This is a genomic window from Streptomyces sp. NPDC056600 (assembly GCF_042792855.1).
Taxonomy (GTDB): domain Bacteria; phylum Actinomycetota; class Actinomycetes; order Streptomycetales; family Streptomycetaceae; genus Streptomyces.
Genome location: NZ_JBHTVQ010000010.1, coordinates 79,457 through 136,524 on the forward strand (window position 1 = coordinate 79,457; position 57,068 = coordinate 136,524).

Below are 57,068 nucleotides of genomic sequence, written 5' to 3' on the forward strand. Positions count from 1 at the left end.
GTCGGCCACGCCCACACCCACACCCCCCCCCCCCCCTGCCCCCGCGGCCGGCCGTCCCCCCCCGGGCCGCGGCGCGCCCCGCCGCCGTAGCGCCCCGGGGGGGGGCGGACGGCGGCGGGCCGGTGGGCGATCCGGGCGCCGGGGTGTCAGCCGCGGAGGATCTCCCCGAGGATCCGGGCCGCGCGCTCGGCGTCGGAGAAGGTGACGTAGAGCGGGGTGAAGCCGAAGCGGAGGATGTCGGGCCGGCGGTGGTCGCCGACCACGCCGCGCGCGATCAGCTCGCGCATGACCTCGCCGGCCCCCTCGCACCGCAGCGAGACCTGACTCCCCCGCTCCCCGTGGAGCAGGGGCGTCACGCACTCCACGGACCCCTCGGGCACGTACGCGGCGACGCACTCGAGGAAGAAGTCCGTGAGCTCCAGCGACTTGCGCCGCACCGCGGCGACGTCCACGCCCTCCCAGACGTCCAGCGCCGCGTCGAGCGCGAGCAGCGACAGGATCTCCGGCGTGCCGACCCGGCCCCGCGCCGCGCCCTCGCCCGGGGCGTAGTCGGGGCGCATGCCGAACGGGTCGGCGTGCGAGTTCCATCCCGGCAGAGGCGTGTCGAACCGCTCCTGGAGGCCGCGGCGGACGTACAGGAAGGCCGGCGCGCCGGGCCCGCCGTTGAGGTACTTGTACGTGCACCCGACCGCCAGGTCGACGCCGTGCTCGTCCAGGTCCACCGGCAGCGCGCCCGCGCTGTGGCAGAGGTCCCAGACGGCGACCGCGCCCGCCGCGTGGACGGCCGCGGTCAGGGCGGGCAGGTCGTGCAGCCGCCCGGCCCGGTAGTCGACGTGGTTGAGCAGCACCGCGGCGGTCCGCGGGCCGAGCGCCGCCGGGACGTCCTCGGGGCGCACCGGGCGCAGCGCGCAGCCCGTCATCCGCGCCGCGGACCCGGCCACGTACCCGTCGGTGGGGAAGGTGGTGGCGTCGACCAGGATCTCGTCCCGTTCGACCGGCCCGTCGCCCTCACGGGCGATGCGGACCGCCGCGACCAGCGCCTTGAAGACGTTGACCGAGGTGGAGTCGCCCACCGTGACCTGCCCGGGCGCCGCGCCGACCAGGGGCGCGATCCGGTCGCCGATCCGCTCGGGCGCGTCCCACCAGCCGCTCTCGTCCCAGGAGCGGATGCGCAGCTCGCCCCACTGCCGCCGCACGACGTCCTGCATCCGCTCGGCGACGCCCACCGGGAGCGCGCCGAGCGAGTTGCCGTCCAGGTAGGTCACGTCGTCCAGCACGAAGCGCGACCGCAGCGCGGCCAGCGGGTCGGCGGCGTCCAGTTCCGTTGCTCGCGACAGGAGTTCAGACATGGCTGCGCGCCGTCCAGAGCTCGGGGAACACGGTGTTGCGGGCCCGCTTCTCCAGCCAGGCCACCCCGGCGGAGCCGCCGGTGCCGGTCTTGGCGCCCATCGCGCGGCGGGTGGCGACCAGGTGGTCGTTGCGCCAGCGCCAGACCAGCTCGGCCACGTCGGTCAGCGCCTCGCCGAGGCGGACCAGCGGGTCGTTCTGGTCGCGGGCGTAGAGGTCCGCCCACATCTGTTCGACCTCGGGCGAGGGTTTGTACTTCTCGCTGACGTCGCGCCGCAGCACCGCCTCGGGCACCGCGTGGCCGCCGCGCGCCAGGAAACGCAGCACCTCGTCGTAGAGCGAGGGCTCGTGGAGCGCCTTCTCCAGCTCGGCGTGGGCGCGCGGCGTGCCGCGGTGCGGGACCAGCATCGAGCGGGACTTGTCGCCGAGGAGGAACTCCAGGCGGCGGTACATGGCCGACTGGAAGCCGGAGCCCTCGCCGAGGGCCCCGCGGTAGGAGTTGAACTGCGCCGGGGTGAGCTGGCCGAGCGGGATCCAGGAGGCGTTGAGCGCCTCCAGCTCCCGCACGGACCGCTTGAGCGCGTCGGTCGCGGCCGGGACGTCGTCGCGGCGCAGGGCCTGGGAGGCCGTCTCCCACTCGTGGACGATCACCGTGAACCACAGCTCCATGACCTGGGTGGTCACCAGGAACACCATCTCGCCCGGGTCGTCCGAGCGCAGTTGCTGGAGGTGGGTCAGCACATCCGCCCGGACGTAGTCCTCGTAGGGCGTCGAGCCGTCGAACTCGAGATGCGGGGTCTCCGGCTCGTGGGTCTGCTGAGCCTGTCGGGACATCGCTGTCTCCTGCTGTACTCCGGGTAGCGGTCCGCCCCTGCCGATACCGGCACGGGGGCCCCGGTCCCCGTGGGCATCCTCCGCAATGTTCCCGCACTCGGGCAATACCCGCCCGACGAGACGCGTCCGACATCATCGTCCTCGACGCCCTGCGGACGGTCGCGGGGCGAGGGGCCGCGGGGCCCGCGGAGAGGTGGGAGCGAGCGCATGACCGACGAGGAGAGAACGGCCGCGGACGGGGCGGCCGGGAGTGGGACGACAGGAAGCGGGGCCAAGGGAAGCGGGGCCACGGGAAGCGGGGTCACGGGAAGCGCCGGGAGCCCGGCGGCCGACGGCGCGGCGGAGCGGGCGGCCGCCGAGGAGAGGTCGGCCCTCTCGCACGAGCCCGCCGCACCGGACGCGACCCGGGCCTACGGCGACCACCCGGACCAGATGGTCGACTTCTACGCCCCGCCCGCCGGGAGCGCCGGCCGGCGGCCCGCGCCGCTGGTCGTGGTGGTGCACGGCGGGGCCTGGCGGGCCCCCTACGACCGCCGGCACATCACCCCGTTCGCCGCCTTCATGGCCGGACGCGGCTTCGCGGTGGCCGTGCCCGAGTACCGCAGGGGCGGGTCGGCGGAGGGCGAGGCGGGGCGCTGGCCCGAGACCCTGGACGACGTGGCCGCGGCCTTCGACGCGCTGCCCCGCCTGGCGGCGGACGCGCTCGGCGAGCGGGCCGACCTCGGCCGCACGGTATGGACCGGGCACTCCGCCGGCGGGCACCTGGTGCTGTGGGCGGCCGCCCGGCACGTGCTCCCCGAGGGGAGTCCCTGGCGCACGGTGCGGCCGGCCCCGGTCCGCGGGGTGGTGGCGCTGGCGCCCATCGCCGACTTCTCGGTCGCGGGCGAGCTGGAGGTCTGCGGCGACGCCGCGCTGCAGTTCCTCGGCGGCCCCGGCCTCTTCGAGGAGCGCCGCCCGCACGCCGACCCGGTGCTGCTGCTGCCCAGCGGCATCGCCACCACCGTGGTGCAGGGACGCGAGGACGTCGACGTCCCGCCGGCCGTCGCCGAGTCGTACGCCGACGCGGCCGCCCGGGCGGGCGAGGCGGTGGGCCTGACCCTGCTGGACGGCGTCGGCCACTTCCCGCTGATCGACCCGGCCGCCGACGCCGCCGCCGTGGTGGCCGAGGAGATCGCCCAGCTGGCATGGTGATCCGATGACCGCACCCGCAGCCCTGCCCTTCTCCCCCGCCGACCCCGCCTTCGTCGCCGACCCGTACCCCGGGTACGCCGCACTGCGCGGGCGCGGCCGGGTGCTGTGGTGCGAGGAGACCGGCCAGTGGCTGGTCCCGCACCACGCCGACGTGTCGGCGCTGCTGCGCGACCGGCGGCTCGGCCGCACCTACCGGCACCGGTTCTCCCACGAGGAGTTCGGCCGCACCCCGCCGCCGCCGGAGCACGAGCCGTTCCACACCCTCAACGACCACGGGATGCTCGACCTGGAGCCGCCGGACCACACCCGGATCCGGCGGCTGGTCTCCCAGGCGTTCACCCCGCGCACCGTGGAGCGGCTGCGCCCCTACGTGACGGCGCTCGCCGGGGAGCTGGCCGGGCGGCTGGTGGACGCGGGCGGCGGCGACCTGCTGGCGGAGGTCGCCGAGCCGCTGCCGGTGGCGGTGATCGCCGAGATGCTGGGCGTCCCGGTGGCCGACCGGGCGCCGCTGCGGCCCTGGTCGGCGGCGATCTGCGGGATGTACGAGCTGAACCCGTCCGAGGAGACCGCGGCGGAGGCGGTCCGTGCCTCGGTGGAGTTCACGGACTACCTGCGGGAGCTGATCGCCGAGCGGCGCCGGCGGCCCGGCGGGGACGACCTGATCTCCGCGCTGATCGCCGCGCACGACGAGGGCGACCGGCTCACCGAGCAGGAGATGATCTCGACCTGCGTGCTGCTGCTCAACGCGGGCCACGAGGCCACCGTCAACGGCACCGGCAACGCCTGGGCGGCGCTCTTCGAGCACCCCGAGCAGCTTGCGGCGCTGCGCGCGGACCACGCGCTGGTGCCGTCCGCCGTGGAGGAGCTGCTGCGGTTCGACACGCCGCTTCAGCTGTTCGAGCGGTGGGTGCTGGAGGACGTCGAGATCGACGGGACGGTGATCCCGCGGGGCGCGGAGCTGGCCCTGCTGTTCGGGTCGGCCAACCGCGACCCGGCGGTCTTCGACCGCCCCGACCGGCTTCGGCTCGACCGGCGGGTCAACCCGCACATCTCGTTCAGCGCGGGCGTCCACTACTGCATCGGGGCCCCGCTGGCCCGGATGGAGCTGGCCGCGTCGATGACAGCGCTGCTGGAGCGGGCCCCGGGGCTCCGGCTCGCGGCGGAGCCGGCGCGGCGACCGAACCTGGTGATGCGGGGGCTCACGGAACTACGCGTCGAGACCCACTGAGCCGTACGGGTGCTCCGGGCGGGCCCGAGGTCCGCGGTCCGCCGAGGGCGGAGCCCATGACCCGCTGGGGCCTGCGTCCGACGACCGCGGAGTCCGGTGCACGCGACGGCCGCGGCGGCCGGGGCACGAGGCTGCGGAGTCCGGAGCACGCGGAGGCCGGGTCCGGCCGGGCGGAGGCGTCAGCCGACGATCTGTTCTCCGCCCGGGCGGGGGCCGACCGCGGCGATCGCGGCGGCGGCGGTCGGGTAGATGGCCAGGACCGTGTCCAGGCCGGTCAGCTTGAGCATCCGGTCCAGCCGGGCCGGGACGGAGGCGAGCGCCATGGCGCCCCCGGCGCCCTGGGCGGCGTGCCAGATGTTGATCAGCGCGTTGAGACCGGCCGAGTCGCAGAATCCGACCCCGGACAGGTCCAGGACGAGACGGCTACGGCCCTGCTCGATCAGGTCCAGCGCCCGGGAGCGGAGTATCGGCGCGGTGTGGAAGTCGATCTCACCGCCGACCGTGGCCACGGCCAGCGGACCGTGGGTCTCCTCCACGGTCAGGAGCAGCTCTTGCTCGGACACGTCGTTCAGTGCTCCTCGTCCGTAGCGTCCGTGGGCAAAGTCGTGGTGTGCGCGGTGGACGTCACGCCCGGCGTCTGCCGCTCGGCCTCCTCGGCGGTGGGCACCGAGAGCGCCAGGAGCGCGACGTCATCCTCCGCCCCTTCGGGCAGGGAGTCCAGCAGGTCCACGATGTCCTCCACGAGACCGGCGGCGCCACCGAGGCCCCGGCGGCGGGCCAGGAAGGCCGCCAGTCCCTCGTCACCGATCATCTGTCTGTCCTCGCCGGCCCGGGCCTCGATCAGCCCGTCGGTGTACAGGAGCAGCACCTCCCCCGGTGCCAGCACGACCGTACGGGATCGGAAGCGGGCCTCGGGGAGCGCCCCTATCAGCATGCCCCCTTCGAGCCCCACCGCGCTCACCCGGGGAACGCCGTCGGGGGAGGGACCCACGTGGTAGGCCGGCGGATGGCCGCCGGTGGCGATCTCCACCTCGAAGCCGCCCTCCTCACGCGGGGTGAGGACGCCGAAGATCGCGGTGCAGAACTTGCTGGTCAGGGCGTCGCCGAGAAGTGCCTGGTTGAGCGTGTCCAGCACGGCCACCGGGTCGGGCGCGTGGTGGGCGGCGGCGCGCAGCGTGTGCCGGGCCAGCGCGGTGACGGTGGCCGCGTCGGGGCCCTTGCCGCACACGTCGCCGAGCAGGAACGCCCAGCGGTCGCCGTCCAGCGGGAAGACGTCGTAGAAGTCGCCGCCCAGGTCGTGGACGGAGGCCGCGTGGTAGTGGCAGGCGAGCTCCAGGCCGGGCACGGCGGGCAGCGCGGGCGGGAGCAGGGTGCGCTGCAGGGTGCTCGTCAGGGACTCCAGCACCCGGCGGTCCCGCTCGGCGCGCAGCCGGGCGGCCCGCTCGTCCTCCACCTGGCGGACGACCGCCTGGCGGCGTTCCTGCTCGCGCCGCAGGGCGCGCAGCGCGGTCAGGCGCAGCTCCATCTCGTCCAGCACGATCGCCGCCAGGTCCTCCAGGGCCGCGACGTCCTCGGCGGAGAGGGTGCGGGGGCGGGTGTCGAGGATGTTGACGGTGCCCAGCTTGTGGCCGTCGGCGGTGACGATCGGCGCGGCGGCGTAGAAGCGGATCCCGAGCCCGCCGGTCACCATGGGGTTGCCCACGGCCAGCGGGTCCTGCCGGGTGTCGGGGATGACCAGCGGGCCGTCCCGCAGAAGGGCCAGGCCGCACAGGCCGTCCGCGCGGCTGATCTCGGTCACGTCGCCCAGTCCGTGCCGGGCCTTGAACCAGACCCGGTCGCTGTCGACGAAGGTCACCGCCGCGATGGGCACCTGGAACAGCCGGGCGGCGAGGCGGGCGACGCGGTCGAAGAATCCGTCGGGGGGCGTGTCGAGGATCTCGTAGCGGCGGACCGCCGCGAGTCGCGCGTACTCCGTGTCCGTATCCGGTCCCACGGCATTCTCTCGCAGCATGGGCCTGCTCGGTTCCTCGTTCTGGTCGTCGTTCGCCCGGTGGTCGCCGCCGGGCCGCCGACACGACGGCGGCACCGGAACCCCCAGGCTAGACGAGCCTGGGGGTTCCGGTGCCGTGAAGATCGTCCCGGCATCGTCGCCAGGCCCGCTCCGGACCTCTACTTGGTCTCCAGATCCCTGCGGCGGAAACCCGCGATCCCGGTCACACACAGCGCGGCGGCCACCAGGGTGAGCACCAGCACCGGCGTCCACTCCATCGGGGCGGCGGGAAGCTGCGGCACGTGTCCGAGCGGCGAGAGGTCGCCGGCCCATTCGGGGAACTGCAGGATCTCCCCGAGGTAGCCGACCGCGAAGGCGTACAGCGGGACCACCCAGGCCAGCGCCGTCGCCCGGGGCAGCCAGCCCAGCAGCACCAGGGCGACGCCCGCCGCGGTCCACAGCGCCGGCACGTGGACCAGGGCCGCGGCGATCAGGTCGCCGGTCATCGCGTGGTCACCGGTGGCCGCCGCGGCGGCGAGCCCGAAGCCGAGCCCCGCCAGCAGCTGGGTCAGCACGGCCCCCAGCAGGGCGACGGCCAGGTGGCCGCCCAGCCAGGCGGTACGGGAGAGCCCGGTGGTCAGCAGGGCCTCGGCCCGGCCGCCGGTCTCCTCGCCGCGGGCGCGCAGGGTGGCCATCACCACGAAGACCATGGAGACCACCGAGATCACCACCATCACCATCGACGCGAAGGACTCCGCGAGGGTGGCCCCGCCGATCTCGGCCAGCGCCTGCTGGATCTGCTCGACGCTGCCGAGCATGTCCTCGATGTCGCCGATGATCGACCCGTACATCGCCCCCATCACGAAGAGCCCGGCGCAGAAGCCCGCCAGCAGTCCGCGCTGAAGGCGCAGCGCCAGGCCGAAGGGGCTGGTCAGCGCGCGGGAGGCGGTGGCGCGACCCAGCCGGGTGGGCCGCAGTCCGGCGCCGACGTCGCGCCGGGAGGAGAGCGCGAACCCGGTCGCCGCGCAGGCGGCGGCGACGGCCAGGCAGAGCAGCAGCGGCCACCAGCGGTCGTCGACGAACGGGTACGAACGCTGGGCCCAGCCGATCGGGGAGGCCCAGGAGAGCGCGTCGGTGCTCCCGCTGTCACCGGCCGCTCGCAGGATGTACGCCGCGCCGATCACCGCCAGCGCGAGACCCGAGGCCCCTCGGGTGGAGGAGCTGACCTGGGCGGTGATCGCGGCGACGCCGGCGAAGACCAGGCCGATCGCGGCGTGGGCGGCCCCGTAGACCAGCGCGCCGCCCATGCCGACGGACTCGAGGCCCAGCCCGGTCAGGCTCACGGCGAGCAGCAGGGCGAGCGCCAGGTTGGTGAGGAGCGCGAGGGTGAGCGCGGCGGCGAGCTGGGCGTGACGGCCGATGACGGTGGAGCGGACCAGTTCGGCGCGGCCGGTCTCCTCCTCGTCGCGGGTGTGCCGGGTGACGATCAGGACGCTCATCAGGCCGACCAGCACGCCCATGAAGCCGATCATCTCGTGGCTGAGCATCGCGCCGTGGGTGTAGTGGTCCAGGAAGTGCCGCGGGCCGGTCATGGCGAGCGCGGCGGGCGTGGCCATGGTCTTCGCGGTGCTCGCCCGGGCCTCGGGCGAGTCGTAGAGCGTGGCGTAGCTGTTGGCGGTGGAGACGGTGGTGACCACCAGGGCCGCCAGCCAGACCGGCAGCCGCAGGCGGTCCCGGCGCAGCGCGAAGCCGAGCAGGGCGCCGGTGCCGGTGAACGGGGCGCGCGGGGCGGCGGCGGGGGCCGCGGTCGCCCCGGCGGACGGGGCGGCGGTGGCCGTCATCGCGCCTCGCCGCCCTTCGCGTCCGCGGCGGGGGCGGGGGTCGCGTGGCCGGCGGCGGCGGTGTCGCCGCTGTCGGTGTCCACGGCGTCGGTGTCGGCGTCGGCGTCGGTCCCGTTCCGGTGCCCGTTGGCGGCGAGCTCGTCACCGTAGTGGCGGAGCATCAGCTCCTCCAGGGTGGGCGGGTGGCTGACCAGGGCGCGGATGCCGGACTCCCCGAGGACACGCACCGCGGCGTCGATGCGACCGCCGTCCACCGCGAACCGCACCCGCGTGCCGTCGGTGTGCAGGTGGTGCACACCCTCCAGCGCGTCGAGCCCGGTGACCGGCCGCTCCGTCTCGGCCTCGACGGTGGTGCGGGTGAGGTGGCGCATCTCGGCGAGGGTGCCGGACTGCACCGTGCGGCCGCGCCGGATGATCGACACCCGGTCGGCCAGCTTCTCCACCTGGGCCAGGATGTGGCTGGACAGCAGCACCGTACGCCCGGCCTCCTTCGCCTCCCGGACCACGTCCTGGAAGACGACCTCCATCAGCGGGTCCAGGCCGGAGGTGGGCTCGTCGAGCAGCAGCAGCTCGGCGTCGGAGGCCAGCGCGGCGACGATGGCGACCTTCTGCCGGTTGCCCTTGGAGTAGGCCCGGCCCTTCTTGCGCGGGTCCAGGTCGAACCGCTCGATCAGCTCGTCCCGGCGGCGCCGGTCGATGCCGCCGCGCAGCCGCGAGAGCAGGTCGATGGCTTCGCCGCCGCTCAGGTTGGGCCACAGCTCCACGTCGCCCGGCACGTAGGCCAGCCGCCGGTGCGCCTCGACGGCCCGGTCCCAGGGGTCGAGCCCGAGCACGCGCACGGCGCCGGCGTCGGCCCGCAGCAGCCCGAGCAGGACCCGCAGGGTGGTGGACTTGCCGGCGCCGTTGGGGCCGAGGAAGCCGTGGACCTCTCCGGTGCGGACGGACAGGTCGAGTCCGTCGAGGGCACGGGTGGCGCCGAACGACTTCTGGAGTCCGGAGACCTCGATGGCGAGGGAATCCTGTGTCATGCTCCCGAAATTACGCTTCCTTCAGAAACTTGTGAAGTTAAGGAAACGTATAAACTAGGGACCATGGCACGAGAGCGAGGTCGCGCATGACGGAGGCCGGGGCGTCCCCGAAGGACCGTGACCCGGAGGCGGTGTCCCGGTTCGTGGAGCTCTTCGCGGGCCAGCTCACCGACGCCGGGATGGCCCGGATGCCCGCGCGGGTCTTCGCCGCGCTGCTCGCCTCCGACGACGGCGTCCTCACCTCGGCCGAGCTGGGCGAGCAGCTGGTGATCAGCCCCGCCGCGGTCTCCGGCGCGGTGCGCTACCTCTCCCAGACCCGCCTGGTCTCCCGCGAGCGGGAGCCCGGCTCCCGGCGCGAGCGCTACCGGGTCCACAACAACCAGTGGTACGAGGCCATCGCCAACCGCGAGGGGATGCTGCGCCTGTGGCAGTCCGCCCTGCGCGAGGGCATCACCGCCGTCAGCCCCGGCTCCCCCGCCGAGGAGCGGCTGCGGGAGACCCTGGAGTTCTTCGAGTTCATCGAGGTCGAGCTGACCGCCATGATGGAGCGCTGGCGGGAGAAGCGGGAAGCCGCCGACGGCGTGCGCTGACGCCGCCGGCCCCGCTCATGGCGTCGGCCCCGCTCACGGCGTCGCGGTGACCGCGAGCAGCCCCCGGCGGTCCAGGCCGTCCCGGCCCACCTCCTCGAAGACGCCGACGGGCCAGAGCACGAGGTCGCCGATCACCGGCACGACCGGCGCCGCCTCCCCGGCCGGACCGTGCAGCTCCACGGTCCCGGTCGGCGCGGGCAGCCCCGCCCAGGGGTGACGCTTCGTCCCGGGCGCCTGCACCTCCAGCAGCCCTTCCGCGCGGGCCTCGTCCCCTCCGTCCTCGGGGAAGACGACGAGCAGCAGGCGCTGTGCCTCCGCCCTCGGCCGCGGCGCCATGGGCAGCAGGACGTACCGGCGACGCCGGGGGCGGGGCGCGGCCGCGACGGCCCGAAGGGCTCGCACGGCAGGGAGACGGCGGTACAGGGTCCAGCCGCTCCAGGCCGCGGAGAGCGCGAGAAGGCCGAGGAGGACCGGGGACCGGGACCACGCGGGCGCCGTGGGCAGGAGGACCAGCAGGCAGAGCAACAGCAACAGCGCGCCCAGTTGCACGGACAGCCAGCCGAACAGCTCGCCCTCGCCCGCGCTCAGCCGCAGCCCGCGCACCCGCCACCAGGGCGAGGTCCGCCAGTCCCGCTCCGGTATCGCCGGCTCCGCATGCGGCATGAGACGTTCGGCCCGTGCCACGACGCCCGCATGGTCGAGGGAGAGCCGCTGTGCGGGGGAGAGCGAGTGCCCCGCCGACGCCCGGCCGTCGGCCTTTCCCGCGGCGGCCTTCTCGGCAGGCGCCGTCCCTGGCGCGGACGCCCTCACCATGTCCGGCTTCACCAGGTCCGGCTCGGGAGCGGACGGCCGATGCCCGGTGACCTCGACGGCCCGCCGCCAGCGACGCAGATGGAACACCCGTCCGGCCACCGCGCCGACGAGCGCCAGCGGCATCAGACCGAGGCTCGCATGGCCGAGACCGTCGGCGACGTCGCTCAGCGGGGGCGGCCCCGGGCGTTCCTGGTAGTGATCGTTGTAGAGGACCGCGGGGCCCGGCCACCGGTGGACGACCTGGCCGGTCTCGAAGTTGCGCAGGGCGGCATCACCGCCCTCGTCGCAGTGGTACGACTCCTCGCGCTCCTCACCCGTGAACGGGTCGTCGAAGCGGACGACGCAGTGTCCGCCCGGCCCTCGGTCGAGAACCGTCAGCCCCACTTCGGCGTCGTCGGTCCTGCTTCCGATAACCGCGAGGAGGAAGCACCCCACTCCCAGCAGCAACACCCACCGGAACACCCGTCGGCGCCGCACCGCCGGCCGCACGTCCGTCAGCAGCCGACCGGGCAGCACCCGCACCTCGGGCACCGCGGCCACCCGCCGCAGACGCCTCCCCCGCGCGGGGAGCGCCAGGCGGAACTGGTTGCCCCCTGGCGGCGACACCACCACACCGAAGCGGGGATCGCCGGCCGCCCACAGCACCTGTTGACCGCGCACATCGACCTGCTGCCCCCACGGCAGGCCCACGACGAGCGGCCACAGCTCACCGCGTTCCTCGACGTCGAGCACCACGGTCGGCCGGAGCCGCGCTCCCTCGACCCGCACCACGCGCCGCTCGTGCCAGGGGTGGTGCGCCAGCAACACCCCCATGCGGGCGGCCCGGTGGAAGTACGTGCCACCCACCAGGAGCAGGCCGAGCCCCATCGCGACGGGCGTCCAGGTGACGTCCAGCAGACCCAGGACCACGCCCACCAGACAGGCGCCCACTCCGCCCACCATCTGCTGCAGTGCCCGCCTGCGGTACTCCCCGCACGCGGCTCTGGTCGCAGCCGACTCCCACGCCGCAGCCCCGTGTTCCATCCCCCACCGCACTCTCGTCCCACCCTGTAAGCGACGCGCGGACGTTACCGTCCGCCTCACCCGCTCGGGAAGACTCGGGCCACGCCCCCGCCGGCCGCTCAGGACGCGGCCACACCGTCCAGCAGCCCCCCGCGGTCCCGGCCGTCCGGGCCGGCCTCCTGGTAGCGGCCCGCCGGCCACAGCACCGTGCCGCCGATGCTCGGGACCACCACCGCGCCCTCGTCCGAGGCGTCCAGCCACCCCCGCAGCTCCACCGTTCCGGTGGGCGCGGGCAGTCCGGTCAGGGGGCGGCTCCCCGACCCTGGCGCGTACACCTCCAGCACCCCCTCGGGCAGATCGTCCTGCCCGCCGGACGCCGGGTACACCACGAGCGTCACCGTCCACGCCCGTCCCTCCCGCCCCGGGCAGTCCGCCAGCAGGACGTACCGGCGCTCCACGGCGGCCGCCGCCGCGGCGGCGGCGGCGAGGACCCGCCTGAGGTGCGGGACCCTGCCCCGCACGTGCCGGACGGCGAAGGCGACGGCCAGGATCCACAGCAGCAGGGTGAAGCACCCCCTGACCACCTCGGTCCCGTCGAGCAGGCCCACCACCCCGAGCAGCGTGGGCGCCAGGCTGCCGAGCCCCAGGCACACGTCACTCACCCCGGACAACCGCCGCAGCCCTCGCACGCGCCACCAGGGCGCCTGCCGCACGTCCGCTTCCGGCACGACCGCCCCGGCCGGATCCCCGGCACGGCGTTCGGCGACGGCCGCGAGGCGCGCGTAAGTGAGCGCCGCCGCATCCCGGCAGGCCGCCCCGCCGGGCGCGACGGCGGGTGGCCGGGGCCCGGCCGGCGACCGGTCCGTCACCAGCCGCCCCGGCAGCGCCCGTACCTCGGCCGCCGCGGCCGTTCGTCGCAGACGACGCCCGCGTGCGAGCACGGCCCGGTGGTGCACCTCGCCGCCGCGTGGGGAGAGGACCACCCCTCCGACACGGGGATCCCCCGCCGCCCACACCACCGCGGCACCGGACAGCGCACCCGCGGACGAACAGGTCAGCGGCCACAGTTCGCCGTACTCCGGGGCCTCGAGCAGCAGGGCCGACGCTGCCGCACCCCTCACCCGGACGATGCGACGCGGACGCCACGGGTACCGCTCCAGCACCGTCCGGACCCGGCCTGCGTCCCGGAGGAAGACGGCGGCCACCACCAGGAGGCAGACCCCCCAGGTCACCGCGTAGGTCTCCACCTCCGCGGCGGCGGCCCCGGCCCACGCCCGCAGCGCGGCCGCGGCCAGGCAGGTCACCCCGCCGACGGTCAGGAACCACCGGCCCATGGTCCGGTTCCGCGCCAGCCTCTTCCTGGTCGCCGGCAGCAGCAGTGCCGCCCTCTCCTGCGCCGTGCCCGGCGGTTCTCCCGCCCCCACGGCCTCGCACCCGTTCTCCATGCCGTCCCGCCCCCGCATTCCGGCCCCACCCCGTGTTCGACGCGCGGGACGATACAGACCCGGGCGTCACCCGGGAAGCGGGTCACCGGGGAAGGATCAGCCCCCAGGCCCCCGCCCTGACCGTCCAGGTGCGGGTGCGCACGGGACCCGCGACGGTGGCGTCTGCGCGGTAGCGGAAGTCGGCGCCGGAGACGGTGACCGTGCGGGCGGCGGCCTGCAGCGGCGCGGCCTCCGCGCCCACCGAGACGGGGCGGACCTCGACGTCCGCGCGACCGGTGCGGCCCGGGGTGACGGTGACCGCGCGGACCGGCTGGTCCAGGTCGACCAGGGTCGCGCCGTCGGTCTCCACCCGCAGACGGGACGGCCCCGCCCCGGCCGCCCCGGCCGCCTCCGCCGCGGCCCGCGACTGCCGGGCCAGCGCACTCACCAGGGACCGGTACCGGCGCCGGGCCGGCCGCTCGCCCCGGTGCGGGGCCGCGTCCGCCGCCGGGATCCGCAGCTCCCCGAGCACCAGCCCGCCCGCGTCGTCCGCCAGCAGGTCGAGGCGCCGCACCGATCCGTCCAGCACCGCCCGGGCCGCCGCCACCGTGCCGAGCGGCACGCCGAGCGACCGGGCGACCGCGAGGGCACCCGGACGGCCCCCCACCGGCACCACCGCCAGCGCGCACCCGTCCAGCTCGCCGTGGCGCTCCAGCACGGTCACCGCCCGCAGCAGCGCGTGGTCGTCGCCGACCACCACCGGCCGCCGCGAACCCCGGCGTTCCAAGGCCCGCGCGAACTCCTCCCGCCCCTCCGGCAGGCACCACTTCACCCGCGCGCCGGCACACAGGACGTCCTTGGCGATCCGCACGGACTCGCCGTCCGTACGGCGGGCGGACGGGTCGACGACCACCAGAAGCTGCTCCGAAGCCACCTCGGTCATGCCTCGCTTCCTCGGGTCCTCGGGTAGCATCTTTGTGCAAGAGCCCCTTGCGCCGCGTTCCTCGTGCCAGGGGCTTCGTCTATTCCGGGGCAACCGGTCCGACGGGAACCGCGGCCGACGAGGGCCGCCGGGCGCACGAGGCACATGGTCGTGCCGCGCGCCCCGACCCAGGACATGCCCCACCCGGAAGGGGTGTACGCCTGTGCCCGCACTTGTGCTGCTCGGTGCTCAGTGGGGTGACGAGGGCAAGGGAAAGGCCACCGACCTGCTCGGCGGCTCCGTGGACTACGTGGTGCGTTACCAGGGCGGCAACAACGCCGGCCACACGGTCGTCGTGGGCGACCAGAAGTACGCGCTGCACCTGCTGCCGTCCGGCATTCTCTCCCCCAACTGCGTTCCGGTCATCGGCAACGGCGTCGTCGTCGACCCCTCGGTGCTGCTCTCCGAGCTGAGCGGTCTCAACGAGCGGGGCGTCGACACGTCCAAGCTGCTGATCAGCGGTAACGCACACATCATCACCTCGTACAACGTCACGTCGGACAAGGTGAGCGAGCGGTTCCTGGGCAAGCGCAAGATCGGCACCACCGGTCGCGGCATCGGCCCCACCTACGCCGACAAGATCAACCGCACCGGCATCCGCGTCCAGGACCTGTACGACGAGTCGATCCTCCAGCAGAAGGTGGAGGCCGCGCTCGAGGTCAAGAACCAGATGCTGACCAAGCTCTACAACCGCCGCGCCATCGCCACCGACCAGGTGGTCGAGGAGCTGCTGGGCTACGCGGAGCAGCTGCGTCCGTACGTCGCCGACACGGTCCTCGTCCTCAACAAGGCGCTGGACGAGGACAAGGTCGTCCTCTTCGAGGGCGGTCAGGGCACGCTGCTGGACATCGACCACGGCACCTACCCGTTCGTCACCTCCAGCAACCCGACGGCCGGCGGCGCCTGCACCGGCGCCGGCGTGGGCCCGACGCGGATAAACCGTGTCATCGGCATCCTGAAGGCCTACACCACGCGTGTCGGCTCGGGGCCGTTCCCGACGGAGCTGTTCGACGAGGACGGCGAGGCGCTGCGGCGCATCGGCGGCGAGCGCGGCGTCACCACCGGCCGTGACCGGCGCTGCGGCTGGTTCGACGCGGTCATCGCCCGGTACGCAACGCGGGTGAACGGCCTGACGGACTTCTTCCTCACCAAGCTGGACGTGCTCACCGGCTGGGAGCAGATCCCGGTCTGCGTCGCCTACGAGATCGACGGCCGGCGGGTCGAGGAACTGCCGTACTCCCAGAGCGACTTCCACCACGCGAAGCCGATCTACGAGTACCTGCCCGGCTGGAGCGAGGACATCAGCAAGGCGAAGTCCTTCTCCGACCTGCCGAAGAACGCGCAGGCGTACGTGAAGGCGCTGGAGGAGATGTCCGGCGCCCCGATCTCCGCGATCGGCGTCGGCCCCGGCCGCGACGAGACGATCGAGATCAACTCCTTCCTCCAGTAGGCGGCGCGCCCACGCCCCGGTCGGCCCTCGTGGTCACCGGGGCGTTCGCGTACCCGCGCCGCCGTGCCCCGTCCCCTCCCCGGCGGGTCCGGCCAGCGGCAGGCGGACCGTGAGGAGCGCCCCACCGCCCCCGGCCCCGCCGAGCGAGACGGTCCCGCCGTGCAGGGTCACGATCTCCCGGACGATCGCCAGCCCCAGACCGGCGCCCCCGTCGTCCCGGGCCCGGGCGTCGTCCAGCCGCACGAAACGCTCGAAGACCCTCTCCCGCTCGTCCTCGGGGACGCCCGGCCCGTCGTCCTCGACCGACAGCACCGCCCAGCCCCGGGCCCGGGCCCGGGCCCCGTCCGCGGCCCGTCCGGCGTCCGCGACCCGTGCGGCGTCCGCGGCCTGTCCGGTCTCCGCGGCCCGTCCGGCGTCCGTCGCACCCGTCGACTCGGTGCGCACCCGCACGACGACCCGATGCCGGGCGTGGCGCTCGGCGTTGTCCAACAGGTTGGCCAGCACCCGCCCCAACTGCCCGGGGCTCCCCTCCACGACCGCCTCCTCCAGCTCCGCGGCGCGCACCCGCTCCGGGCGACGTGCCGTCTCCTCACGCACCAGCCCGGCGAGGTCCACCCGCACGGCGCGCGCCCCCTCCCCCGCGTCGAGGCGGGCGAGCAGCAGCAGGTCGACGGCCAGGTGCTGGAGCCGCACCACGTCCTCCAGCAGTTCGCCGGCCTCGAGCAGCTCCGGATGTACCTGGGCGACCTCCACCTGGGTGCGCAGCGAGGCGATCGGGCTGCGCAGCTCGTGCGAGGCGTCCGCGACGAAGCGGCGCTGCCGCTCGACCGACTCCTGGAGGGCCTCCAGGGTGCCGTTGGTGGTGATCGCGAGCCGGGCCACCTCGTCGCGCGAGGACGGCACCGGCACTCTGCGGGACAGGTCACGGCTGCCGGTGATCTCCGCCAGCTCGGCCCGGATGCCCTCCACGGGGCGCAGCGCGTGGCGGGTGACCAGCCAGGTCACCGCCCCGACGACGAGCAGCAGCGCGGGCAGGCCGACCAGCATGGCCCGTACCGTGCCGGTCACCGCCAGCTCCTGGACCGCCAGCGACGACCCCGCGTAGACGGTCACCGGCGTCCCGTCGGCCGTCTCGGCGCGCAGGGCGGCGACGGTGAAGTGGGCTCGGCCGTCGGCGTCCTCCGGGTCGGCGGTCGCCTCCCCCTCGTCGTCGACCGGCAAGGAGACCCGGGTGACGACGGGATCGTCGTCACGGTCGTCGTCACCGGCGTCGTCGCCGTCGCCATGGCCGGGGTCGGGGCGGGCGGCGGCGCTCATCGGCGGGGCGCCGTCGAGGGCGTCGCTGGAGGCGAGGACCTTGCCGTCGTCGGCGACGACCTGCACCGGGTCGTCGGTGTCCAGCCCGGCCGCGTCCTTGGGCGAGCGGTCCACCGCGACCTGGACGGCGACCTCGCGGGCCCGGGACTCCGCGACCAGCCGCGTGTTGTCGGTCAGACCGCCGCGGAGGGCGTCGACCACCGCCAGGCCCGCGAGGACCAGGGCGAGCGCGACGACGCCGGTGGCACCCAGGGCGGTACGGGCACGCACCGACGAGAACCACCTCCGTCTCCGTGCTGTCACCGCTGTCACGGCGTCCCTCCGTCGCGCTCCAGCCGGTATCCGGCGCCGCGCACCGTGATGATCGAACGGACCCCGAAGGGGGCGTCGATCTTGCGGCGCAGCGTGCTGACGTAGACCTCCACGATGTTGGGGTCGCCGTCGTAGGCGAAGTCCCACACGTGCTCGAGGATCTCGCTCTTGGAGACCACCTCACCGGCCCGCAGCGCCAGCTGCTCCAGGACGGCGAACTCCCGTGCGGTGAGGGCGATCTCCTGCTCCCCGCGCCGCACCCGCTGCGCTCCCGGGTCGACCTCGAGGTCGCCGATCCGCAGGACGGGGACGCCGCCGCGGGTGCGGCGGCGCAGCAGGGCGCGGATCCGTGCGAGGAGGACCACGTAGGAGAACGGCTTGGTGAGGTAGTCGTCGGCCCCGGTGTCCAGCCCCTCGGCCTCGTCGTACTCGCCGTCCTTGGCCGTGAGCATCAGGATCGGCCGCTCGTCGCCGGACGCCCGCAGGGCCGAGCAGACCCGGTAGCCGTTCATGCCGGGCAGCATGATGTCCAGGACGATCAGGTCGTAGGGGTGCTCCTGGGCCAGGTGCAGGCCCTCGACGCCGTCGTGCGCGACGTCCACGGCGAACCCCTCGGCCGCCAGTCCCCTCCGCAGGGCGGCGGCCAGGCGTCGTTCGTCCTCCACGATCAGCAGGCGCATGCCGACAAGGGTCGCAGAGCCTCCCTGAAGGGCTCTTCAGCTTCCTTCAGCACCCGTTCAGCATCGCCGGTCCACCGTGGTGTCCGTCGAGAACACCGGACCGACTCCTCAGGAGGAACCCCATGAGCTCCGCCGACCGTGCCCCGTCCCGCCGCCGCGCCGCCCTCGCCGCCCTGGTGGCCGCCGCCCTCGTCGGCGCCGGCACCGTTGTCGCCGTCGCCGCCTCCGGTGACGACCGCGACCCGGCCGCCACCTCTTCCTCCGCCCGCCCGGACGGAGGGGACCGTGACGACGACCGCGACGAGGGCCGCGACGGGGGCCGCGCCGACGAGGGGACGGCCGGCGCGGCGGCCGCGAAGACCGACGTGCGCGCCGCCGTCACCGCGGCCCTGGCGAAGACGAAGGGCGTCGTGGCCTCGGCCGAGTTCGACGACGACGGTGACCGGTCCGTCTGGGAGGTCGAGGTCGTCGGCAAGAACGGCGCCGCCACGGAGGTGCTGGTCGACCCCGACGACGGCACCGTGCTCGACAGCACCCGCGACAAGGACGACGACACCGACGACCGCGACGAGGACCGCAAGGAGGCCGCCGCCCTCCGCAAGGCCGGCACCGACGCGGGGGCGGCCGCCGCGGCCGCCGCGAAGAAGGTCCCCGGCACCGTTGTCTCGGTGGACTTCGAGCACGACGGCGACGACGACCGCAGCGGCGCACCGGTCTGGGAGGTCGAGGTGACCGGCAAGGACGGCAAGGAGCACGAGGTCCTCGTCGACGCGGGCACCGGAAAGACGACCGTCGGCGCGGACGACGACCGCGAGGACTGACGCGAGCCTCGGCACAGTGCCCGCCGCCGGGTGCCCGCCCCACGGGGCCGACACGCGGCGGCCGCTGCGCGGTGGCAGAGGGCCGGCGGTCGGCACGCGGAGCCGGGGCGCGGCAGCCTCTGCGCGATCGGTGGCCTGCGCGCGACGGCCGGCACGCGGGCCCGAGAGGCGGCGATCAATACTCGGGGCCGCTGCGCGGCATGGGGCGCGGGACCGACACGGCAGTCGCAGCGCGGCAGTCGGCACGCGGACTGGGACGCGGGGACGCCGCACAGGGCCGCCGCACGGGACCTGCACGCCGCAGCCGGAGCGCGGGGCCGGCCCGGGACGTCCCCGGCCGACCCACGGGGCCACACCGCGCCCCGGGGCGTCCCCGTACCCGCAGACCTTCCGGCCCGGGTGCCGCCGGGGGGACACTGGCGGCATGGGTTTCGCGGTGTTCATGACGCTGCCGGGGCTGGTCATCGCGCTGACCGTGGTCGCCTTCCTCGACCAGGCGCTGCTCCGCGCCGGGCGCGCGGGGCTGCTGCCCTGGCGCAACCCGGCCCGCACCGGGCAGATATCGGCGACCGGGTTCGAACAGCTGCACGCCACCCTCTCGCCGGGCAAGTCGCACGAGCTGAAGGAGCGGCAGACCTCCCTGCTCCTGCGGGACGACGAGGACGACTCCGCACCCCCGCACCGCACCACCGTCGACCTGACCTCCGGCACCGCCGTCGTCCGCCTTCCGGCAGACTGAGGGCATGACGGAACACAAGAACCTGCTCGGCGGCCCCGAGCCGACGTACCTCCCGGAGAACGAGGACGCGTACCGGATGCTCGCCGATTCCGCGAGCCCCGCCGAGGTCGCCGCCGCGCACCCCACGTTCTCGCTCGCCTGGGCGATGCTCGCGGACGACGCCTTCGAGGCGGGCCGCGCCGTGGAGTCCTACGCCTACGCCCGCACCGGTTACCACCGCGGCCTGGACCACCTGCGCCGCGCCGGCTGGAAGGGCCACGGCCCGGTGCCGTGGAGCCACCGCGCCAACCGCGGGTTCCTGCGCTGCCTGGCCGCCCTGGCCCGCGCCGCGGAGGCCATCAAGGAGACCGACGAGGCCGAGCGCTGCCGCAAGTTCCTCCAGGACAGCGACCCGCAGGCGTACGACGAGCTGAAGTCGGCCTAACGCCTCCGGCTCAGCCGGGTGAAATGAGGGGACTCCGCGCGCCGAACGGCTCGCGGACTCCCCTCACTTCGTTCACCACTCCATGCCCTCGTGCCCTTCCAGCTCCGCCGCCGCGGCACCAAGAGCCCGGCCGTGGGCCGCCGGCCCGCGCACCACAACGCCCCGCCGCGGACGCGACGGGGCGAAGGGCACGGCGGGGCGGGCGCCGGGCGCCCTGCCGGATCAGCCGCGCAGCGGGCGGCCCTGCTTGTCGGTGCGGTCGTTGCTGGTGAAGAAGAGGATGGCGTCGACGAGCGCCCAGATGCCGAGGCCGCCGCAGGTCAGCAGCTGGGCCACGCCCACGCCGACCGAGCCGACGTAGAAGCGGCCGATGCCCAGACCGCCGAGGAACAGCTGGAGGACGCCGGCGACGATCTTCGACTTGTCGGAGTACGGGCGGCCGAGGTGGTCGACGCCGTAAGGGGCCTCGGGCGTGGGGTTGGTCATGGGTCACTCCTGAGCGGTGGCGAACGAGTGCCGGCGCACAGGGCGCCGGTGGATGAACAGGAGGAACCCCCAGCGGCACGGACGGACGTCCGGGCATGCGCGATGATCTTCCCCCCCGGGACCACGAAGCCTAGATCCCGGTGCGCCCCCTGGGTACACGCTGTGGTGAACGTGTCAAAGTCGTGACCTCGACGAGACCCTGACGGAGTTTCAGATTCCACTCCGCGGGCATCAGAACAGATTGCGGACGACCGTCCAGGCGAGCGCGGTCAGCAGGATCGCCGCCTGGGTCCGTGTGCTCAGGTTCGGCCGCCAGCGCCGCCCGCGCAGTCCTTCGACGGCCCAGCGGCCCAGCATCACCAGCGCGAGGGGGGCGGCCAGCAGCAGCACCCGGTTGTCCAGCCAGGCCTGCGCGAAGTGACCGTGCATCAGGTCGTAGACCATGCGGCTCGCCCCGCAGGCCGGGCAGAGCAGCCCGGTGGCCCAGTTGACGGGGCAGCGCGGCAGGAACTGCCCCGCCTGGTGCGGGTCGGTGACGTACAGGTACGCCGCCCCGACGACGCCGGCGGCGAACACCGCGAGGGGTGCCGCCGCCGGACGCCGGAACAGGCGGGCGACGCGGTCCGCGGGAGACGACAGCCTGCTCACGACTCCCCGGACCTTCGCACGCCGCCCCGATCCCTTACTTGATCTTCGTGCCCGCCGAACGCAGGGCCTGGCAGGCCTCGACGATGCGGCCGGCCATGCCCGCCTCGGCCAGCTTGCCCCAGGTGCGCGGGTCGTAGGTCTTCTTGTTGCCGACCTCGCCGTCCACCTTCAGCACGCCGTCGTAGTTGCGGAACATGTGGTCCGCCACCGGACGGGTGAACGCGTACTGGGTGTCGGTGTCGAGGTTCATCTTGACGACGCCGTTGTCCAGCGCGGTGGCGATCTCCTCGGCGGTGGAGCCGGAGCCGCCGTGGAAGACGAAGTCGAACGGGTCGGCCTTGCCGAAGCGGGCGGCGACGCCCTCCGCGAGGTCCTTCAGCAGGTCGGGGCGGAGCACCACGTTGCCCGGCTTGTAGACGCCGTGCACGTTGCCGAAGGAGGCGGCCAGCAGGTAGCGGCCCCGCTCGCCCAGACCCAGCGCCTCCGCGGTGCGGATCGCGTCGTCGACCGTGGTGTAGAGGGAGTCGTTGATCTCGTGCGTGACGCCGTCCTCCTCGCCACCGGTCGGGGTGATCTCGACCTCGAGGATGATCTTCGCGGCGCGGGCGCGCTCCAGCAGCTCCTCGGCGATGGCCAGGTTGTCGGCGAGGGTCTCCGCCGAGCCGTCCCACATGTGCGACTGGAAGAGCGGGTTGCGGCCGCCCTTCACGCGCTCCTCGGAGACCGCCAGCAGCGGACGCACGTAGCCGTCCAGCTTGTCCTTGGGGCAGTGGTCCGTGTGCAGGGCGACGGTGACGTCGTACTTCTCCGCCACGATGTGCGCGAACTCGGCCAGGGCGACGGCGCCGGTGACCATGTCCTTGCTGTACTGGCCACCCGCGAACTCGGCGCCGCCGGTGGAGATCTGGACGATGCCGTCGCTCTCCGCCTCGGCGAAGCCGCGCAGGGCCGCGTGCAGGGTCTGGGAGGAGGTCACGTTGATGGCCGGGTAGGCGAACTTGCCTGCCTTCGCCCGGTCGAGCATCTCGTTGTAGACCTCGGGGGTTGCGATGGGCATCCTGTCCGCTCCTTGGTGGTTCTGCGGGTTTTGTCCTTGCCAGCCCTGACCTTGGTGACGTCGTCGTCGGGGCCCATCCTTCCAGACGCGGGCGCCGGCCCGGACGCGCGTCTCGGACAGTGGCGCCCGCGCCGGGCGTACCGGCTGTTTCCGGGCGGGGTGTGCCCGGTTTTCCATGTCACAGGGTGAAGAACGGGCACACCCCCCACGGCGCGACCCCGCGACACTGTCAGTCCAGGCCGAGGTCGTCCTTGGAGTAGGCGAAGCGGTAGGGGACGCCGGCCTTGTCCTGGATGATCTCCGCGGCGCCGGTGGCGCGGTCGACGATCGTCACGACGGCGACGACCTCCGCGCCGGCCTCCCGGACCGCCTCGACGGCGGTCAGCGGCGAGCCGCCGGTGGTGGAGGTGTCCTCGACGACCAGCACGCGGCGGCCCGCGATGTCCGGACCCTCGACCCGCTTCTGCAGACCGTGCGCCTTGGCCGCCTTGCGGACCACGAACGCGTCCACGGTCCGGCCGCGCGCGGCGGCCGCGTGCAGCATGGCGGCGGCCACCGGGTCGGCGCCCATGGTCAGGCCGCCCACCGCGTCGAACTCCAGGTCCTCGGTGAGGTCCAGCAGCACCTGGCCGACCAGCGGGGCCGCCGTGCCGTCCAGGGTGATGCGGCGGAGGTCGATGTAGTAGTCGGCCTCCAGCCCGGAGGAGAGGGTCACCTTGCCGTGCACCACGGCCTTGTCCTTGATCTGCTGCAGCAGCTCGCCGCGAACGTCGCTCATGGCCGCAAGCCTAGTTCGCCCCGCCGAGGGGACCTCACAGCCGTCGCTTAGCCCGGACGCGGGGCCCCGGAGGGCTTCACAGCCGTCGCCAGCTCCAGGTGGTGGTGGCCTCCAGCGGCTCCAGCGGCGTGACCAGGCGGGGAGCGGTGTTGAGCCCGTTGGGCGGGCCGGTCTGCGGCTCGACGCACAGGGCGGCGTCCTGCTCGTCGTAGAGCACGACCCACTTCTCCGGGCTGGTCACCCGCAGCTCCAGCCGCTCGGGCCACACGACGGCGACGTCCACGCCCTCGGGCATGCCGAAGCAGTCGTCCCACGGACCGGGCAGCGGCTTCTCCAGGCGGCGGCCGGTGGGGAGGTGGTCCTCGCCGCGCTCCTCCTGCCAGGCGGCGGAGAACTCCAGCCGCGCGCCCTCGCCGCCTCCGAGCGGGCCCTCGAGGGTCCGGTTGAACCAGGGGTGCCAGCCGAGCTGCGCCGGGAAGGAGGACGCGTGGGCCTCGATCGCGAGGGTGAGGGTCAGCGACTCCTCGGTGAGGGCGACCACCTGGGTGAGGCGGGCCGGGTAGGGCCACGGGTCGGTGAGGTCGAGGGTGATCACCGCCTCGTCCGTCTCCTTGCGCGCGGTGCGCCAGGCGTGGTCGCGGGCGGTGCCGTGGATGGCGTGCGGCGGGGCGTTCAGCGGCATCTGCTGGGTGGTGCCGCCGTCGAGGAACCGCCCGTCGCGGATCCGGCCGCACCAGGGGGCCATCGGGAAGCAGCCGTACCGCACCCCCTCGCGCAGGAGTTCGACGCCGCCGATGCGCAGGCTGGTGATCCGTCCGCCGTTGCGGGGGCTGACGGTCGCCTCCGCGTCGCCGGCGGTCAGGGTGAAGTCGTCATGGGTGCTCACGGCCTACGACCCTACTGGGGCCGACGCCCGGCCGCGCGATCACCGGTGGCGGCGCAGGGCCCGGGTGACGGCGATCGCCCCGGCGGCCACGGCGAGCGCGGCGGCGGCGGGGGCCGCCCAGCGCAGGGTCCGGTCCGCCACGCCGGACTGCGGGGCGGGCACGGGGGCGTACCGCCCGCGCGGCGGAGCGTGGTCGACCTCCTCGGCGCTGCGGCCGATCATCGTCCGCCGGGCCTGGGCGGGGTCGGCCATGGCGTCGCCGTCGGGGTCCTCCGGGAACAGCGCGGCGTCGCCGCCGAGGCCGTCACCGTCCGGGGCGTCGTCCTCGTCCTCGCCGTCCGCGTCCTCGTCGAAGTCGGACTCGGGGTCCAGCGACGGGGGCGGCACCGGCACGTCGAACACGGACGCCCGCCCCGGGGCACCCGACCCGCCACCGCCGTCGGCGTCGGCGTCGACCTCGGTCTCCGCGCCGTCCGCGTCGCCGCCGTCCGCGTCCGCCTCCTGGGCCTCAGCGGCTCCCGTGTCGGTGTCCGCGTCTGCGCCGGACTCCCCGTCGGCATCGGCGTCCGCCTTCGCGGCGGCCTGGGGCTCACTGCTGTCGGGGGCCTCGCCGCCCGCCTGGTCGGCAGCGGCCGCGTCGGCCTCGCCCGCGGCGGTGTCCGTCCCGGCCCCGTCACCGTCACCCTCGACGGGAGTCCCGTCGGCCCCGTCACCCTCCGCGGAGTCGGCCGGGGCCGCGCCTTCACGCTCACCGGAGGCCCCGGCCCCGTCGCCGTCACGCGCGGCGGGGGTCTCGCCGGCCGGGCCGGTGGGCGGTTCGGCGGGGGAGGCGTCGTCGGCGTCGGGGCGGGCGTCGAAGTCGCCGTCCGCGCCGGGGGCGAACTCGGGGACCAGGGGCTCGCCCGCGCCGGGGATGACCTCCTCGTGGCCGTCGCTCGTCACCGTCGCACTCCCCTCCGCCGGGCCGTCCGCGTCGTTCCCCCCCTGCCCCGGGAGGTCCTCGGCGAACCGTTCCAGCAGGCGGACCAGGGCCCCGTGCACGGCGTCGGGCTCGAAGCCGGTGATGCGCCCGGTCGCGGTGCCGGAGGCCGCGAAGTGGAGCACCGTCCCGTCGGACCGCGGGCGCAGGGCCAGGCGGACGGTCGCGCGGACCGTGCCGTCGCCGCGAGCCTCGCCGCCCTCCGCCTCGGCCGTGAAGGCGTCGTCGGCCCGGCGGGCGACGTCCAGCGAACCGCGGTACGTCACGCTGCTGCCGGCGACCCGCAGCTTGAGCCGGCCGGCGACGCCCTCGGCCGCGGCGTCCCGCTGGAAACCGTGGAGGGCCCGGGCGACCCGTTCGGGGTCGGCGAGCGCGGCGGCCAGGTGGTCGGCGGGGACCGGAACGAACACCTCATGCTCCATGGGCCCCGACACTACCGAGGGGAGCGCGAACCGCACCCCCGGCGAAAGCCGATTGGCACACCTTTTCCACGCCCAGGGCGGGCACGGAGGGCCGCCCGCGCCCTCAGTAGCGCGGGTGCGCCAGCGTGGAGGCCGGGAGCCCGGTGACCCGGGTGCGCCCGGCGGCCCGCTCCGCCGCCGTGAGGGAACCTTCCTTCAGGGTGTGCGGCCGCGGCCCCCCGGGCACCGGCCCGAGCCGTGGCGCGGCCGGCCCTCCCGAGGCGAGGAACAGCCCCCACTCCCGGCCGGCCGCCCCGGTGACCCGGTACGCCGTCGCCCGCAGCCCCGCCGCCCGCAGCGTCGCCCCGACCGTCCAGTACGCCCGGGGGCTGCCCGCCGCGGACCCGGCGTGGACCGCCAGCCGCCCGTCCGGCGCCGTCACCCGCCGCGCCAGCCCGTAGAACTCACGTGAGTACAGCTTGGCGCTCGCGGTGTTCCCGGGATCGGGGAGGTCGGCGATCACGACGTCGTACGGCCCGCCCCGCGCGACCCTCAGCCACTGGAAGGCGTCCGCGGCGGCGATCCGCACCCGGGGGTCGTCGTACGCGTGCTCGTTGAGCGCGGCGAGCCCCGGATCGGTACGGGCCAGCCGGACCAGTTGCGGGTCGGCGTCGACCACCTGGACCTCCCGCACGTCCCGGAACCGCAGCACCTCCCGCAGGGCGAGGCCGTCGCCGCCGCCCAGCACCAGCACCCGCGCCCGCGGGCCGTTCATCGCCGGGTGCACCAGCGCCTCGTGGTACCGCCGTTCGTCCCGCCCGTCGACGCGCAGGGTGCCGTCCAGGTAGAGGTTGAGCGGGCGGCCCGGCCCGCCCCCGGTGAGCGCGACCTCCTGCGCGCCGGTGCGCAGCGACACCCGCAGACCGTCGCCGTACAGCGCCCGCCCCGCCGCGCGTTCGAAGTCGTCGGCGAGCACGGCGGCCGTGCCGAGCAGGGCCAGCACCAGCACGTTGGCGACCAGCAGCACCCGCCGCGCCCGGCGGCCGAGGTCCCGGCCGAACAGGCCCAGCACCAGCGCCGCCCCCACCACCGCGTTCACCCCGCCGGTGAGCAGCGCCCCGGTGAGCTGTCCGAACTGCGGCAGCAGCAGGAACGGGAAGGCGAGGCCGCCGACCAGGGCGCCCACGTAGTCGGCGGCGAACAGGTCGGCGACCGCCCCGCCGGGGTCCTGCCGCCGGATCCGCTGGATCAGCTCCATCAGCAGCGGCACCTCGACGCCGATCAGCAGCCCTATCGCCAGGGAGACCGCGACCAGCACCACGCTGGGGCCGTCCCTCCACAGCCCGCCCCAGGCGCCGGTCCAGGCGAAGACCGCGTACAGCGCCATCGCGCTGCACCCGCCGACCAGCGCGAGGGCGGCCTCCACCGCGCCGAAGGCGGCCGCGGCACGGCGGCGCAGCCGCTTGGCGGCCAGCGAGCCCAATCCCATGGCGAAGACCATGACCGACAGCACCACGGACGCCTGGGTGACCGAGTCGCCCATCAGGTACGAGGCCATGGCGACCAGTTCGAGCTCGTACACCAGCCCGCAGGCGGCGCAGACGAACACCCCCGCGAGCACCAGGAACCGCGCCGTCCCGGGCCGCAGCGGCAGCCGCACCGCGCATCCCTGACCGCCCCCGGCCCCGGCCGCCCGGTCCATGCCGCCGCGCGGGCCGAGACCCTCGCCGGTCCGCCCCGCAGCCCCCTTCCCGGGTCGGTGGGCCGGTGGTGCGGGCGGGGCGTGCGGTTCGATCACATGGCCACCGTACGTCATCGATCGAACACCCATCGTCACCCGCCCGGGTGGTACTGGCGCACTCACGGCGCGTTGGCACCGCGTGCGCGCCCACCGCGTGCGCGCCGGTCGGACCCGGTCAGCGCAGGGCGCCCACCGGCAGCCGGCCCATCCCGGTGACCGTCTCGGCACCGACCCCGAGGCCGACCGTGGTGCGCGTCGCCACCAGCTGCCCGTCCTGCGGATAGGCGTGCCAGGTGCGCCAGACGGTCTCCCCCTGGGTGCGCTGCGCGAGCAGCGCGGTGAAGGCGTGCGGGCTGCCGGGGAAGACGCCCACCAGCCCGTTCGGGTGGTCGGAGACCAGGGCGATCAGCTCTTGGGCCCGCCCCGCGAACGCCCCCGGCGAGAGCACCTCCACCCGGGCCGCGAACTGGTACTCCCAGCCGCTCACCCGCTTGGCCACGCCCAGCGGCAGCGGCGTGCTGGAGCCGGGGATGCAGGCGACCGTCTCCGAGCAGGCGCCGTCCTCCCGCTCGAGGATGACCTGGTGGGAGGCGCCGAGCAGTCGCAACTGGAGCTTGACGTCGGTGAATCGGAGGTCGAGTGCGGCCAGGGCGGGCAGCGGTTCACGCCCGAGCGCCCAGGCCAGGTCGGACGCACGCGTATCGCTGTACGGGGTGTTCAGGGTCGTGAGCATGGGGTCGGCTCCGCTAGCGCGCAGAAGAGGATGTCGGACCGGCGCCCCGGGGTCGGCACCAGGGGAGGTCGGTTCTGCCCCGGCCGGGAAGGCGGCCGCTCAGGTGTGGCGGCCGTCCGCGGGGCTGCGTCGGCGAGTAGAGAAAAGCACGAACGTCGGTGACGCCACAGCGTTTTTACCCAAGTTCGTCGGCTTTCCATCCTTCGGTGGGTTCTTCGGCTCAACTGTTCAACGACGCACCCCCATCGCCCAGTTGTCCGAACGCGCGGCGACGTCCGCCGCGGGTTCGACCCTCGGCGGACGTCCGCGGCCGGCGGAGGCTCAGCTTCCGCCGCCGCACCCTCCTCCGCCCCCGCAGGAGGAGCTGCTCCCGCACGAGGACGAACTGCTCCCGCAGGACGACGAACCGCTTCCGCAGGACGACCTGGACGAGTCGCCGGAGTCGCCGGACGACGACCCGCTGTCGGCGGCCCACCAGCCGCCGGCGCCGGCGTCCGCTCCCGAGTGCGACGAACTGGAGCTCGACGACCTCGACGACCGGGACGACCGGGACGACGAGCCCGACGGGCGGCCTCGGCGGACGTTCCCCACACTGTGGTGGGCCATGCGGGAGACCCGCCTGTTCATGGCGACCACGAACCACACGAGAAGAACCACCGGCAGAATCACCACGACCACGATGACGGCAGTCAGCACGGCTCCGCCCTCCTTCCACGCTCCCCCGAAGCGCCCCCCGTGGGCCCCTCTCTCCGCAGCGTGCTCCGGTGATGCCCGATGCCGCAACGGCCCAACACAGAGTTGAGCAAGGCCAGAGCTTGGGCGCAGGATGGCCGCCATGAGCATCCCCGACCGGGCGGTCCGCCCTCTCCTCAACCGCCGTCTCGCCGAGTTCGGGACGACCGTCTTCGCCGAGATGTCCGCCCTGGCGGCGTCCACCGGCTCCATCAACCTCGGGCAGGGCTTCCCCGACACCGACGGCCCGGAAGAGGTCCGCGAGGCGGCGGTGCGGGCCCTGCGGGACGGCCGGGGCAACCAGTACCCGCCCGGCCCCGGCGTCCCCGAACTGCGCCGGGCGATCGCCGGCCACCAGCAGCGGCGCTACGGCCTCGGCCTCGACCCGGACACCGAGGTGCTGGTCACCGCCGGGGCCACCGAGGCGATCGCCGCGGCCATGCTCGCCCTGGTGGAGCCGGGCGACGAGGTGGTCGCCCTGGAGCCGTACTACGACTCCTACGCCGCCTGCGTGGCGATGGCCGGGGGCCGCAGGGTCCCGGTGACGCTGCGGCCCCACGAGGGGACGTTCCGCCTCGACCTCGACGAACTGCGCGACGCCGTCACCGACCGGACCCGCCTGCTGCTGATCAACTCCCCGCACAACCCGACCGGCACGGTCCTCACCCGCGAGGAACTCGCGGCCGTCGCCCGGCTCGCCGTCGAACGCGACCTGCTGGTGGTCACCGACGAGGTGTACGAGCACCTGGTCTTCGACGACGCCGAACACGTGCCGCTCGCCTCGTTCCCGGGGATGCGGGAGCGCACGGTCACCATCTCCTCCGCCGGCAAGACGTTCTCCTTCACCGGCTGGAAGGTCGGCTGGGTCACCGGATCGCCGGAACTGGTCACGGCGGTCCGCTCGGCCAAGCAGTTCCTCACCTACGTCTCGGCCGGGCCGTTCCAGTACGCGGTGGCCGAGGCGCTGGCGCTGCCGGACTCCTACTTCGACGGGCTGCGCGCCGGCCTCACCGCCAAGCGGGAGCTGCTGACCGCCGGCCTGGAGGCGGCGGGCTTCGGCGTGTTCCGCCCGGCCGGCACCTACTTCGTCACCACCGACATCCGCCCGCTCGGCGAGCACGACGGCGTCGCCTTCTGCCGCGAACTGCCCAAGCGGGCGGGCGTGGTGGCCATCCCCACCGCCGTCTTCTACGACGACCGGGAGGCGGGCGCCCCGTTCGTCCGGTTCGCCTTCTGCAAGAAGGACGAGGTCCTGCGCGAGGCGGCGACCCGCCTCGCCTCCCTCGCCGACCGACGCTGACGGCGAGGGTCCCGGGCGCCGCACGAGCGGGAACCCCGGCGACACCCGGCGTGCCGTGACCGTTTTCGTCCGTTTCGCCCTGCATCGTGCGTGGTGTGAACCCGATGCTCGCCGCCCTCGTACCGTCGCCCGCCCGCCGGAGGACCAGCCCTGCCGAGCCGTCCGAGCCGTCCGAGCCGACCGGGCCCCCGGCGGCCGGCGGGCGGGCGCGCCGCGCCGTTCCCACCGTGGTCACCGCGGTGGGGCTGTTCGCCGCCGCCCGGCTCACCGGCGTCCTGGTCCTCACTCTGCTGGCGCACGCCCACGGCAAGGACGCCACCACGCTGCTCGGCCGCACCTGGGACTCGCTCTGGTACATCGGCATCGCCGCCGACGGCTACGGCGAGCTCCGCCCGTACACCCGGCTGGTCCTGAACGACCTGGCGTTCTTCCCGCTCTACCCCTGGCTGATCCGGGCGGTGACCGCCCTGCTGCCGATCGGCGGCGGAGCGGCGGGGATCCTGCTGTCCTGGGGCGCGGCGGCCGCGGCGGCCGCCGGGATCTACCTGATCGGCCGCCGGGTGCACGGCCGGGGCGCCGGCGTCCTGCTGGTGCTGCTGTGGGGGCTGACGCCGCACTCGGTGGTGCTGAGCCTGGCCTACACCGAGCCGCTGCTGACCGCCCTGGCCGCCTGGGCGCTCTACGCCACGATGACCGAGCGCTGGCTGTGGGCCGGCGCGCTGGCCTGCCTGGCCGGGCTCTCCCGGCCCAACGGCCTCGCCGTCGCGGCGGCGGTCGCGGTGACCGCCGCGTGGCACGTGGCCGTGCTGGCGCGGAGGCGCGAACTTTCTGTCCACACCCTGTGGAAACCGGCGGCGGGGACGGTGCTCGCGCCCCTGGGCTGGGTGGGCTTCTTCCTCTGGGTGGGCCGGCGGCAGGGCGACTGGCTGGGCGGCTACTTCGAGGTCCAGCGCAAATGGGGGTCGGCCTTCGACCTCGGCCGGGGGAACCTGGAGTTCGTCGGCCACCTGCTGCGTCACCCGGACAAGCTGGTGTTCACGGTGGCGCTGGTGATCGTGCTGCTGGCGGTGCTGCTGCTCGGGCTGCTGATCGCGGACCGGGCGCCGCTGCCGCTGATCGTCTTCAGCGCGGTGCTGCTGCTGATCGCGCTCGGCGGTTCGGGCTACTTCGCGTCCAAGCCGCGGCTGCTGCTGCCCGCCTTCCCGCTGCTGCTGCCGCTCGCCGCGGCGCTGACGCGGACGGCGAGAGCCCGGCCGCGGCACGCGACGCTGGTGGTCGCGGCCCTGGCCGGGCTCTCGTTCGCCTACGGGGCGTACCTCGTCGTCATGGCGACGTCACCCCTGTGAGGCCCCGGCGGGGCCTCTGTGCGGCCCCTGTGAGGCGGACGCTCAGGCGTCGTCGTCGGGCTTGTCCGCCTCGTTGACGTCCTGCTCCAGGCCGAGCTGCTCCACCAGCCACTTGTCGAACTCGATGGCGGCGCGGACCCAGCTGACCGTGGAGGACACGAAGTGCTCCAGGCTGACGCCCATGCCGATCAGCATCTGCGCCTCGCCGATGAGGCGGACGGTGCCGTCGTCGTGGGTGTGGGTGTAGACCTTGGGCCACAGGGTGCGGCGGTTCCAGTCGTCGATGGACTCCAGGAGCTGCGGCTTGGCCTCGATCTCGTGCGGGCGGTCGTAGAACGTCCGCACCGAGAAGATCGCCTGTTCGTTCTCGCCACGGAACATGAAGTACGTGCGGAAGCTCTCCCACGGGGCGGCGAGGTCACCCTCGTCGTCCACCACGTACTTCAGCTCCATCTGCTCGAGAAGCTGCTTCACCAGGTCCTGATCCGGGACAACGGGGCCCGCCGGTCCCTGGGGCTGCGGCTCGGGCTGCTGGCCCCCGAAGTTCGGAATCGAGGACGGGTCGATGCTCACCGTAATTTTCCCTTCGTATGGATCTCCCGCCAGTCTCCCTCACGGGGGGCGGGTCCCTGCAACCCCTGGGCCGCTCGGGGCGTCGTACGTGGCGTGATCCGACCCGGTCGGACGGGCGGCGGAGGGGGAACGGTGGGGAATCCGGACAATCGGCCGAGCTGCACGCTGATCGTCGTGCTCACGCTGGCGGCGGTGCTCCTGCTGTCACTCCTGATGTCCGTCGCGTTCGTCGTGGCCGCGTCACCGTCCGACGCCGACTGCGACGAGGCCCTGGCCTACGGCGCGGCCGGCCCACCGCCGGCCGGGGCCACGGACCTCAGATGCGAGGCCGGGACGTGGGACATGACCACCTACGACGTCACCTTCCGCCTCCCGGCGGACCAGGCGCGGTCCTGGGTGGCCGACAACTACCCGGACGAGGAGCCCTGGACGGACGGCGACCACGTCCTGCACCTGGAGGTCGGCTTCGGGGAGTCCCCCGACAAGGCATCCACCGTCCGCGTGGAGGTGACGCCCCACGCGGACGGGACCTCCACCGTGACGTGGTCGGCGACGGGAATCTGAGCGCACGGCGCCGCGGCCCCGCCGCGCCCCCGCTCGGGCGGCGGGGGCGCGGCCCTGTGGGCCCGGCGGCGGTCAGCCCGCCGTGACGGTGAGGCCCGCGCCCGGTTCGGGGGCGCGGTCGACGCGGACGGTGTCGCCGTCCTTGATCTGGCCGGAGATGATCTCCTTCGCCAGGCTGTCGCCGATGGCCGTCTGGATCAGGCGGCGCAGCGGGCGCGCGCCGTACGCCGGGTCGAGGCCCTTCTCGGCGAGCCAGGCCAGCGCGGGCGGGGTGATGTCCAGCGTGAGCCGGCGCTCCGCGAGCCGCTTGGCCAGGCGGCCGATCTGGAGCTCGGCGATCCGCTCCAGCTCCGGCTTGGTGAGCGCGGAGAACACCACCAGGTCGTCCAGCCGGTTGAGGAACTCCGGCTTGAAGGACGCCCGTACGACCTCCAGCACCTGCTCCCGCTTGGTCTCCTCGCTGCTCAGCGGGTCCACCAGGTACTGGCTGCCGAGGTTGGAGGTGAGGATCAGGATGGTGTTGCGGAAGTCGACCGTGCGGCCCTGGCCGTCGGTGAGGCGGCCGTCGTCGAGGACCTGGAGCAGGATGTCGAAGACCTCCGGGTGCGCCTTCTCCACCTCGTCCAGCAGCACGACGCTGTACGGCCGCCGCCGCACCGCCTCGGTGAGCTGGCCGCCCTCCTCGTAGCCGACGTAGCCGGGAGGCGCGCCGACCAGCCGGGCCACGCTGTGCTTCTCGCTGTACTCCGACATGTCGATGCGGACCATCGCCCGCTCGTCGTCGAAGAGGAAGTCGGCGAGCGCCTTGGCGAGCTCGGTCTTGCCGACGCCCGTCGGGCCGAGGAAGAGGAACGAGCCGGTCGGCCGGTCCGGGTCGGCGATGCCCGCCCGGGTGCGGCGCACCGCGTCGGAGACGGCGGCGACGGCCTGCTTCTGGCCGATGAGCCGGCGCCCCAGCTCGTCCTCCATCCGCAGCAGCTTGTGCGTCTCGCCCTCGAGCAGCCGCCCGGCGGGGATGCCCGTCCAGGAGCCGACCACGTCCGCGATGTCGTCCGGGCCGACCTCCTCCTTGACCATGGTGTCGTCGCGGGAGGCCTCCGCCTCCGCCTCGGAGGCGGCCTCCAGCTCCCGCTCGAGGGCCGGGATCTCGCCGTAGAGCAGCTTGGAGGCGGTGTCGAAGTCGCCGTCGCGCTGGGCGCGTTCGGCCTGGCCGCGCAGCTCGTCCAGCTTCTCCTTCAGCTCGCCGACCCGGTTGAGGGACTGCTTCTCCTTCTCCCAGCGGGCGTTGAGCCCGCGCAGCTCCTCCTCCTTGTCGGCGAGGTCGCGCCGCAGCCGCTCCAGGCGCTCCTTGGAGGCCTGGTCGGTCTCCTTGGAGAGGGCGAGCTCCTCCATCCTCAGGCGGTCGACGGAGCGCTGCAGCTCGTCGATCTCCACCGGGGAGGAGTCGATCTCCATGCGGAGCCGGGAGGCGGCCTCGTCGACCAGGTCGATGGCCTTGTCCGGCAGGAAACGGGAGGTGATGTAGCGGTCGGAGAGGGTGGCCGCGGCGACCAGGGCGCTGTCGTTGATCTGCACCTTGTGGTGGGCCTCGTAGCGGCCCTTGAGTCCGCGCAGGATGGCGATGGTGTCCTCCACCGACGGCTCGGCGACCAGCACCTGCTGGAAGCGCCGCTCCAGGGCGGGGTCCTTCTCGATCCGCTCGCGGTACTCGTCGAGCGTGGTCGCGCCGACCATGCGCAGTTCGCCGCGGGCCAGCATCGGCTTGAGCATGTTGCCCGCGTCCATCGCCGAGTCGCCGCCGGCGCCCGCGCCGACCACGGTGTGCAGCTCGTCGATGAAGGTGATGATCTGCCCGTCCGAGTCCTTGATCTCGGCGAGGACCGTCTTGAGCCGTTCCTCGAACTCGCCGCGGTACTTCGCCCCCGCGACCATCGCGCCGAGGTCCAGCGACACCAGCCGCTTGTTCTTCAGCGACTCGGGCACGTCCCCCTTCACGATCCGCTGGGCGAGGCCCTCGACGACGGCGGTCTTGCCCACGCCGGGCTCGCCGATGAGGACCGGGTTGTTCTTGGTGCGGCGCGACAGCACCTGCACGACACGGCGGATCTCGTGGTCCCGGCCGATCACCGGGTCGAGCTTCCCCTCGCGCGCCGCGGCGGTGAAGTCGGTGCCGAACTTCTCGAGTGCCTTGTACTGACCCTCCGGGTCCGGGGTCGTCACCCGGCGTCCTCCCCTGATCTTCTGGAACGCGTCCAGCAACTTGTCCGCGTCGGCTCCCTGCCGGGACAGCACGTCCCCGGCCGCACCGCCCTTGGCGGCGACGCCGATCAGCAGATGTTCGGTCGAGACGTACTCGTCGCCCAGCTCCTTCGCCCGCTGCCCGGCGTCCGCGACCACCATCAGCAGGTCGCGGTTGGGCTGGGGCGGCGCGACCGTCGAGCCGGTCACGCTGGGCAGGCCCGCGAGCACCTTCTCGGTGCCCTGCCGCACGGCCGCGAGGTCGGCCTCCACGGCGGCCAGCAGGTCCAGGACGTTCTCGTTGTCGGCGCCCTCCAGCAGTGCCAGCAGGAGGTGTGCGGGCGTCAGGTCCGGATGCCCCTCGGTCACCGCGCGGCTGCTCGCCGCGTTGAGTGCCTCCCGGCTCCTGTTGGTCAGCTCGGCGTCCACGTCCGGTACTCCTCCCTTGCCTGCCTCACGTCAGCGTGCGGGTACACGCGTCGGATACCCGCTCTGACGCGGCCAACGTCCACAAACTTGAGTCTATTCCACTCAATGCGGTGGGAGGCGGAGGAGTTCCCGGGCACACGACAGCGGCGCCACCGTGTTCAGGTCACGGTGGCGCCGCTGCCGGGGGGAAGCACCTGAGGCGATCTTTGACGTTGGGGGTATCGCGTCAGGCGCTGCGGGGGGTGGCTGAGGAGACTTCGGGGAGTTCGTGGGGGGCGAACTCCCGGTGGTCCCTTTGGTCCAGGTTCACGAAGATCATTCCATAGCGGATCGCGCAGCGGACCGGCTGCGGCGCTCCGCGGGGGCGGCGCAGGCACCGGAACGCCCGCACGTCCTCCTCCTCGTCGCGCGTCACCACGACCGGCTCCCCGAAGACGGTGACCATCAGGGAGTCGCCGGCGTGGGGGAGCGCGGTGACGAGGTCGACGAAGTGCCAGCCGGACCGGTAGGCCACGGCCATCTCACGGCGGAACGAGCGGTCGTCCGGCGGGGTGGTCATGCTTCCGCGCCCGCCTCGTACGCGGGACGAGCCGTGACGCTGTCGTACCAGACCCAGTCGGCCTGGACACTCGTGCCACCGTCGACGCCCTGCCCACTCCCGTCGGCGATACCGAGGAGCGCGCCCGCCGAGAAGGCAACAGCAAGCGCCGAGAGAAGCATTCTCTTGCACATGATGGGCTTCGTCCTCACTTCCCAATACGATCCCCGCCGCATCAGACGATGGCGCATACCGGCACACGATGGCCAGTTCGAAGATGCATCATGTTCCTGCACGTTCATAACCCTGGGGGGCGGAGATTTGCGGAATACCGGCACAACAGGGACACATCTCCACGGGATGGAGGAGCTGTGCGAGAGCGGCAGGCGTCTTTACGCGGACGCGCTGCACCTGGGACGCATCCGGCGCTCGGCGGCGGAGAGTGCGCCTTGCCTGCTGGAGCTCGCCCTGCTCCAGCCGGATCCCGACGACTCGGCCTGGCTCCGGCCGGTGCCGCCGATGACCGCGCTGTCCCAGCGGCTGCACCCGCTCGAGCGGGAGATCCGGGAGCGTCGCGAGCACGCGGTCCAGCTCGCCCAGGCCTTCGAGCCGTTCCTCTCCATCGCCACCCACAGCCGGCCCACGACCCACGCCATCACCGTGCTCGAGGGCGCGGAGCGGATCAACGAGGCGATCCGGCTGGCCCAGGCCAACTGCCGCTCGGAGATCCTCTCCGTGCAGCCGGGCGGGGGCCGCAGCGAGCCGGCGCTCACCGCGGCGGTCCACTTCGCCCAGGAGGCACCGCACGGTATCGCGGCCCGCGTGCTCTACCAGCACACCGCCCGACACAGTCACGGAACCCTCACCTACGCGCGGCTGATGAACGAGTCGCAGATGGAGTTCCGCACCGCGCGGACCCTGGTCGACCGTCTGATCATCTTCGACCGCTCGGTGGCCTTCATACCCGCCCAGGACGACCGCAAGGTCGCCCTGGAGCTCCGCCATCCCGGCGTGGTCGACTACCTGGTCAAGGTCTTCGAGCAGCAGTGGCACAGCGCCGAGCCCCTCTTCCAGGAGCAGCCGAGGGAAGCCGCCGTCGACGGCGTCCCCGAGATCCAGCGGACCATCGCCCGGCTGCTGGTCGAGGGGCAGGTGGACGAGGCCATCGCCCGGCGCCTCGGCATGAACGTCCGCACCTGCCGCGCCCACATCGCCAAACTGGCCGCCGCGCTGGGCAGTGGCAGCCGGGCCCAGCTCGGCTACCTGATAGCCCGCTCGGGCCTTCTGGAGGACGGCAGCGACACGCAGGGCCCCGAGGGCGCCGAGGAGGCGGAGGAGGCCGACGAGGCCCCTGCCGGGGGGCAGGACCTGTCCTAGGGCAGGAAGCCGTCCGCCCCCGGCGGGCGGTCAAGACCCGCCTGGGCGATCCGCACGCCCAGCTGGGTCCGGCTGGCGGCCCCCAGCCGCTCGCTCAGGCGGGCGATGTGCGCCCGGCAGGTGCGCACGCTGATGCCGAGCCGTTCGGCGATGGCGGCGTCCTGGTGGCCCTCGGCGAGGAGCGCGGCGATCGACCGCTCCCGGTGGGACACCCCCACCCCGCCGTCCTCCGGCGCCGGAACGGGCGAGCCGACCGGCACCGCCAGCCGCCACAGCCGCTCGAAGACGGTGGCCAGGTAGTCCACCAGGGCGGGGTGCCGCAGTTCCAGGGCCACCGAGCGGCGGCTGTTGGCCGGCACGAAGGCGACCGTGCGATCGAAAAGAATCAGCCGTTCCGGCACCTCGTCCAGGGTGCGGGCCTCGACGGCGTCGCCCATCAGTTCCAGGTAGCCCAGCAGGCCCTGCCCGTGCCGGGCCACATGCGTGTACAGGTCGCGCATCCGCACGCCGCGGTGCCGCAGCTCCATGGCGCGCGGCAGGCCCTCGGTCAGCTCGTGCTCGGGGCGGATGCCGCCCGGCTGCACCGTCAGCACCTCGGTGACGCAGGCCGCGGAGGCCTCGTCGATGGCCGTCTGGATCCTCGGCAGCCCGTCCAGGACCCGCAGCGACGCCTCGCTCCCCAGCGGCCCCGTGCCGCCCGCCGGGCGCAGCCGGCTGCCGAGGCCCGCGTAGCGGTCGGCGGCCGAGAGCGCCGAGTCCATCCGCCGGTGGGCGTCGCCCATCTCCGCGCACAGCTCGCGCAGCAGCCGGGTCATGACCTCCTGGGGCGCCGTCGGCACCAGCCAGTCCATGTCGTCCGGGTCGGGGTGCAGCAGGCCGAGGTCCAGCAGGCAGGGCACCGCCTCGGAATCGCGGCGCGGCACCCGCCCCCGGCGGACGGCACGGGCGTACGCCCGGTCGCCCTCCTCGCACAGGCGCTCGGGACCGTGCGGATGCTCCTGGGCCGCACGGACCGCGGCAGCCTCACCGGACATTCAGTTCTCCACCCCCGGTAGCGCCGCCTGTTCGCAGCGCCACTATGCGCGGCCGCGGACCCGCGCCGCAATACGCCACCGGCCCCGAGGGGGCTCGGGGCCGGCCGGTGCGTCAGGACGTCAGAGCAGCTTGGCGGCCTTGCAGGCCTCGCGAATTTCGGCCACGCAGATCTCGTCGACCTTGTGGACGCCGTCGGCGACGACGGTGTCCTTGATGTTGTCCCGGGTGAGTTCGATCACGGGGACGAGCGCCGCCGGAATGTCCTTGTCGGTGGGGCTGTCCACCGAGTCGCGGGTCAGCGCGTCGAACTGGATGTCGTGGCTGCGGACCTTGGCGACGGCCATCTCCGCGGCGGCCTCGGCCTCGTTCGGGTACGGCTTGTAGACCGTCATGTACTGCTCACCGGTGACGATGCGCCGCACGGCCTCGATGTCCGCGTCCTGGCCGGTGATGGGCGGCATGTCGGTGACGCCCGCCTCCTTGAGCGCCTCGACCACGCCGCCGGCCATGCCGTCGTTGGCGGAGAGCACGCCCTTGATCTTGGAGACGCCGAGCTGCTTGATCGCCTCCGCCATGTTCTTCTTGGCCTTCTGCGGGTCCCAGCCGTCGGTGTCGTACTCCTTGGCGACGGTGAGGCCGGTCAGCTCGCCCTTCGCGCCTTCCTTGAACATCGCGGCGTTGGGGTCGGCGGGCGAGCCGTTGATCATCACGATGGACTCGCCGGGAACCGCCTCGGCCAGCGACCGGCCCTGGACCTCGCCGACCACCGTGTTGTTGAACGAGACGTACGCGTCGACCGGGCCCTCGGCCAGACGGTCGTAGGCGATGACCGGGATGCCCTGTTCCTTGGCGTACTTCACCTCGGACGCCACCGCGGCCGCGTCCACCGCGTCCACGACGATCACGTCGACCTTGGCGTCGACCATCGAGCGCATCTGCCGGTTCTGCGCGGTCTGGTCGCCGTTGGCGTTGGCGTAGCGGACCACGCCCTGGCCGTCGGTGAGCTCGTCGACCTTGTCCTTGAAGATCGGGAAGTCGAAGGCCTCGTACCGGGAGATCTTCTTCTCCGGCATCAGCAGACCGATCGTGATGTCGTTCAGGTCGGACGGAGCGGCGTCGTCGCCATCCTTCCCCTGAGCACCCCCGCACGCGGCGAGCGAGAAGGACAGCGTGACGGCGGCCATGGATATGGCATAACGACGCATTCGAAAGCCCACTTCTGCGTTCGGTTAAGGGCGGGGCGTCCCACCACGATCCGGGCCGACGAGGGCGTCACGGGCGGAACGGCACGAAGGGGAATCGGTCGTTGCCGTGACCGGGACGATGTTCTGCGGCTCGTGTGAAGACAGAGCGGAATCATAGCCAGTGTCCCTTCACACGTCTCCCTGGGTGTCCCGCGCATCCGTGGGGTGATCACCCACAGGGGGCGCGGGCCGGCGTACAACCTCGTCCGTCCCTCGTGAGTCATGGTTCACGGCCGTCTCCCGCGAACGGCCCTCTTCACGGACCCTTCAGGAGTTCCCCGATCGTGAACCGCATCTCCACGGCACGCGCCGCCACCGCCGCCGCGGTGGTCCTCGCCACCACCGGTGGCCTGATCGGCGTGGCCGCCTCCACCTCCTCCGCGGCGGTGACCTGCGCCTCCCCGGTGTTCAAGCGGCAGTTCTTCGCGGACACCAGCTTCTCCGGCATGCCGAAGAAGACCGACTGCGACAGCGCCATCGACCAGAACTGGGGAACGGGAGCGCCGGCGACCGGCCTCCCCTCCAACTACTTCGGCGTCCGCTGATCCGTCACCCGCGACTTCGGCTCCGGCGGCCCCTTCACCTTCACCGCGTCCTCGCGTGACGGCATCCGCGTCTACCTCGACGGCGTCCGCAAGGTCGACCTCTGGAAGAACGTCTCCAGCACGGTCTCCAAGACGGTCAACCTCACCGTCCCCCAGGGCAAGCACAGCCTGCGGATCGACTTCGTGAACTGGACCGGCTCGGCCGACGTCAAGTTCGCCTACACCCCCCGCACCACCGCGACGGTGGACAAGGTCAAGCCGCTCACGCCCGGCGGCGCCGCCCTGACCTACAGCACCAGCACCTACAAGTCCAAGCTCTCCTGGACCAGGAACCCCGAGATGGACCTCGCCGGCTACCAGGTCTACCGCCGCGTCTCCGGCGGCTCCTACCCGACGAAGCCGCTCGCCGTCACCACGGCGTCGGCGACCTCGTACACCGACACCCCGCCGATGGACGGCAAGCTCTACTACTACGAGGTCCGCGCCTACGACAAGGCAGGCAACACCTCCACCGGCACCGCCGACAAGGGCGTCACCACGGTGGACCTCACCGGTCCGGCCGCGCCCACCGGACTCACCGGCGGCACCGACCTCTACGGCGCACGCCTGAGCTGGAACGCGGTCGCGGACGCCACCCGCTACGAGGTGCTGTGGCAGGACCCGCAGACCGGTGAGCGGACCAAGGTGGGCTCCTCCGCTCAGACGTCGTTCCACGACTGGTCCCACTACGCCGGGGTCTTCCTCGTACGCGGCTACGACACGGCGGGCAACCCGGGGGCCCTCTCCGCTCCTTTCACCGTCGACGGCGTCGACCGCACACCACCGGCCGCACCCTACGGTCTGAAGGCACTGGTGCGTCCCGGCCAGGTGTTCCTGACCTTCAACACGCCGGAGGAACCACTCTGGGGCGAGCTCGCCAACGGCGCGCGGGTGTACGTGTACCGGACGCGGGGGACCGGGCCCGACGCGGAGACGGTCGAGGTCCAGTGCCGGGAGGGTGACGAGGACACCTACATGGACGACCCGTACAGCTGGGCCGACGGAGAGATGATCTTCAGCTGCGTCGACCGGACCGGGGAACCCGACACCACGTACACCTACACGGCGGGCGTCACCGACGGCAGGGGCAACGCGTCCGAGCGGTCCACACCAGTGACGGTCAACACCACCGACCGCACCGCACCGGCCCCGCTCACCGGCCTGACGGCCACGCCCCGCGCCGACGGCGTGCTGCTGCGCTGGGACGTTCCGGCGGACGACATCGCGTCCTACCGTGTCCGGCGCGCCGTCACCGGCAGCGACGGTACGGTCCAGTGGCAGGACGTCTCCTGCACCTTCACGTACGAGGACATGGACGTCAGGCTGTGCCCGAACCTCCCCGACGGAGAGAAGGCCACCTACTCGGTCCGGGCCATGGACGAGTTCGACAACGTGCTCGCGCCGGACGACCCCAGCGTCCCCACGGTGACCGTCACCGAGCTCGTCGTTCTTCCCGGCGACCCGGTCGTCACGACCTCGGGCCCGCTGACCGCGAGTCCGCGTTCCGGCGGTCCCGCCACCGTCGCGGCGACCTGGCACTGCTCGGGCGTCGACGAATGCGCCGACATCACCGAGTACCGGGTGAGCGTCTGGGGCGACACCGGCTGGCGGCCTGCGGGCAGCGTCCGGGGCGGCGCCCAGGGCTGGGTCCGCTACAGCGATCCGGAGCAGCTCCTCGGCTCCACGACCTGGTACCAGGTGGTGGGGGTCCGCGCCGACGGCACGGAGCTTCTCGCGATCCACACCTACGCCATCCGGTACGACCAGTACTGAGTCCACGCGAGCGGCCCCTTACACACCGAAGGGCCAGGAAGACCGTCAGGTCTCCCCGGCCCTTCGGCCGTTCGCGTCCCGCCGTCACTGACCCCGCGTCGGCGGGCGCCACACCACCAGGGCGCTGGTGCGGGTCGCCTCCTGGTACGGGACCAGGTCCCGCCGGTAGGAGGCGTGCACCGCCGCCTCGCGGGCCCGGATCGTCGCCGCCGCGCCCTCGACCGCGGACTGCAGCTCCGCGACGCGGGACTGGAGGGCGGCGACCTGGTTCTCCAGCTCGATGATCCGCTTGATCCCGGCCAGGTTGATCCCCTCGTCCTGCGACAGCTGCTGCACCTGGCGGAGCAGCTGGATGTCGCGGGCCGAGTAGCGCCGGCCACGCCCGGCCGTGCGGTCCGGGGAGACCAGGCCGAGGCGGTCGTACTGACGCAGGGTCTGCGGGTGCAGGCCGGAGAGCTGGGCCGCCACCGAGATGACGTAGACCGGGGTGTCCTCGGTCAGTTCGTACGGGTTGCGCCGCCGACCGTCCATCTCGTCATGCTCCCTTCGCGGCTTCGAACAACTCCGCTCGCGGGTCCTCCCCCGCGGTCGCCTCGCGGTACGCCTCGAGGGCGTCCCGGGCCTTGCCCGACAGGTCCTTGGGAACGCTCACCTCGACGGTGACCAGGAGGTCGCCGCGGGTGCCGTCCTTGCGGACCGCGCCCTTGCCCCGGGCGCGCATGGTGCGCCCGTTGGGCGTGCCGGGAGGCAGTTTCAGGGTGACCGGCGGACCGCCCAGCGTGGGCACCCGGATCTCGCCGCCGAGGGCGGCCTCCGTGTACGTCACCGGCACGGTCACCGTCAGGTTGTCGCCCTTGCGGCCGAAGACCGGGTGGTCGTCCACGTGGACGACCACGTACAGGTCGCCGGCCGGTCCGCCCCGCTCGCCGGGCGCGCCCTTGCCGCGCAGCCGGATCCGCTGGCCGTCGCTCACACCGGCCGGGATGCGGACCTGCATGGTGCGCGAGGACTTGGCCCGGCCGGAGCCCTTGCAGATGTCGCAGGGGTTCTCGGCGATGAGGCCGCGCCCCTTGCAGTCGGGGCACGGGTCGGTCAGCGAGAAGCCGCCGCCCGAACCGCGGGCCACCTGCCCGGTGCCGACGCAGGTCGGGCACACGCGCGGCGTGCCGTTCTTGTCGCCGGTGCCCGAACAGGCCTTGCACGCCTGCTGGCTGGACATCCGCAGCGGCACCGTGGCGCCGTCCACCGCCTCGGTGAAGCTGAGCGTCACCTCGGACTCGATGTCCTGCCCGCGCCGCGGCTGCGTGCGGGCGCCGCCCGGGGCGCCGCCGCGGTTGCCGAACAGGCCGCCGAAGACGTCGCCGAGACCGCCGCCGCCACCACCGCCGAAGCCGCCACCGCCGGCGCCACCGCCCTGGGTCCCTCCGAAGAGGTCGCCCAGGTCGAAGTTGAACGTTCCTCCGGCACCCGGGCCCGGACGGAAGCCGCCACCGTTGCCGAAGAGCGCGCGGGCGTCGTCGTACTCCTTGCGCCGCTTGGGGTCGCCGAGCACGTCGTTGGCCTCGGAGATCTCCTTGAAGCGCTCCTCGGCGGCCGTGTTGCCCTTGTTGGCGTCCGGGTGGAACTCGCGGGCGAGCTTCCGGTACGCCTTCTTGATCTCGGCCTCGGTGGCGTCCTTCGGAACGCCGAGAACCTTGTAGTAGTCCTTCTCGATGAAGTCCTTGGTACTCATCCCCGACGTCCCTCCTTCCGTCCGTCACCGGCGCGCCGAAGACCGGCGCGCCGCCTCACGTCAGCCCTCGTCCGGGCCACCGTTCTCCTTGTGCTCGGCGTTCTCGGCGTTCTCGGCGCCGTCGGCACCTTCGGACGCCTTCTCGCCCTCGGCCCCCGACTCCTCGGCGTCCGCCTGCGCACCCGGCTGCGGCTCGGCCACGGCCACCCGCGCGGGGCGGATGATCCGGTCGCCGATCTTGTACCCGGGCTGCAGAATGCCCACGCAGGTGGTCTCGGTGACGTCCGGCGCGTAGCTGTGCATCAGCGCCTCGTGGATCGTCGGGTCGAAGGGCTCGCCCTCCTTGGCGAACTGCTGCAGGCCCATCTTCGCCGCGACCGTCTCCAGCGACTCGGCCACCGACTTGAAGCCGCCGACCAGTTCGCCGTGCTCACGGGCGCGCCCGATGTCGTCGAGCACCGGCAGGAGCTCGGTCAGGAGGTTCGCCACGGCGATCTCCCGGACCGCGATCCGGTCGCGCTCGACCCGGCGGCGGTAGTTCTGGAACTCCGCCTGGAGCCGCTGCAGGTCCGCGGTGCGCTCGGAGAGCGCGGTGCGGGCCTGGTCGAGCTGCGCCGTCAGGCCTGCGGCCTGTGCCGCGTCCCCGGCCGGGGCCGCCGGCTCCTCCTGGGAGGAGTCGGCGGCCTGCGGCTCGGCGTCTTCGGAACCGCTGCCGGAAGGGACGTCGGGCTTCTCGTCAAAACCCGGGGTCTCCTCCGTCACGCGGCACCGTCCTTGCGCTCGTCGTCGACGATCTCGGCGTCCACCACGTCGTCCTCGGGAGCACCGGCCTGGGCGTCACCGGCCGTGGCGCCGCCGGCGGCCTGGGCGCCCTGGGCGTCGGCGTACATGGCCTGGCCGAGCTTCTGCGAGACGGCCGCGAGCTTCTCCGTGGCGGTGCGGATCTCCGCGGAGTTGTCGCCCTCGGCGGCGTCGCCCTTGAGCTTCTCCTTCAGCTCGGCGACGGCGCCCTCGACCTCGGTCTTGACCTCGCCCGGGACCTTGTCCTCGTTGTCCTTGAGGAACTTCTCGGTCTGGTAGACGAGCTGCTCGCCCTGGTTGCGGATCTCGGCGGCCTCGCGACGCTTGTGGTCCTCCTCCGCGTAGCGCTCGGCCTCCTCACGCATGCGGTCGACCTCGTCCTTCGGCAGCGAGGAGCCGCCGGTGACGGTCATCTTCTGCTCCTTGCCCGTGCCCAGGTCCTTCGCGGTCACGTGCATGATGCCGTTGGCGTCGATGTCGAAGGAGACCTCGATCTGCGGGACGCCGCGCGGGGCCGGCGGGAGGCCGGTCAGCTCGAACATGCCGAGCTTCTTGTTGTACGCCGCGATCTCGCGCTCGCCCTGGTAGACCTGGATCTGCACGGACGGCTGGTTGTCCTCGGCCGTCGTGAAGATCTCCGAGCGCTTGGTCGGGATCGTGGTGTTGCGCTCGATCAGCTTGGTCATGATGCCGCCCTTGGTCTCGATGCCGAGGGACAGCGGGGTGACGTCGAGGAGCAGAACGTCCTTGACCTCGCCCTTGAGGACACCGGCCTGGAGCGAGGCGCCGATGGCGACGACCTCGTCCGGGTTGACGCCCTTGTTGGCCTCCTTGCCGCCGGTCAGCTCCTTGACGAGCTCTGCGACGGCGGGCATGCGGGTCGAGCCGCCGACGAGGACGACGTGGTCGATCTCGCCGAGCTGGATGCCGGCGTCCTTGATGACGTTGTGGAACGGCACCTTGCAGCGCTCGAGCAGGTCGGAGGTGAGCTGCTGGAACTGGGCGCGGGTGAGCTTCTCGTCCAGGTGCAGCGGGCCCTCGGCGGAGGCCGTGATGTAGGGCAGGTTGATCGAGGTCTCGGTGGACGAGGACAGCTCGATCTTGGCCTTCTCGGCGGCCTCGCGCAGACGCTGCAGGGCCATCTTGTCCTTGCCCAGGTCCACGCCGTGGGCGTTCTGGAACTGCTTGACCAGGTAGTCGACGACGCGCTGGTCCCAGTCGTCACCACCGAGGTGGTTGTCGCCGTTGGTCGCCTTCACCTCGACGACGCCGTCGCCGATCTCCAGCAGCGAGACGTCGAAGGTGCCGCCGCCGAGGTCGAAGACCAGGATGGTCTGGTCGTCCTTGTCGAGGCCGTAGGCCAGGGCGGCCGCGGTGGGCTCGTTGACGATGCGCAGGACGTTCAGGCCCGCGATCTCGCCGGCCTCCTTCGTCGCCTGGCGCTCGGAGTCGTTGAAGTACGCCGGGACGGTGATGACCGCGTCGGTCACCTTCTCGCCCAGGTAGCTCTCCGCGTCCCGCTTCAGCTTCTGCAGGATGAACGCGGACATCTGCTGCGGGTTGAAGTCCTTGCCGTCCAGGTTGATCTTCCAGTCGGTGCCCATGTGGCGCTTGACCGACCGGATGGTCCTGTCGACGTTGGTGACGGCCTGGCGCTTGGCGACCTCGCCGACGAGCACCTCGCCGTTCTTGGCGAAGGCGACGACGGACGGCGTGGTCCTGGCGCCCTCGGCGTTGGTGATGACGGTGGGCTCACCGCCCTCCAGAACGCTGACGACCGAGTTGGTCGTACCCAGGTCGATGCCGACCGCACGTGCCATGGTGATCTTCCTCCAGCTGACTTGAGTGGAACAGACTCAAGTGTGCACGACCTCGCGGCGAGAGGCAACAGACCTGAGCCGGACGGACTCAACTTTACGGAGGCGGGGCCCGCAGGGCCGCCGGAGAGCGCTTCACGGCCGCTCCGGCGGCTTCCCGGAACCGGCCCGGCGGGGCAACCGAGGGACGCGGCGGGCGGCGCGGGGAAGGGCGGACGCACCACGCCCCTGCCCCGGGAGATACTGAGGCAACCCTCAGCGACGCAGATCACCGCTCCGACGGCTGCGGGCGGCGCTGGATATGGATAGTCTCGAACGGACTGGATAAGTTACCGCTTAGTAATCTGCTCCGTTCCTTGTTCTCCACACCCCTCGCAGGCCCGAGGAGCCTCCCATGCAACTCGCCGCGATCATCGTGTCGCTGGTCCTGACCGTGGTGGGCGTCGCCTTGCTCGCACGCGCCGTCGGTCAGTTCGTCCGGTACTTCAAGCTGGGGCAGCCGGTGCCCGCGGGTACCCGGACCGACAACCCCTACCAGCGCAGCGTGACGCTGGTGAAGGAATTCCTCGGCCACACGCGGATGAACCGCTGGGGGATCGTCGGCTTCGCCCACTGGTTCGTCGCCGTCGGCTTCTTCTCCCTGGTGCCCACCCTGATCACCGCGTTCGGCCAGCTCTTCCAGGCCGACTGGGCGATCCCCTTCATCGGGCACTGGACGCCGTTCGAGATGTTCGTCGAGTTCATCGGCACGATGACGACGCTCGGCATCCTCACGCTGATCGTGATCCGCCAGCTCTCCAAGGCGACCCGCCCCGGCCGCAAGTCCCGCTTCGCCGGGTCCAACGCCGGCCAGGCGTACTTCGTCGAGACGGTCATCCTGACCATCGGCCTCGCGATCATGATGCTGCGCGGCCTCGAGGGCGCCCTGCTGGACATCCCGCACTACGAGCCCGCGTACTTCGCCTCGTACCCGCTGGTGCTGGCCTTCAAGGGCCTGGGCGTCACCACGCTGCAGAACCTGATCTACCTGTTCGCGATGATCAAGATCGGGACGTCCTTCATCTGGATGATCGTGGTCTCGCTCCGGACGGACATGGGCGTCGCCTGGCACCGCTTCCTGGCCTTCCCCAACATCTGGTTCAAGCGCAACGCGGACGGCTCCACGGCGCTCGGCGCCCTGCAGCCGATGACCTCCGGCGGCAAGGAGATCGACTTCGCCGACCCCGGTGACGACGACGTCTTCGGCGTCTCCCAGGTCGAGCAGTTCTCCTGGAAGGGCCTGCTGGACTTCTCCACCTGCACCGAGTGCGGCCGCTGCCAGTCGCAGTGCCCCGCCTGGAACACCGGCAAGCCGCTCTCCCCGAAGCTGCTGATCATGTCGCTGCGCGACAACATGCACGCCAAGGCCCCGTACCTGCTGGCCGGCGGCGGCAAGACCATGGAGGGCGAGGAGAAGGCCTCCGAGGAGCAACTGGCGGGCGTGCCCGCGTCGGCGCTCGCCGAGGCCGAGCGCCCGCTGATCGGGGCGCTGGAGGAGAACGGCGTCATCGACCCGGACGTCCTGTGGTCCTGCACCACCTGCGGCGCCTGCGTCGAGCAGTGCCCGGTGGACATCGAGCACGTCGACCACATCGTCGACATGCGCCGCTACCAGGTGATGATCGAGTCGGCCTTCCCCTCCGAGGCGGGCACGATGCTCAAGAACCTGGAGAAGAAGGGCAACCCCTGGGGCCTGGCGAAGAAGCAGCGCCTGGAATGGCTCAAGGAGGTCGAGTTCGAGGTCCCGGTCGTCGGCAAGGACATCGAGGACCTCACCGAGGTCGAGTACCTCTACTGGGTCGGCTGCGCCGGCGCCCTGGAGGACCGCGCCAAGAAGACCACCAAGGCCTTCGCCGAGCTGCTGCACATCGCGGGCGTCAAGTTCGCGATCATGGGCGGCGACGAGAAGTGCACCGGTGACTCCGCCCGCCGCCTCGGCAACGAGCCCCTGTTCCAGGAGCTCGGCATGGAGAACGTCATGGCGCTGAACATGGCGTTCGGCGAGGAGATGGACGACGACGGCAAGGTCACGCCGGAGTCGGCGAAGCCGAAGTCGGCGAAGAAGATCGTCGCCACCTGCCCGCACTGCCTCAACACCATCGGCAACGAGTACCCGCAGCTCGGCGGCGACTACGAGGTCATCCACCACACCCAGCTGCTCCAGCACCTGATCGACGAGGGCAAACTGATCCCGGTCACCCCGGTCGAGGGTCTGATCACGTATCACGACCCCTGCTACCTGGGCCGCCACAACAAGATCTACACGCCTCCGCGCGAGATCATCGCCAACGTCCCGGGCCTGCGGAACGAGGAGATGCACCGCCACAAGGAGCGCGGCTTCTGCTGCGGCGCCGGCGGCGCGCGGATGTGGATGGAGGAGCGGATCGGCAAGCGCATCAACAACGAGCGCGTCGACGAGGCCCTGTCCCTCAACCCGGACATCGTCTCCACCGCCTGCCCGTTCTGCCTGGTCATGCTGACCGACTCGGTCAACGGCAAGAAGAACGACGGCAAGGCCAAGGAGTCGATCCAGGTCGTGGACGTCGCCCAGCTCCTCCTGGAGTCGGTCAAGACCCCCGCCGACCCGGCGGGCGAGGCGGAGACCGAGGACACGCCGGAGCCGCAGCCGGCGCAGTGAACCGGCGGCGCTGTACGAGGGCCGGAGCCCGGCCGAGCTTCCTGAGCTCGGCCGGGCTCCGGCTTTTCCGTGCCCCCCGTGCCCGACGCCGGCCACACCGGGCCGGTGGTGAACTCCGGGGACGCCGTCACCGCCGCCCCACGCGACCGGCACCTCGCGGGCTTCCGCTGCCGTCGGTCGCACCGGCCGACGTCCGTCCCGGGGACGCGGCGCCCTGCCTCCCCGGGCGGCACCTCGTCCCCTTCGCCGACAGACGCCGCCACCATCCGCGCGGACAGGGCCCGGCCTTCCGTGGGGTGCACCTCAACTGCCCCTACAACCATCAGGAGTTGTCACCGGTCTCGTAGACCGCCCGGCCTCGGCGGCCGGGGCGTCACCGCGAGGCCGGCCGTGACCCGGTCCGCCCCGCCGGACCAGGGAGCCGCATGAACCGCAGAACCCGCACCGCCCTCACGGCCGCCTCGGCGGCCGCCCTCACCGGCGGCCTGTTCACCGCCGCCGCACCGGCCGCCGTCGCCGCGGACGCGGCGGTCGTCGCGCGGGCCGACTTCAACGGCGACGGCGCCGGCGACGTCGTCTCCTCGGCCCGGGCCACCGTGAACGGCCACCCGAAGGCCGGCCAGGTCGTCGTGACCTACGGCGTCAAGAGCAAGGGCCTCACGGCGGACAGGCGGTCCGTGATCAGCCAGGCCACCCCGGGCGTGGCCGGCACCCCCGAGGAGGCGGACTGGTTCGGGTGGCGCAACGCCTACGCCGACTTCGACGGCGACGGTTACGACGACCTCGCCGTCGGGGCCCACCGGGAGGACGTCGGGGACGTCCAAGACGCCGGATCCGTCACCGTCCTGTGGGGTTCCGCCGGCGGACTCACCGGCCAGGGCTCCGTCCAGATCGAGAACCCCGCCGGCGACTTCCGGTCGGCCCGCTGGGGCGACCGTCTGGCGGCCGGTGACTTCGACGGCGACGGCAGGCAGGATCTGGCCGTCATCGGCCTGAGCACCACGGTGACCCTGATCAAGGGCGGCATCACCAGATCCGGCTCCTACGGCGACGCACAGCAGGTCCCCACCCCGCTCACCGACCGGATCTCACAGGCACTCACCGCCGGCGACGTGGACGGGGACGGGGCCACCGACCTGCTGGTGGGCGGCTTCGCCGAAGAGGGGATGGAGTCGATCCGGGTGCCCCGGAACTTCCTGCTGCGCGGCTCACCCTCGGGCCTGGACCCCGCCGGCGTCACGGAAATGCCGCCCGGCAGCCACAGCTCCATCGGCGACATCGACCGCGACGGCCTCGCGGACGTCGTCTCCGGCATGACGTACGACAGGTGGACGGACCGCCCCGGCCTGCCCTACTCCTCTCTGGGCGGCCGGATCTGGATCACCTACGGCACCGAGGACGGCACCGGGAGGGTCCGGTCCGTCGACCAGGACACCGCCGGTGTCCCCGGCGTCGGGGAGACCGGTGACGGCTTCGGTTTCTCCACCGACCTCGGCGACATCGACGGGGACGGCTACCTCGACCTGGCCGTCGGCGTGGTGTCCGAGGTGGTGGGCGCCACCCGTACAGGCGCCGTCGTCATCCTGCACGGCAGCGCCTCGGGCATCACCACCGGCGGGGCGCAGACCCTCCACCAGGCCACCTCCGGCGTGCCCGGCACCGCCGAGGACGGGGACGGGTTCGGCGGAGACGTGAAGCTGGACGACGTCACCGGCGACGGCAGGGCCGACCTGGTCGTCGCGAGCCCCGGCGAGAACGACGGCAACGGCGGCATCACCTTCCTGCCCGCCGGCGGGGGAAGGATCACCGCGACCGGCTCGCGTGTCCTGTCCCCGACCGCGCTGGGCGTCCCCACGGCCGGCAAGCCGATGCTCGGGGAGGATCTCGCCCGCTGACCGGGCGACAGCACACCCGACGACAGGACAGCCGACGCCGGTCGTGCACCGCGCCCGGTCCCGCGGACCGGGCGACACCGCGGGACGGCCCTGACCCGAACCGCCCCGCCGGACCAGGGAGCCCCGTGCGGCGACGGCCGGGCCGACCTCGTCGTCGGCAGCGGCGGGGAGAACACCGGCAACGGCAGCATCACCTACCTGCCCTCGGCCGGCGGGACGATCACCGCCACCGGATCCCGCGCGCTCTCCCCGACGGCGCTCGGCGTCCCCACCGCGCACGAGCCGCAGCTCGGCGACCGGTTCGCCGACTGAGGCCATGGCCCGGACCGCCCGCCCGGCCACACCAGGCTCGCTCCGGGGGCGCCCCGGCCGCCTGCCCCGGACGCGGGTGATCCGGCCCACTCCCCCGCCGTACAACCATGCCCGGCCCTCGGGGGTCTTCACCGGCGTCCGGACGCTCACGCCGGACGTTCCTCTGCGCGAGGCGGTCGAAGCGGTCCCCGGCCGGCCCTCCCGCCGGCCTGGGAGAACCCTGATGCACCGCAGAACCCGCACCGCCCTCTCCACCGTCGCCGCCGCCGCGGTGACCGGGGGACTGCTCACCTTCGCGGCCACCGCGCCCGCGCTCGCCGTCGACGGCACGGTCGCCTCGCAGGCCGACCTCAACGGCGACGGCGTCGGCGACGTCATCGGCTCGGCCAACGGGGCCTACGTCGGCGGCAAGGCGGAGGCCGGCCAGATGATCGTCGCCTACGGCGTCAAGGGCACCGGACTGACGGCCTCCCGGCGGACCGTCGTCAGCCAGAGCACCTCCGGCGTCCCGGGCTCCGCCGAGGCCGGCGACCACTTCGGTTACGACACCGCGTACGCCGACTTCGACGGCGACGGCTACGACGACGTGGCGGTGAGCGCACCGGACGAGGACCTGAGCGGCGACAAGGACGGCGGCACGGTCACCGTCCTGTGGGGCTCCGCCTCCGGCATCACCGGCAAGGGCGCCTTCCAGATCGACGACCCGGCCCCCACCTCGCACGACATGTGGGGGCGCCTGCTGACGGCCGGCGACTTCGACGGCGACGGGAAGCAGGACCTGGCCGTCGGCACGAACAAGACCAAGGTGTACCTGTTCAAGGGCGGCATCACGCGGTCCGGCTCCTACGGCAGCCGCCAGACCGTCCAGACCCCCGTCTGGACCGAGGCGACGTACTACCACCTCGCCGCCGGTGACGTGAACGGCGACCACCGCACCGACCTCGTCGTCAACGGCTACGCGCCGGAGCCGGAGAACGGCGCCTACCAGGACCGCAACTACCTGCTGCTGGGCACCGCCTCCGGCCTGGACGCCGCCGGCGCGCAGGAGCTGCGTCCGGGCATCGTCACCGGCGTCGGCGACATCAACCACGACGGTTACGGCGACATCGTCAGCGGCTGGGACCAGGAGGGGTCCGCGGACGGCGTCACGGACCCCTACGCCGCCAAGGGCGGCCAGGTCTGGATCACCTACGGCAGCCGGGACGGCGTCGGCACCGTCCAGGGCATCACCCAGGACACCTCCGGCGTCCCCGGCACCGGCGAGGCCAACGACGGCTTCGGCTACGAGCTGGACCTCGGCGACATCGACGGCGACGGCTTCCTCGACCTCGCGGTCGGCGTGACCGGCGAGAACGTCGACGGCGTGACCGACAGCGGCTCGGTCGTGGTGCTGCGCGGCTCGGCCGCCGGCATCACCGGGGCCGGTGCGCAGTTCATCGACCAGAACACCGCGGGCGTCCCCGGCTCCAACGAGAAGCACGACTTCTTCGGCACGGACGTGAAGCTGGACGACGTCGACGGTGACGGCCGGGCCGACCTGATCGCCGCCAGCGGCGAGAACGGCGGCAACGGCGCCCTCACCTACGTGCCCTCCACCGGTGGGAAAATCGCCGGCACCGGCCGTGCGCTCTCCCCGACGGCGCTCGGCGTCTCCACGGCGGGCCAGCCGCACATCGGTTACCACCTCGCCGACTGACCCACCCGCCTGCCCGCGCCCCGGGCCCGGACGCCACCACGGCCTCCGGGCCCGCGGCGTCCCACCGGTCGAACATTTTCACCTCACCCGTACAACCGATCCCGCCCGTCGTGGGTCTGATCACCGCCGACCTCCCCTGCTCGGCCCAGCTCCTCCCCGGGGATCCCGGCACGCCGCCGCTCCCCGCACGGCACCTGAGGGAACCGCATGCACAGAACGACCCGCACCACTCTCGCGACCGTCGCCGCCGCCGCGGTGACCGGCGGCCTGCTCACCTTCGCCGCCTCGACCACCGCGGTCGCCGTCGACGGAACCGTCGCCTCGCAGGCCGACTTCGACAACGACGGCATCGCGGACGTGGCGTCCTCGGCGACTGCCACCGTCGCCGGCAAGGCGGAGGCGGGCCAGGTCGTCGTCGCCTACGGCGTCCAGGGCACCGGCCTGACCACCGCCAGGAGGACCCTGGTCAGCCAGGACACCTCCGGCGTCCCCGGCGGCGCCGAGACCGGCGACCGGTTCGGCGACGAGTCCGCCTACGCCGACTTCGACGGCGACGGCTACGACGACCTGGCCGTCGGAGCGCCCGGGGAGGACCTCGGCACCGACAAGGACGCCGGCATGGTCACCATCCTCTGGGGCTCCGCCAACGGCATCACCGGCGCCGGCGCCGTCCAGATCGACGACGCCGCCCCCACCTCGCACGACCAGTGGGGCCGCCTGCTCGCCGCCGGCGACTTCGACGGCGACGGCAGGCAGGACCTCGCCGTCGGCACCAGCAAGAGCAAGGTCTACGTCTTCAAGGGCGGCATCAGCCGCAAGGGCGCCTCCGGCAGTCGCCAGACCGTCCAGACGCCGATCATGACGGGCGCCACTCCGTTCAACCTCACCGCCGGCAACGTCAACGGCGACGCGGCCACCGACCTGGTCGTCAGCGGCTACGAGCCCACCGAGGGCTGGACCCGCAACTTCCTGCTGCTCGGCACCGGCTCGGGCCTGGACGCCTCCGGCTACCAGGAGATGCGCCCCGGCATCATCAGTGGTGTCGGCGACATCAACGCGGACGGCTTCGGCGACATCGTCAGCGGCGCCATGTGGAACGCGGCCAACGAGGACGGCACGACCACTCCCTACTCCGCCAAGGGCGGCAAGGTCTGGATCACGTACGGCAGCCAGTACGGCGTCGGCACCATCCAGGGCATCACCCAGGACACCTCCGGAATCCCCGGCACCAGCGAGTCCAACGACATGTTCGGCCACGAGCTGGACCTGGGCGACGTCAACGGCGACGGCTTCCTCGACCTCGCGATCGGCGTCGTCGGCGAGAACGTCGACGGCGTGACCGACACCGGCTCGGTCCTGGTCCTGTACGGCAAGGCCTCCGGCATCAGCGGCACGGGCACCCAGTACATCGACCAGAACACCGCGGGCGTCCCCGGCTCCAACGAGAAGGGCGACATGTTCGGCATCGACGTGAAGCTCGACGACGTCAACGGCGACGCCAAGGCCGATCTGGTCGTCGGCAGCGGCGAGAACGACTACAACGGCGCCATCACCTACCTGCCGTCCACCGGCGGCAAGATCACCGGCACCGGCTCCCGCTCGCTCTCCCCGTCGGCGCTCGGCGTCTCCACGGCGGGCAAGCCGGGCGTCGGCGTGAACTTCGCCGACTGACCCACCCGTTCCACACCGCTGAGCACCGCCTGAGCACCGCTCCGCACCGCTCCGCACCGCTCCGCACCGCTCCGCACCCGGAAGCCGGGACGCCGTGACCGCGTCCCGGCTTCCGGCGTCCCGGCTTCCGGCGTGCCTGCGTCCCGGCACGCCGTAGGCCGGCGACCCGCCGCGTCGGCCCGGTCGGTCTTTCGTTCGGTTTCCGTACAACCAACCCCACCCGTCACAGGTCTGACCACTGCCACCACCCCACGTTCGACTTTCTTCTCCCCGGGGCGCAGCACCCGCCCCCACGTGGTTCTAAGGGGATCCGCATGCACAGGAAGACCCGCACCACCCTCGCGACCGTCGCCGCCGCGGCGGTGACCGGCGGCCTGCTCACCTTCGCGGCCGCCACGCCCGCGCTCGCCGTCGACGGCACCGTCGCCTCGCAGGCCGACTTCAACGGCGACGGCGTCGGCGACGTGGCGACCTCCGCCGACGGCGCGTACGTCTCCGGCAAGGCGAACGCGGGCCAGGTCGTCGTCGCGTACGGCGCCACGGGCACCGGCGTCACCGCCGCCAAGCGCACCGTGATCAGCCAGGACACCTCCGGCGTCCCCGGCGGCGCCGAGGCCGAGGACGGCTTCAGCAGCGACACCGCCTACGCGGACTTCGACGGCGACGGCTACGACGACCTCGCCGTCAGCGCGCCCTGGGAGGACCTGGGCGACGACAAGGACGCCGGCATGGTCACCATCCTCTGGGGCTCCGCCAACGGCATCACCGGCGCCGGCGCCGTCCAGCTCGCCGACCCGGCCTCCACCTCGCACGACCAGTGGGGCCGCCTGCTCGCGGCCGGCGACTTCGACGGCGACGGCAAGCAGGACCTCACCGTCGGCACCAGCAAGACGAAGCTGTACCTGTTCAAGGGCGGCATCTCCCGCAACGGCACCTCCGGCAGCCGCCAGACGGTGCAGGCGCCGATCTCGACCACGCGGCCGCTGTACAACCTCACCGCGGGCGACGTGAACGGCGACCACCGCACCGACCTGGTGGCCAACGGCTATACCCCGGAGGCCTCGGGCGGCTACTACTGGGACCGCAACTTCCTGCTGTTCGGCAGCGCCTCCGGTCTGGACGCCGCGAGTGCGCAGGAACTGCGTCCGGGCATCATCAGCGGTGTCGGCGACATCAACCACGACGGCTTCGGCGACATCGTCAGCGGCTGGCACCAGAACAAGGTCCAGGACGGCGTCACGGACGACTACGCCGCCGACGGCGGCAAGGTCTGGATCACGTACGGCAGCCAGTACGGCGTCGGCACCGTCCAGGGCATCACCCAGGACACCTCCGGCGTCCCCGGCTCCGCCGAACTGAACGACATGTTCGGCTTCGAGCTGGACCTCGGCGACGTCAACGGGGACGGCTTCCTCGACCTGGCGGTCGGCGTGGCCGGCGAGAACGTCGACGGCGTCACCGACACCGGCTCGGTCGTCGTCCTGTACGGCAACGCCTCCGGCATCACCGGCACCGGCTCCCAGTACATCGACCAGAACACCGCGGGCGTCCCCGGCTCCAACGAGAAGGGCGACTCCTTCGGCCTGGACGTGAAGCTGGACGACGTCAGCGGCGACGGCCGGGCCGACCTGGTCGTCGGCAGCGGTGAGAACGACGGCAACGGCAGCATCACGTACCTGCCGTCCGCCGGCGGCAAGATCACCGGCACCGGCTCCCGCGCGCTCTCCCCGACAGCGCTCGGCGTCTCCACCACGGGCCGGCCGTACGTCGGCTACAACTTCGCCGACTGACCCGCCCGTCGACCGTTCCCCGGGCCGTGTGCCGTGCCACCACGGCCACGGCCCCGGCCCGGGGCGAAAATCTTCACAACTCCCGTACAACCAACCACACCTGTCACAGGTCTGATCACTGCCGGCCACCCAAGGCCCGGCCTTGTTCCTCCCGGGGACCCGCGCTCGGCGCCGCTCCCCGCACGGCATTTGAGGGAACCGCATGCACAGGAAGACCCGCACCGCCCTCGCGACCGTCGCCGCCACCGCGGTGACCGGCGGGCTGCTCACCTTCGCCGCCGCGACCACCGCCTCGGCCGTCGACGGCACCGTCGCCTCGCAGGCGGACTTCAACAACGACGGGATCGGCGACGTCGCCACCGTCGCGTACTCCACCGTCTCGGGCAAGAGCTACGCCGGGCAGGTCGTCGTCACCTACGGCGTCAAGGGCACCGGCATCACCGCCACCAAGCGCACGCTGATCAGCCAGGACACCTCCGGCGTCCCCGGCGGCGCGGAGGCCTCCGACAACTTCGGCGACGACACCGCCTACGCCGACTTCAACGGCGACGGCTACGACGACCTCGCCGTCGGCGCGCCCGGGGAGGACCTGGGCGACGACAAGGACGCCGGCATGGTCACCATCGTCTGGGGTTCCGCCTCCGGCCTCACCGGCGCCGGCGCCGTCCAGATCAACGACCCGGCCCCCACCTCGCACGACCAGTGGGGCCGCCTGCTCGCCGCCGGCGACTTCGACGGCGACGGCAAGCAGGACCTGGCCGTCGGCACCACCAAGAGCAAGGTGTACGTCTTCAAGGGCGGCATCTCCACGACCGGCGCCTACGGCAGCCGCCAGACGGTGCAGACGCCCATCATCACCTCCGAGGCGCCCGCCAACCTCACCGCCGGCAACGTCGACGGCGACGCCACCACCGACCTGGTCGTCAGCGGTTACGAGACCGACAGCGCCGAGGGCTGGAACAGCAACTTCCTGCTCCTGGGCACCGCCTCGGGCCTGGACACCTCCGGCTACCAGAAGCTCCGCCCCGGCGTCATCAGCGGTGTCGGCGACATCAACCACGACGGCTTCGGCGACATCGTCAGCGGTGTCAGCTGGAACGCGGTCACGGACGACGGCACGCCCATCCCCTACTCCGCCAAGGGCGGCAAGGTCTGGATCACGTACGGCAGCCAGTACGGCGTCGGCACCATCCAGGGCATCACCCAGGACACCTCCGGAATT

At 73.0% G+C, this 57,068-nt stretch carries 49 protein-coding genes; 20 read left to right on the top strand and 29 right to left on the bottom strand.

All coding sequences use genetic code 11. The annotated features are described in order from the left end of the window. Positions 1–146 precede the first annotated feature (146 nt). Both kynU and ACFRAV_RS08130 read right to left on the bottom strand, forming a co-directional pair. Entirely contained in the window at positions 147–1,349 is a 1,203-nt protein-coding gene (gene kynU, locus ACFRAV_RS08125; protein ID WP_382552619.1) for a kynureninase, read from the bottom strand. Further along, positions 1,342–2,181, bottom strand: coding sequence for a tryptophan 2,3-dioxygenase family protein (locus ACFRAV_RS08130; RefSeq protein ID WP_382552621.1), 840 nt, complete (start codon positions 2,179–2,181; stop codon positions 1,342–1,344). The genes kynU and ACFRAV_RS08130 overlap by 8 nt, the downstream gene beginning before the upstream one ends. A gap of 207 nt (positions 2,182–2,388) precedes the next feature. Between ACFRAV_RS08130 and ACFRAV_RS08135 the strand changes: the two genes are divergently transcribed. Then, positions 2,389–3,372, top strand: coding sequence for an alpha/beta hydrolase family protein (locus ACFRAV_RS08135; RefSeq protein ID WP_382552623.1), 984 nt, complete (start codon positions 2,389–2,391; stop codon positions 3,370–3,372). Between the two features lie 4 nt (positions 3,373–3,376). Beyond that, positions 3,377–4,600: a cytochrome P450 gene (locus tag ACFRAV_RS08140; RefSeq protein ID WP_382552625.1), complete on the top strand. Its 1,224-nt coding sequence runs from the start codon at positions 3,377–3,379 to the stop codon at positions 4,598–4,600. A gap of 179 nt (positions 4,601–4,779) precedes the next feature. Here the strand turns inward: ACFRAV_RS08140 and ACFRAV_RS08145 are convergent, their stop codons facing one another. From ACFRAV_RS08145 to ACFRAV_RS08160, 4 genes are all read right to left on the bottom strand, one after another. Beyond that, complete coding sequence (locus tag ACFRAV_RS08145; RefSeq protein ID WP_382552627.1) at positions 4,780–5,163, bottom strand: STAS domain-containing protein; 384 nt, start codon at positions 5,161–5,163, stop codon at positions 4,780–4,782. Positions 5,164–5,168: 5 nt separating this feature from the next. Then, positions 5,169–6,611: a PP2C family protein-serine/threonine phosphatase gene (locus ACFRAV_RS08150; RefSeq protein ID WP_382552629.1), complete on the bottom strand. Its 1,443-nt coding sequence runs from the start codon at positions 6,609–6,611 to the stop codon at positions 5,169–5,171. Positions 6,612–6,769: 158 nt separating this feature from the next. Further along, complete coding sequence (locus ACFRAV_RS08155) at positions 6,770–8,431, bottom strand: ABC transporter permease (protein WP_382552631.1); 1,662 nt, start codon at positions 8,429–8,431, stop codon at positions 6,770–6,772. Beyond that, the gene (locus ACFRAV_RS08160; protein WP_382552633.1) at positions 8,428–9,459 is read right to left on the bottom strand and encodes an ABC transporter ATP-binding protein; all 1,032 of its coding nucleotides are present in this window, start codon (positions 9,457–9,459) and stop codon (positions 8,428–8,430) included. Before ACFRAV_RS08160 ends, ACFRAV_RS08155 begins: the two co-directional genes overlap by 4 nt. 86 nt (positions 9,460–9,545) lie before the next feature. Here ACFRAV_RS08160 and ACFRAV_RS08165 point away from each other — a divergent pair, with 86 nt between their 5' ends. Beyond that, a complete protein-coding gene (locus ACFRAV_RS08165) occupies positions 9,546–10,049 on the top strand; it encodes a GbsR/MarR family transcriptional regulator (RefSeq protein WP_382552635.1) in 504 nt (167 codons plus the stop codon). Between the two features lie 33 nt (positions 10,050–10,082). Here the strand turns inward: ACFRAV_RS08165 and ACFRAV_RS08170 are convergent, their stop codons facing one another. From ACFRAV_RS08170 to ACFRAV_RS08180, 3 genes are all read right to left on the bottom strand, one after another. Then, positions 10,083–11,804, bottom strand: coding sequence for a hypothetical protein (locus ACFRAV_RS08170; RefSeq protein WP_382552637.1), 1,722 nt, complete (start codon positions 11,802–11,804; stop codon positions 10,083–10,085). 179 nt (positions 11,805–11,983) lie between these two features. Further along, on the bottom strand, positions 11,984–13,309 hold the full coding sequence (locus ACFRAV_RS08175; protein WP_382552639.1) for a hypothetical protein: 1,326 nt from the start codon (positions 13,307–13,309) through the stop codon (positions 11,984–11,986). A gap of 82 nt (positions 13,310–13,391) precedes the next feature. Further along, positions 13,392–14,231, bottom strand: coding sequence for a diacylglycerol kinase (locus tag ACFRAV_RS08180; protein WP_382552641.1), 840 nt, complete (start codon positions 14,229–14,231; stop codon positions 13,392–13,394). A 202-nt stretch (positions 14,232–14,433) separates the two neighbouring features. On the opposite strand from ACFRAV_RS08180, the gene ACFRAV_RS08185 reads away from it, so the two are divergent. Next, a complete protein-coding gene (locus tag ACFRAV_RS08185; RefSeq protein WP_382552643.1) occupies positions 14,434–15,720 on the top strand; it encodes an adenylosuccinate synthase in 1,287 nt (428 codons plus the stop codon). A 33-nt stretch (positions 15,721–15,753) separates the two neighbouring features. Here the strand turns inward: ACFRAV_RS08185 and ACFRAV_RS08190 are convergent, their stop codons facing one another. After that, positions 15,754–17,307 (bottom strand): ATP-binding protein, encoded by a 1,554-nt coding sequence (locus ACFRAV_RS08190; RefSeq protein WP_382552645.1) that lies wholly within the window; start codon positions 17,305–17,307, stop codon positions 15,754–15,756. A gap of 38 nt (positions 17,308–17,345) precedes the next feature. Then, a complete protein-coding gene (locus ACFRAV_RS08195) occupies positions 17,346–18,029 on the bottom strand; it encodes a response regulator (RefSeq protein WP_382552647.1) in 684 nt (227 codons plus the stop codon). Between the two features lie 122 nt (positions 18,030–18,151). Between ACFRAV_RS08195 and ACFRAV_RS08200 the strand changes: the two genes are divergently transcribed. The 3 genes from ACFRAV_RS08200 to ACFRAV_RS08210 all read left to right on the top strand — a co-directional run bounded on the left by ACFRAV_RS08200 (position 18,152) and on the right by ACFRAV_RS08210 (position 20,013). Then, entirely contained in the window at positions 18,152–18,850 is a 699-nt protein-coding gene (locus tag ACFRAV_RS08200; RefSeq protein WP_382552649.1) for a PepSY domain-containing protein, read from the top strand. Positions 18,851–19,274: 424 nt separating this feature from the next. After that, a complete protein-coding gene (locus ACFRAV_RS08205; protein ID WP_351113676.1) occupies positions 19,275–19,589 on the top strand; it encodes a DUF6191 domain-containing protein in 315 nt (104 codons plus the stop codon). Between the two features lie 4 nt (positions 19,590–19,593). Continuing rightward, positions 19,594–20,013, top strand: a complete 420-nt coding sequence (locus tag ACFRAV_RS08210; protein ID WP_351113678.1) for a DUF3151 domain-containing protein — start codon at positions 19,594–19,596, stop codon at positions 20,011–20,013. Positions 20,014–20,235: 222 nt separating this feature from the next. Here the strand turns inward: ACFRAV_RS08210 and ACFRAV_RS08215 are convergent, their stop codons facing one another. The 8 genes from ACFRAV_RS08215 to ACFRAV_RS08250 form a co-directional block, all read right to left on the bottom strand. Further along, positions 20,236–20,499, bottom strand: coding sequence for a TM2 domain-containing protein (locus ACFRAV_RS08215; RefSeq protein WP_382552652.1), 264 nt, complete (start codon positions 20,497–20,499; stop codon positions 20,236–20,238). Between the two features lie 231 nt (positions 20,500–20,730). Next, positions 20,731–21,147: a DUF2752 domain-containing protein gene (locus tag ACFRAV_RS08220; RefSeq protein WP_382552654.1), complete on the bottom strand. Its 417-nt coding sequence runs from the start codon at positions 21,145–21,147 to the stop codon at positions 20,731–20,733. A 34-nt stretch (positions 21,148–21,181) separates the two neighbouring features. After that, entirely contained in the window at positions 21,182–22,204 is a 1,023-nt protein-coding gene (gene fbaA, locus ACFRAV_RS08225) for a class II fructose-bisphosphate aldolase (RefSeq protein ID WP_351113688.1), read from the bottom strand. Between the two features lie 229 nt (positions 22,205–22,433). Continuing rightward, positions 22,434–22,982 carry an orotate phosphoribosyltransferase gene (gene pyrE / locus ACFRAV_RS08230; protein ID WP_108956631.1) on the bottom strand — a complete coding sequence of 183 codons (549 nt, stop codon included), beginning with the start codon at positions 22,980–22,982 and terminating at the stop codon, positions 22,434–22,436. 76 nt (positions 22,983–23,058) lie between these two features. Further along, positions 23,059–23,868: an aldose 1-epimerase gene (locus ACFRAV_RS08235; protein ID WP_382552657.1), complete on the bottom strand. Its 810-nt coding sequence runs from the start codon at positions 23,866–23,868 to the stop codon at positions 23,059–23,061. Positions 23,869–23,907: 39 nt separating this feature from the next. Beyond that, entirely contained in the window at positions 23,908–25,269 is a 1,362-nt protein-coding gene (locus tag ACFRAV_RS08240; protein WP_382552658.1) for an SRPBCC domain-containing protein, read from the bottom strand. A gap of 103 nt (positions 25,270–25,372) precedes the next feature. Further along, positions 25,373–27,046, bottom strand: a complete 1,674-nt coding sequence (locus ACFRAV_RS08245; protein WP_382552660.1) for a polyamine aminopropyltransferase — start codon at positions 27,044–27,046, stop codon at positions 25,373–25,375. Positions 27,047–27,164: 118 nt separating this feature from the next. Further along, complete coding sequence (locus tag ACFRAV_RS08250) at positions 27,165–27,722, bottom strand: DUF2617 family protein (RefSeq protein WP_382552661.1); 558 nt, start codon at positions 27,720–27,722, stop codon at positions 27,165–27,167. 253 nt (positions 27,723–27,975) lie between these two features. On the opposite strand from ACFRAV_RS08250, the gene ACFRAV_RS08255 reads away from it, so the two are divergent. The 3 genes from ACFRAV_RS08255 to ACFRAV_RS08265 all read left to right on the top strand — a co-directional run bounded on the left by ACFRAV_RS08255 (position 27,976) and on the right by ACFRAV_RS08265 (position 31,100). Then, positions 27,976–28,524: a hypothetical protein gene (locus ACFRAV_RS08255; RefSeq protein WP_382552663.1), complete on the top strand. Its 549-nt coding sequence runs from the start codon at positions 27,976–27,978 to the stop codon at positions 28,522–28,524. A gap of 24 nt (positions 28,525–28,548) precedes the next feature. Then, a complete protein-coding gene (locus ACFRAV_RS08260) occupies positions 28,549–29,754 on the top strand; it encodes a pyridoxal phosphate-dependent aminotransferase (protein ID WP_382552665.1) in 1,206 nt (401 codons plus the stop codon). A 104-nt stretch (positions 29,755–29,858) separates the two neighbouring features. Next, positions 29,859–31,100, top strand: coding sequence for a hypothetical protein (locus ACFRAV_RS08265; RefSeq protein WP_382552707.1), 1,242 nt, complete (start codon positions 29,859–29,861; stop codon positions 31,098–31,100). 42 nt (positions 31,101–31,142) lie between these two features. On the opposite strand, the gene ACFRAV_RS08270 is transcribed toward ACFRAV_RS08265, so the two are convergent. Continuing rightward, positions 31,143–31,673, bottom strand: a complete 531-nt coding sequence (locus ACFRAV_RS08270) for a YbjN domain-containing protein (RefSeq protein ID WP_382552666.1) — start codon at positions 31,671–31,673, stop codon at positions 31,143–31,145. Between the two features lie 132 nt (positions 31,674–31,805). Between ACFRAV_RS08270 and ACFRAV_RS08275 the strand changes: the two genes are divergently transcribed. Beyond that, positions 31,806–32,237, top strand: a complete 432-nt coding sequence (locus ACFRAV_RS08275) for a hypothetical protein (RefSeq protein ID WP_382552667.1) — start codon at positions 31,806–31,808, stop codon at positions 32,235–32,237. Positions 32,238–32,309: 72 nt separating this feature from the next. On the opposite strand, the gene clpB is transcribed toward ACFRAV_RS08275, so the two are convergent. From clpB to ACFRAV_RS08290, 3 genes are all read right to left on the bottom strand, one after another. Beyond that, positions 32,310–34,904 carry an ATP-dependent chaperone ClpB gene (gene clpB / locus ACFRAV_RS08280; RefSeq protein ID WP_382552668.1) on the bottom strand — a complete coding sequence of 865 codons (2,595 nt, stop codon included), beginning with the start codon at positions 34,902–34,904 and terminating at the stop codon, positions 32,310–32,312. 226 nt (positions 34,905–35,130) lie between these two features. Then, positions 35,131–35,463, bottom strand: coding sequence for a hypothetical protein (locus ACFRAV_RS08285; protein ID WP_382552670.1), 333 nt, complete (start codon positions 35,461–35,463; stop codon positions 35,131–35,133). Next, positions 35,460–35,636 (bottom strand): hypothetical protein, encoded by a 177-nt coding sequence (locus ACFRAV_RS08290; RefSeq protein WP_382552671.1) that lies wholly within the window; start codon positions 35,634–35,636, stop codon positions 35,460–35,462. The genes ACFRAV_RS08285 and ACFRAV_RS08290 overlap by 4 nt, the downstream gene beginning before the upstream one ends. Positions 35,637–35,802: 166 nt before the next feature. Here ACFRAV_RS08290 and ACFRAV_RS08295 point away from each other — a divergent pair, with 166 nt between their 5' ends. Then, positions 35,803–36,819, top strand: coding sequence for a helix-turn-helix transcriptional regulator (locus ACFRAV_RS08295; protein WP_382552672.1), 1,017 nt, complete (start codon positions 35,803–35,805; stop codon positions 36,817–36,819). Here ACFRAV_RS08295 and ACFRAV_RS08300 read toward each other — a convergent pair. Continuing rightward, positions 36,816–37,853 carry a LuxR C-terminal-related transcriptional regulator gene (locus ACFRAV_RS08300; protein ID WP_382552674.1) on the bottom strand — a complete coding sequence of 346 codons (1,038 nt, stop codon included), beginning with the start codon at positions 37,851–37,853 and terminating at the stop codon, positions 36,816–36,818. The two genes, ACFRAV_RS08295 and ACFRAV_RS08300, sit on opposite strands and share 4 nt — an antisense overlap. A 120-nt stretch (positions 37,854–37,973) precedes the next feature. Next, positions 37,974–39,038 carry a sugar ABC transporter substrate-binding protein gene (locus ACFRAV_RS08305; protein ID WP_382552675.1) on the bottom strand — a complete coding sequence of 355 codons (1,065 nt, stop codon included), beginning with the start codon at positions 39,036–39,038 and terminating at the stop codon, positions 37,974–37,976. 344 nt (positions 39,039–39,382) lie between these two features. Here ACFRAV_RS08305 and ACFRAV_RS08310 point away from each other — a divergent pair, with 344 nt between their 5' ends. Both ACFRAV_RS08310 and ACFRAV_RS08315 read left to right on the top strand, forming a co-directional pair. Continuing rightward, complete coding sequence (locus ACFRAV_RS08310) at positions 39,383–39,643, top strand: hypothetical protein (protein ID WP_382552677.1); 261 nt, start codon at positions 39,383–39,385, stop codon at positions 39,641–39,643. A gap of 183 nt (positions 39,644–39,826) precedes the next feature. Next, on the top strand, positions 39,827–41,455 hold the full coding sequence (locus ACFRAV_RS08315; RefSeq protein ID WP_382552679.1) for a fibronectin type III domain-containing protein: 1,629 nt from the start codon (positions 39,827–39,829) through the stop codon (positions 41,453–41,455). 84 nt (positions 41,456–41,539) lie between these two features. Here ACFRAV_RS08315 and ACFRAV_RS08320 read toward each other — a convergent pair whose 3' ends face one another. The 4 genes from ACFRAV_RS08320 to dnaK are packed head-to-tail and all read right to left on the bottom strand — an operon-like array spanning position 41,540 to position 45,808. After that, positions 41,540–41,986, bottom strand: a complete 447-nt coding sequence (locus ACFRAV_RS08320) for a heat shock protein transcriptional repressor HspR (protein ID WP_351113706.1) — start codon at positions 41,984–41,986, stop codon at positions 41,540–41,542. A 4-nt stretch (positions 41,987–41,990) separates the two neighbouring features. Next, positions 41,991–43,187: a molecular chaperone DnaJ gene (dnaJ, locus tag ACFRAV_RS08325; protein ID WP_382552681.1), complete on the bottom strand. Its 1,197-nt coding sequence runs from the start codon at positions 43,185–43,187 to the stop codon at positions 41,991–41,993. Positions 43,188–43,247: 60 nt separating this feature from the next. After that, positions 43,248–43,949: a nucleotide exchange factor GrpE gene (gene grpE / locus ACFRAV_RS08330; protein ID WP_382552683.1), complete on the bottom strand. Its 702-nt coding sequence runs from the start codon at positions 43,947–43,949 to the stop codon at positions 43,248–43,250. Next, the gene (gene dnaK / locus ACFRAV_RS08335) at positions 43,946–45,808 is read right to left on the bottom strand and encodes a molecular chaperone DnaK (RefSeq protein WP_382552685.1); all 1,863 of its coding nucleotides are present in this window, start codon (positions 45,806–45,808) and stop codon (positions 43,946–43,948) included. Before dnaK ends, grpE begins: the two co-directional genes overlap by 4 nt. A gap of 391 nt (positions 45,809–46,199) precedes the next feature. On the opposite strand from dnaK, the gene ACFRAV_RS08340 reads away from it, so the two are divergent. From ACFRAV_RS08340 to ACFRAV_RS08365, 6 genes are all read left to right on the top strand, one after another. Further along, on the top strand, positions 46,200–48,482 hold the full coding sequence (locus ACFRAV_RS08340; protein ID WP_382552686.1) for a (Fe-S)-binding protein: 2,283 nt from the start codon (positions 46,200–46,202) through the stop codon (positions 48,480–48,482). Positions 48,483–48,907: 425 nt separating this feature from the next. Continuing rightward, positions 48,908–50,377, top strand: coding sequence for a VCBS repeat-containing protein (locus ACFRAV_RS08345; protein ID WP_382552687.1), 1,470 nt, complete (start codon positions 48,908–48,910; stop codon positions 50,375–50,377). Positions 50,378–50,912: 535 nt separating this feature from the next. Further along, complete coding sequence (locus ACFRAV_RS08350) at positions 50,913–52,385, top strand: FG-GAP and VCBS repeat-containing protein (RefSeq protein WP_382552688.1); 1,473 nt, start codon at positions 50,913–50,915, stop codon at positions 52,383–52,385. Between the two features lie 207 nt (positions 52,386–52,592). Continuing rightward, positions 52,593–54,056 carry an FG-GAP repeat protein gene (locus ACFRAV_RS08355; RefSeq protein ID WP_382552690.1) on the top strand — a complete coding sequence of 488 codons (1,464 nt, stop codon included), beginning with the start codon at positions 52,593–52,595 and terminating at the stop codon, positions 54,054–54,056. Positions 54,057–54,370: 314 nt separating this feature from the next. Continuing rightward, positions 54,371–55,846, top strand: a complete 1,476-nt coding sequence (locus tag ACFRAV_RS08360) for a VCBS repeat-containing protein (RefSeq protein WP_382552692.1) — start codon at positions 54,371–54,373, stop codon at positions 55,844–55,846. 202 nt (positions 55,847–56,048) lie between these two features. Beyond that, positions 56,049–57,068: FG-GAP repeat protein (locus ACFRAV_RS08365; protein ID WP_382552694.1), on the top strand; the 1,020-nt coding region annotated here is incomplete at its 3' end.

Excerpts from the sequence above, each read along its gene's own strand:
- kynU (WP_382552619.1), bottom strand. The coding sequence starts at position 1,349 with ATGTCTGAACTCCTGTCGCGAGCAACGGAACTGGACGCCGCCGACCCG.
- ACFRAV_RS08130 (WP_382552621.1), bottom strand. The coding sequence starts at position 2,181 with ATGTCCCGACAGGCTCAGCAGACCCACGAGCCGGAGACCCCGCATCTC.
- ACFRAV_RS08135 (WP_382552623.1), top strand. The coding sequence starts at position 2,389 with ATGACCGACGAGGAGAGAACGGCCGCGGACGGGGCGGCCGGGAGTGGG.
- ACFRAV_RS08140 (WP_382552625.1), top strand. The coding sequence starts at position 3,377 with ATGACCGCACCCGCAGCCCTGCCCTTCTCCCCCGCCGACCCCGCCTTC.
- ACFRAV_RS08150 (WP_382552629.1), bottom strand. The coding sequence starts at position 6,611 with ATGCTGCGAGAGAATGCCGTGGGACCGGATACGGACACGGAGTACGCG.
- ACFRAV_RS08155 (WP_382552631.1), bottom strand. The coding sequence starts at position 8,431 with ATGACGGCCACCGCCGCCCCGTCCGCCGGGGCGACCGCGGCCCCCGCC.
- ACFRAV_RS08160 (WP_382552633.1), bottom strand. The coding sequence starts at position 9,459 with ATGACACAGGATTCCCTCGCCATCGAGGTCTCCGGACTCCAGAAGTCG.
- ACFRAV_RS08165 (WP_382552635.1), top strand. The coding sequence starts at position 9,546 with ATGACGGAGGCCGGGGCGTCCCCGAAGGACCGTGACCCGGAGGCGGTG.
- ACFRAV_RS08170 (WP_382552637.1), bottom strand. The coding sequence starts at position 11,804 with ATGGTGGGCGGAGTGGGCGCCTGTCTGGTGGGCGTGGTCCTGGGTCTG.
- ACFRAV_RS08175 (WP_382552639.1), bottom strand. The coding sequence starts at position 13,309 with ATGGAGAACGGGTGCGAGGCCGTGGGGGCGGGAGAACCGCCGGGCACG.
- ACFRAV_RS08180 (WP_382552641.1), bottom strand. The coding sequence starts at position 14,231 with ATGACCGAGGTGGCTTCGGAGCAGCTTCTGGTGGTCGTCGACCCGTCC.
- ACFRAV_RS08195 (WP_382552647.1), bottom strand. The coding sequence starts at position 18,029 with ATGCGCCTGCTGATCGTGGAGGACGAACGACGCCTGGCCGCCGCCCTG.
- ACFRAV_RS08200 (WP_382552649.1), top strand. The coding sequence starts at position 18,152 with ATGAGCTCCGCCGACCGTGCCCCGTCCCGCCGCCGCGCCGCCCTCGCC.
- ACFRAV_RS08205 (WP_351113676.1), top strand. The coding sequence starts at position 19,275 with ATGGGTTTCGCGGTGTTCATGACGCTGCCGGGGCTGGTCATCGCGCTG.
- ACFRAV_RS08210 (WP_351113678.1), top strand. The coding sequence starts at position 19,594 with ATGACGGAACACAAGAACCTGCTCGGCGGCCCCGAGCCGACGTACCTC.
- ACFRAV_RS08215 (WP_382552652.1), bottom strand. The coding sequence starts at position 20,499 with ATGACCAACCCCACGCCCGAGGCCCCTTACGGCGTCGACCACCTCGGC.
- fbaA (WP_351113688.1), bottom strand. The coding sequence starts at position 22,204 with ATGCCCATCGCAACCCCCGAGGTCTACAACGAGATGCTCGACCGGGCG.
- pyrE (WP_108956631.1), bottom strand. The coding sequence starts at position 22,982 with ATGAGCGACGTTCGCGGCGAGCTGCTGCAGCAGATCAAGGACAAGGCC.
- ACFRAV_RS08240 (WP_382552658.1), bottom strand. The coding sequence starts at position 25,269 with ATGGAGCATGAGGTGTTCGTTCCGGTCCCCGCCGACCACCTGGCCGCC.
- ACFRAV_RS08250 (WP_382552661.1), bottom strand. The coding sequence starts at position 27,722 with ATGCTCACGACCCTGAACACCCCGTACAGCGATACGCGTGCGTCCGAC.
- ACFRAV_RS08260 (WP_382552665.1), top strand. The coding sequence starts at position 28,549 with ATGGCCGCCATGAGCATCCCCGACCGGGCGGTCCGCCCTCTCCTCAAC.
- ACFRAV_RS08265 (WP_382552707.1), top strand. The coding sequence starts at position 29,859 with ATGCTCGCCGCCCTCGTACCGTCGCCCGCCCGCCGGAGGACCAGCCCT.
- ACFRAV_RS08285 (WP_382552670.1), bottom strand. The coding sequence starts at position 35,463 with ATGACCACCCCGCCGGACGACCGCTCGTTCCGCCGTGAGATGGCCGTG.
- ACFRAV_RS08290 (WP_382552671.1), bottom strand. The coding sequence starts at position 35,636 with ATGTGCAAGAGAATGCTTCTCTCGGCGCTTGCTGTTGCCTTCTCGGCG.
- ACFRAV_RS08295 (WP_382552672.1), top strand. The coding sequence starts at position 35,803 with ATGGAGGAGCTGTGCGAGAGCGGCAGGCGTCTTTACGCGGACGCGCTG.
- ACFRAV_RS08300 (WP_382552674.1), bottom strand. The coding sequence starts at position 37,853 with ATGTCCGGTGAGGCTGCCGCGGTCCGTGCGGCCCAGGAGCATCCGCAC.
- ACFRAV_RS08305 (WP_382552675.1), bottom strand. The coding sequence starts at position 39,038 with ATGGCCGCCGTCACGCTGTCCTTCTCGCTCGCCGCGTGCGGGGGTGCT.
- ACFRAV_RS08320 (WP_351113706.1), bottom strand. The coding sequence starts at position 41,986 with ATGGACGGTCGGCGGCGCAACCCGTACGAACTGACCGAGGACACCCCG.
- dnaJ (WP_382552681.1), bottom strand. The coding sequence starts at position 43,187 with ATGAGTACCAAGGACTTCATCGAGAAGGACTACTACAAGGTTCTCGGC.
- dnaK (WP_382552685.1), bottom strand. The coding sequence starts at position 45,808 with ATGGCACGTGCGGTCGGCATCGACCTGGGTACGACCAACTCGGTCGTC.
- ACFRAV_RS08340 (WP_382552686.1), top strand. The coding sequence starts at position 46,200 with ATGCAACTCGCCGCGATCATCGTGTCGCTGGTCCTGACCGTGGTGGGC.
- ACFRAV_RS08345 (WP_382552687.1), top strand. The coding sequence starts at position 48,908 with ATGAACCGCAGAACCCGCACCGCCCTCACGGCCGCCTCGGCGGCCGCC.
- ACFRAV_RS08350 (WP_382552688.1), top strand. The coding sequence starts at position 50,913 with ATGCACCGCAGAACCCGCACCGCCCTCTCCACCGTCGCCGCCGCCGCG.
- ACFRAV_RS08355 (WP_382552690.1), top strand. The coding sequence starts at position 52,593 with ATGCACAGAACGACCCGCACCACTCTCGCGACCGTCGCCGCCGCCGCG.
- ACFRAV_RS08360 (WP_382552692.1), top strand. The coding sequence starts at position 54,371 with ATGCACAGGAAGACCCGCACCACCCTCGCGACCGTCGCCGCCGCGGCG.